Raw genomic sequence first — 57671 nt, 5'->3', positions numbered from 1 at the left:
TCGCCGTCAAGCGCGGCATCGAGAAGGCCGTCGACGCGGTGACGGAGCAGCTGCTCAACGCCGCGAAGGACATCGAGACCAAGGAGGAGATCGCCGCCACGGCCGCCATCTCCGCCGGCGACCCCGCGATCGGCGAGCTCATCGCCGAGGCCCTCGACAAGGTGGGCAAGGAGGGCGTCATCACGGTCGAGGAGTCGAACACGTTCGGCCTCGAGCTCGAGCTCACCGAGGGCATGCGCTTCGACAAGGGCTTCCTCGCGCGCTACTTCGAGACGGACCCCGAGCGCCAGGAGGCCGTGCTCGAGGACCCGTACGTCCTCATCGTCGAGTCCAAGATCTCGAACGTGAAGGACCTGCTCCCGGTCCTCGACCAGGTCATGAAGGCCGGCCGCTCGCTCCTCATCATCGCCGAGGACGTCGAGGGCGAGGCGCTCGCGACCCTGGTGCTCAACAAGATCCGTGGCACGTTCAAGTCCGTCGCCGTCAAGGCCCCGGGCTTCGGCGACCGCCGCAAGGCCATGCTCCAGGACATCGCGATCCTCACCGGCGGCCAGGTCATCACCGAGACGGTGGGCCTCAAGCTCGAGAACGCGACGCTGGACCTGCTCGGCCAGGCGCGCAAGGTCGTCGTCACCAAGGACGAGACCACGATCGTCGAGGGTGCGGGCGACGCCGACCTGATCCAGGGTCGCGTCAACCAGATCCGTGGCGAGATCGAGAAGTCGGACTCCGACTACGACCGCGAGAAGCTCCAGGAGCGCCTCGCGAAGCTCGCCGGCGGCGTGGCCGTCATCAAGGCGGGTGCCGCGACGGAGGTCGAGCTCAAGGAGCGCAAGCACCGCATCGAGGACGCCGTGCGCAACGCGAAGGCGGCCGTCGAGGAGGGCATCGTCGCCGGTGGTGGCGTCGCGCTCATCCAGGCCGGTGCCGTGGCGTTCGAGAAGCTCGAGCTCGAGGGCGACGAGGCGACCGGTGCGCAGATCGTGCGCGCCGCGATCGACGCCCCGCTCAAGCAGATCGCCGTCAACGCGGGCCTCGAGGGCGGCGTCGTCGCGGAGAAGGTGCGCAACCTCCCCGCCGGCCAGGGCCTCAACGCCGCGACCGGTGAGTACGAGGACCTCCTCGCCGCCGGCGTGAACGACCCGGTCAAGGTCACGCGCTCCGCGCTGCAGAACGCCGCCTCCATCGCGGCGCTCTTCCTCACGACCGAGGCCGTCGTCGCCGACAAGCCGGAGAAGGCTCCGGCCGCCCCCGGTGGCGACGGTGGCATGGGCGGCATGGACTTCTGATCCACGCCTGACCTTCTCCCGGCTCGTCCGGGAGGTCGCAGGACATCGAAGGCCGTCGGCCGGGTTCGCCCGGTCGGCGGCCTTCGTCGTGCCCGCCCGCGGGAGTCCTCCTCCCGTCGCCGGCGGGCCCGGGGGAGTCGCGGTACACGCACGTATAACGCCGTGTATACACGCCGGAAACGAACGCCCGGCAGGATCGCCGCCATGCACCTGACGCCCGCGGACACCGAGAAGCTGCTGCTCGCCGTCGCGGGCATGGTCGCGCGCGACCGCCGCGACCGCGGCGTGCTGCTCAACTACCCCGAGACCGTCGCCCTGCTCACCACGTGGGTGATCGAGCGCGCTCGCGAGGGGGCGGGCGTCGAGGAGCTCATGGTCGCCGGGCGCGAGGTGCTCGGGCGCGACGAGGTGATGGAGGGCGTCGCGGAGATGCTGCCCGACGTCCAGGTCGAGGCGACCTTCCCCGACGGGCGCAAGCTCGTCACCATCCACCAGCCGATCGCCTGAGCCGGACCGGTCCGGCGCACGCACGAGGCTCAGCGAGAGCGAGGCGACACATGGCAGGCATCCGTACGAGCGGCCCGGGCGCGGTCCGGCTCAAGCGCGGCACCGAGGGCGTGCCGGTGGTGCTCAACGCCGACCGCACCGACGACGAGCGGGTGACGCTGGTCGTGACGAACACCGGAGACCGCCCGGTCCAGATCGGCTCCCACCTGCACCTCCCCGACGCCAACGCCGCGCTCTCCTTCGACCGCGCCGCCGCGCACGGCTTCCGGCTGGACGTCCCGTCCGGCACGTCGCGCCGCTTCGAGCCCGGCGCGTCCGCGGAGGTCGAGGCCGTCGCCCTCCAGGGCAGACGACGCGTGCCCGGCCTCCAGCGCGGCAAGCCCGACGGCGGCGCCCTGGACCACCCGACCGAGCCCGTCGAACCCGGGGTCGCTCCCCAGGACCCCGCAGACGTGGGGAGAGATCCAGGGTTCGGCGGGCGGGGCACTTCCGAGGAGGACTGATTCATGGTCGCGATCTCGCGCGAGCGTTATGTCGCGCTGTACGGGCCGACGACGGGGGACCAGGTGCGCCTCGGCGACACCGACCTGTGGATCGAGGTCGAGGAGGACCGCACGTTCGGGGGCGAGGAGGCCGTCTTCGGCGGTGGCAAGTCGATCCGTGAGTCGATGGCGCAGGGAACCACGACCCGCGCCGAGGGCGCGCTCGACACGGTGGTGACGAACGCCGTCGTGCTGGACTGGTGGGGGATCGTCAAGGCCGACGTCGGGATCCGGGACGGGCGGATCGTCGCGCTCGGCCGCGCGGGCAACCCCGACGTCGCGGACGGCGTCCACCCGGACCTGCACATCGGCCCGTCGACGGACGTCGTGAGCGGCGAGGGCAAGATCCTCACCGCGGGCGGCATCGACTCGCACGTGCACCTCATCTCGCCGTCTCAGGTGGTCGAGGCGCTCGCGACGGGCATCACGACCGTCGCGGGCGGCGGGACCGGGCCGAGCGAGGGCACGAAGGCGACGACGGTCACGCCCGGTGCCTGGCACCTCGAGGCGATCCACCGCGCGCTGGACCGGCTCCCCGTGAACGTCCTGCTGCTCGGCAAGGGCAACACGGTGAGCGCCGAGGGCCTGCGCGAGCAGGCCATGGCCGGCGCGGGCGGGTACAAGGTGCACGAGGACTGGGGCTCGACCCCGGCCGCGATCGACGCCGCGCTGCGCGCCGCCGAGGACTGGGGGCTGCAGGTCGCGCTGCACTCCGACTCGCTCAACGAGGCCGGGTTCGTCGAGTCGACTCTCCGGGCGATCGGCGGCCGCTCGATCCACGCGTTCCACGCCGAGGGCGCGGGCGGTGGCCATGCGCCCGACATCCTCACCGTCGCGAGCCACCCGAACGTCATCCCCGGCTCGACGAACCCGACCCTCCCGCACACGGTCAACACGGTCGCCGAGCACCTCGACATGCTCATGGTGTGCCACCACCTCAACCCGCAGGTCGCGGAGGACCTCGCGTTCGCCGAGTCGCGCATCCGCGGCACCACCATCGCGGCCGAGGACGTGCTCCACGACCTCGGCGCCATGTCGATCACGTCGTCCGACGCGCAGGCCATGGGCCGCATCGGCGAGGTGGTCACGCGCACGTGGCAGGTCGCGCACGTCATGAAGGCCCGGCGCGGCGCGCACCCCGGCGGCGCGCGCGGGCCAGAGCTCCCGGCCGACAACCTGCGCGCCCGGCGCTACGTCGCGAAGTACACGATCAACCCCGCGGTCGCGCACGGGATCGACGCGTACGTGGGATCGGTCGAGCCGGGCAAGGTCGCGGACCTCGTGCTGTGGGAGCCCAAGCTCTTCGGCGTCCGGCCGAGCGTCGTCATGAAGGGCGGCGCGCTCGTGTGGGGCGCGCTCGGCGACCCCAACGCGTCCATCCCGTCGCCGCAGCCCGTGCTCATGCGTCCGGCGCTCGCCGACGCGATCGGCGCCGACGTGTCGATGTCGTTCGTCTCGCCCGCCGCGCTCGACGACGGCCTGGAGGAGCGGCTCGGGCTCGCCCGGCAGCTCCTCCCGGTCGCGGACACGCGCGACGTCGGCAAGGCGCAGATGAGGAACAACGACTACCTGCCGCGGATCGACATCGACCCCGAGTCGTTCGCGATCGAGGTCGACGGCGAGCTCGTCGTTCCCGCTCCCGCCGACCGGCTGCCCCTCGCGCAGCTCTACTCGCTGTTCTAGCCATGAGCGCGATGCCGGAGGTCGACGGGGAAGGACGCGCGGAGCTCATGCTCGCGCTGCTCGCGGACGCGCGCCTGCCCACCGGCGGGCACACGCAGTCCGCGGGCCTCGAGCCCGCGCTGCGGGCGGGCATGCCCGCGGCGCAGGTTCCCGACTACGTGCGCGCGCGCCTCGCCACGGTCACGCGCGTCGAGGCGGCCACGGCGGTCGTCGCGCGGCACGTCGCGCTCGCGGCCGGCCCTGTGCCCGACGGCGCGGGGTCGCCCCCCGCGGGCGGCGCGTCGTCCGCCGGGGTGCCCGACGGCGTGGCGTCCGTGGCGCGCGACCTCGCCGACACCTGGCTCGCCTGGGCGGCCCGGACGCCGTCGTCCGCGCTCCGTGAGACGTCGCGACGGCTCGGCCGCGGCTACCTCCGGCTCCTGCGCCGGCTGTGGGAGGGGCATCCGGCCGTCGTCGCGCTGGACGAGGCGGCGGTGCTGGTCGCCGACGCGCGACGTGCCGACGGGGTGTCGGACCCGGGCGCGGGCGCCACGTCGGCCACGCGAGCGGTGCCGGGTGCCGGAGCCGACCCGGGCGGCCGCGCGGCGACGGGCCGCAGGGCGCCGCAACCCCCACGACCCGTGGTGCTCGGCGTGACGGCCGCGTGCGCGGGGCTGTCCGCGCGGCAGGTCGCGCGTCTCGTCGGGTACGAGGACGTGCAGACCGTCGCCGCGGCGACGCTCAAGCTCGAGCCCGTCGACCCGGTCGTCGCGACCGGCTGGGTCGTCGCCGCCCAGCCAGCGATCGACGCGCTCGCCCGCGCCGTGGCCGACCTGACCGACCCCCGCGCGATCCCCGCGCACGGCGCACCGCTCGTCGAGCAGTGGGCCGAGCTCCACTCCCGCACCACCGAGAGGCTGTTCAGTGCCTGACATCCTGCCTGAGACCACTCCCGACACCCGCTCGCTGCGCCTCGGCGTCGCCGGACCCGTCGGCACGGGAAAGAGCTCGCTCATCGCGCTCCTGTGCCGCGAGCTGTCCGGCGTGCTGCAGCTCGGCGTCATCACCAACGACATCTACACCGACGAGGACGCGCGCTTCCTGCGCTCGGCGGGCGTGCTCGACCCGGAGCGCATCCGCGCCGTCGAGACCGGCGCGTGCCCGCACACCGCGATCCGCGACGACGTGACCGCCAACCTGCTCGCGGTCGAGGACCTCGAGGAGGACTTCGCGCCGCTCGACGTCGTGCTCGTCGAGTCGGGCGGCGACAACCTCACCGCCACGTTCTCGCCCGCGCTCGTCGACGCGCAGATCTTCGTGCTCGACGTGGCGGGCGGCGGGGACGTCGCCCGCAAGGGCGGCCCCGGCATCGCGCGGGCCGACCTGCTCGTCGTCAACAAGACGGACCTCGCGCCCTACGTGGGCGTCGACGTGCCACGGATGGTCCTCGACGCGACGGCCGCGCGCGACGGCGCCCCGGTGCTCGCCCTCTCGCGCCTCGACCGCGAGTCGATCGACGCGCTCACCACGTGGGTGCAGACGCTGCTCGCCGCGCACCGCGCGGGCGCGCACGTGCCGCAGGACCCGGGGCCGATGGCGCCCCACTTCCACGCGGACGAGGACGGGAACGGGTTCCTCCACACGCACGAGGAGGGCGACGTGGCGCACGCGCACGACCACTCCCACGCCGACGAGCACGACGGCGCCGCGGCCGAGCCGGTGGCCGCCGCCGGGCGCGACTGAGGCGCGGCGGCGAGGCGCCGATGGACGACGTGACGCGCGTCGGCGCGTACCGGGAGGCGGGTCGCGTGCGGTGTGACCTGCGTCCCGGCGCGCTGAGCCCGCGCGTCCTGTCCGCGGGGCGCGGCGTGGCCCGGGTCGCGCTCGTCGCGACGCGCGCGCTGCTCCTCGGGGACGACCACGTGCGGGTCGAGGTGCACGTGGGGGACGGCGTCGAGCTCGAGCTCGTCGAGGTGTCGGGCACCGTCGCGTACGCCGGGCGCGGCCGGTCGGCGTCGTGGGACGTCGACGTGCGGGTCGACGCCCGCGGCCTCCTCGTGTGGGACGCGCTGCCGTTCGTCGTCGCGGACGGGGCCGACGTCGCGCGCTCCACGCGCGTGACGCTCGCCGCGGGCGACGCGCACGGTGCAGGGGGCGTCGCGCTGCTGCGCGAGACGCTCGTCCTGGGCCGCTCCGGAGAGGCAGGAGGGCGGCTGCGCTCGCGCACGCGCGTCGACGTGTCGGCGCCGGGTGCCACCCGGACATCCGGTGGTGTCGGTGGGACCGGTGAGTCGGCGGCGCCGGAGGGGTCGAGACCCCCATGGCAGAACGACCCGGCAGGGCCGGAGCACGTGCGCGAGCTCTTCGTCGAGGACCTCGACCTCGGCGACGACCGCGCACTGCCCGGGATCCTCGGCGACGCCCGGGTCGTCGACTCGGTGCTGTGCCTCGGCACCCGGCCGCCCGCGCCCGCCTCGGTCCCCGAGGAGACCACCGCGCCTCGCCGCCCACCGCCGCGGACGTCCGCACCCTTCGGGCCTCTGCGGCTCGACCTCGACGGACCCGGCGCGGTCGCCCGCCACCTCGGCGCGAGCACCCACGACGCCGGCATCGACGTCGTCGTGGCGGCCTGGACGACGGCGGCCCGGGCGGCCCGGGCCGACCTCGCCGGCCCGCCACGCGACGCGACGCCGTCCCCGAGCGTCGCCGCACCCGTGGACACCGACCACACCGAACCCCGCACGACACTGCTGACGACAGGAGCCTGACATGCACGTCCCGGACCACTTCCTGAACGACCCCACGTCGGCGACGACCGCCGTGGTCTCCCTCGCCGCCGTCGGCTACGCCGCGTACCGGGCGCGCGAGGACCTCACCCCGCGCCGCATCGCCCTCACGGCGGCGACGACCGGGTTCGTCTTCGCCGTCCAGATGCTCAACTACCCCGTCGCGGCGGGCACGAGCGGGCACCTCATGGGCGGGGCGCTCGCCGCCGCGCTCGTCGGGCCGTGGCTCGGCGTGCTGTCCGTGACGCTCGTGCTGCTCGTCCAGTCCCTCGTCTTCGCGGACGGCGGTCTCACCGCGCTGGGGACGAACGTGCTGCTCATGGCGGTGGTCGGGACCCTCGTCGGCTGGGCGATGACCCGCGGGGTGCTGCGGCTGACGCGCGGCCGGGGCGCGGCCGGTGCCGCGGGCGTCGGGGCGCTCGTGAGCGTCCCCGTGTCCGCGGCGGTGTTCGCCGGGCTGTTCGCCGTCGGCGGGACGGTGCCGGTCCCGGTGGGCGAGCTCGTCGGCCAGATGCTCTCCGTGCACGCGGTGATCGGGCTCGGCGAGGCGCTCATCACGGCGGGCGTCGTCGGGCTCGTGCTCGCCGTCGCCCCGGGAGCCGCGGCGGTCGAGGGCGTGGCGCGCTCCGCGGCGAGCCGCGCCGTCGTGCCCGACGCCGCGGCCTCGCCGGGTGCAGCGGTCTCGCCTCGTCCTGTCGGGTCGCTCGCGGCGGCACCCGCCGGCGCGCTGCGCCGCGCCGTCCTCGCGCTCGGCTCGGGCGCGCTGCTCGCCGCGGTCGTCGTGTCGTCGTTCGCGGCGGCCACGCCGGACGGCCTCGAGGCGACGGCCGCGTCGGTCGGCTTCGCCGACGCGGCGCGCGACCACGCGTTCGCGGGGATGCCGCTCGCCGACTACGGCGAGGCCGGCGGGATCTTCGTCGGCGTCGCGGGCCTCGTGGGCGTGGCCCTCGTCGTCGCGCTCACGGCCGGGCTCCTCGCCACCGCCCTGCACGCGACCACCCGCCGCGCGGCGACCGCACCGGCCGCCTGACGAGCGTGCGCACCCGCGGAAGACCACCGAGGGAGAGCCCTGGTCGGCCGAGGTAGAGCCCTGGTCGGCCGAGGTAGAGCCCTGGTCGGCATCGGTTGATGAGCAGGCTGCGCCTGGCTCCCTCGCGCTGCCGCTCCTCGGCCTCGCCCTACCGGACCAACCGGATCTCGACGATCCCGCCGAAGCGGGTGTCGGCATGCCGAGGCCCGTCGGGCTCGAACCCGTTGCGCGCGTAGAAGCGCCGCGCGCGCGGGTTCTCCTCGGCCACCCAGACCTGAGCCGGCCCGGGCGGGACGACGACGTCGAGCAGGGCCTGTCCCGTCCCCGTCCCGTGGTGCTCGGGCAGCACGTACAGGGCGTACAGCTCGACGTCCCGCACAGGCGCGTAGCCACCGACTTCCCGCGACGGGCCGCCGATGCCGAACCCGACCACTGCGTCGTCCACCTCCGCGACGATGATCCGGCTTCGGCCAGGCGGAGCCTCCGGCCCGAGCCGGCGCTTCCACGACGAGGTGCGTTCCTCGAGGGTGGCGGTCTGCCAGAACGAGTCGGGCACGAGGTCGGCGTAGGTCGCGCGCCACACGGTGTGGTGCACGAGCGCGAGACGCGTGGCGTCGTCGGGCTCGGCGGATCGGAGCAGCACGGGGCGAGCGTAGTCGCGAGGTAGAGCTCCGGTCGCGCGAGGTAGAGACGAGGTTCAAGAACGCTCCACGACCACAGCTCTACCTCGGCCGACTACGGCTCTACCTCGGCAGACCAGGGCTCTACCTCGGCTGACCAGGGCTCTACCTCGGCCGACCGGGGAGTCTGCCTCGAGAGACGTTCTCGGGCGCGTGACCGGATCGTGACCGTGTGACACGTGCCGTTAACAGGACGGGCAGATCGGCCGAAACACGGCGTCACTAGCGTCGACATCAGTGGGCACCGCTACGGGCACAGCAACGTATACATGCCTGTACCCGGTGCTCGCGGCGAGCGACCGCCTGCCCGGCGGCCGCCGGCTCCCTGCTGAGAAACCTGCGCAGAACTCCGCTGTGCGACCCTCGCTGAAAGGACTCTCGTGACACCTTCACGCGCCACGACCCGTCTCGCCCCGGCTGCCGCTCTCGTCGCCCTCGCGCTCACGCTCACCGCGTGCGGCGCGAGGACGGAGACCGGCGACGGAGCGGGCGCCGCGACCAGCGCCGCCGAGAGCTGCGTCGACACCTCCGGCGACACCGTCAAGATCGGCTTCCTCAACTCGCTGTCCGGCACCATGGCGATCTCCGAGCAGACCGTCGCCGACTCTCTCGCCCTCGCGGCGGAGGAGATCAACGCCGACGGCGGCGTGCTCGGCAAGCAGCTCGAGATCGTCCGGGAGGACGGTCAGTCCGAGCCCACCGTCTTCGCCGAGAAGGCGGAGAAGCTCATCACGAGCGACTGCGTCGCCGCGGTGTTCGGCGGCTGGACGTCCGCGTCGCGCAAGGCGATGCTCCCCGTCTTCGAGGCGCAGGACTCGCTGCTCTTCTACCCGGTCCAGTACGAGGGCCTCGAGTCGTCGCCGAACATCTTCTACACCGGCGCCACGACCAACCAGCAGATCGTCCCCGCGCTCGACTACCTGAAGGAGCAGGGGGTCGAGTCGATCTTCCTCGTCGGCTCCGACTACGTCTTCCCCCGCACGGCGAACAAGATCATCAACGCCTACGCGGAGGCGAACGGCATCGAGGTCCTCGGCGAGGAGTACGCGCCGCTCGGCCACACCGACTTCTCCACGATCGTCAACAAGGTGAAGTCCGCGGGGGCGGACGCCGTGTTCAACACGCTCAACGGCGACTCCAACGTCGCGTTCTTCAAGGAGTACAAGAACGCGGGCCTGGGCCCGGACACCATGCCCGTCGTGTCGGTGTCGATCGCGGAGGAGGAGGTGGGCGGCGTCGGCGTCGAGAACGTCGAGGGCCAGCTCACGGCCTGGAACTACTACCAGACCATCGACAGCCCGGAGAACGCGACGTTCGTCGAGGCGTTCCAGGCCAAGTACGGCGCCGACCGCGTGACGTCCGACCCGATGGAGGCGGCGTACACGTCGCTCTACCTGTGGAAGGGCATGGTCGAGAAGGCGGAGTCGTTCGACGTCGCCGACGTCCAGGAGGCCGCGGACGGCGTCACGTTCGACGCGCCGGAGGGCTCCGTCACCGTGAACGGCGACAACCACCACATCGCCAAGACCGCCCTCATCGGCAAGATCGGCCCCGACGGCCTCATCTACACCGAGTGGAGCTCGGGCGAGCCGATCGAGCCCGACCCGTACCTCGAGGGCTACGACTGGGCCGAGGGCCTCTCCTGACGACTTCGTCGCTCCCGACCCGCTGAGTCCGGCGGGGACCGGGGGTGTGCGTGCCGGGTCTACCATCCGCCCGCTCGTTCCTCGCGGGCTCCCGCCAGTCCCGCCACGACCCGGCACGCACACCCCCGGCCCCCACCTCGGCGGTCACGTCACCCGTCCTGCTACGCACCCACCGGAAGGCACGACGCCCATGGATGTGCTGTTCTCGCAGCTCTTCGCGGGGCTGAGCCTCGGCTCGGTCCTGCTCCTCGCCGCCCTTGGGCTGGCGCTCACGTTCGGCCAGATGGGCGTCATCAACATGGCGCACGGCGAGTTCATGATGGCGGGCGCCTACACGGCGTTTGTCGTGCAGGGGGTCGTCGGCAACGCCGGCGTCTCGCTGCTCGTGTCGCTGCCGCTCGGGTTCCTCGTCGGCGGTCTGCTCGGCCTGCTCCTCGAGGCGACGCTCATCCACCGCATGTACAAGCGGCCGCTCGACACGCTCCTCGTCACGTGGGGCGTCGCGCTCGTGCTGCAGCAGGTCGCGCGCGACGTGTTCGGCGCCCCGAACGTCGACGTGCGCGCCCCGGCCTGGCTGAGCGGCGCCGTCGACCTGTTCGGCCTGGCCGTGCCCAAGACGCGCCTCTTCATCCTCGCGCTCGCGGTCGTCGCGGTCGTCGCTCTCGCCGTCGTGCTCAAGGTGACGCCGCTCGGGCGGCGGATCCGCGCCGTCGTGCAGAACCGAGACCTCGCCGAGGCGAGCGGCGTCTCCACACGGGCGACGGACCGCCTGACGTTCTTCATCGGGTCCGGTCTCGCCGGCATCGCGGGGGTCGCGCTCACGCTCCTCGGGTCCATCGGCCCCACGCTCGGCACGAGCTACATCGTCGACGCGTTCCTCGTCGTCGTCGCGGGCGGCATCGGGCAGATCAAGGGCACGGTCATCGCGGCGTTCGCGCTCGGGCTGCTCCAGGCGACCTTCGAGTACTCGACGACGGCGAGCATCGCGAAGGTGCTCGTGTTCGTCGTCATCGTCGTCTTCCTCCAGGTGCGACCCCAGGGCCTCGTGTCGGTCCGGACGAGGAGCCTCGCATGAGCGCCGTCACCACCGAGAGCCCGTCGCAGCTCTCCGCCCTGTACCGCTCGTCACGCGCCCGCGTGATCGTCGGGTTCGCCGTCGCCGCGGTCCTGCTGTTCGCCGTCGCGCCCGCGACGCTCTCCACGTTCCGGCTCGGCCTGCTCGGCAAGTTCCTGTGCCTCGCGATGGTCGCCGTCGGCATCGGCCTCGCGTGGGGCCGCGGGGGGATGCTCACGCTCGGGCAGGGCGTGTTCTTCGGCCTCGGCGCCTACCTCATGGCGATGCACCTCAAGCTTGCCGACGCCGGGCCGGTCGAGGGATCCGGTGGCGTGCCGGACTTCATGATGCTGTACGGCTCGGGCGAGGTGCCGGGCTGGTGGGAGCCGTTCCGGTCGCCGGTCGTGACGATCCTCGCCATCGCGATCGTGCCTGCCGGTCTCGCGGCGCTGCTCGGGTTCGCCGTCTTCACGCGGCGCGTGCGCGGCGCGTACTTCGCGATCCTCTCCCAGGCGCTCGCGGCGGCGTTCGCGATCCTGCTCATCGGCCAGCAGGCGACGACGGGTGGCACCAACGGCCTCAACGGCTTCCGGTCGTTCTTCGGGTACGACCTCGCGGACCCGGTGAACAAGCGCATGCTCTTCTTCCTCGCCGCGGGCGCCCTGCTCGTCATGGTCGCGATCGCGCGCCAGCTCATGGTGTCGCGGTACGGCGAGCTGCTCGTCGCCGTGCGCGACCAGGAGAACCGGGTGCGGTTCCTCGGCTACGACCCCGCGAAGGTCAAGGTCGTCGCGTACGCCGTCGCCGCGTTCATGGCCGCCGTGGGCGGCGCCCTGTTCGTCCCGATCGTCGGCATCATCTCGCCCGCCGACGTGGGCGTCGTCCCGTCGATCGGGTTCCTCGTCGGCGTCGCGATCGGCGGCCGGGCCACCCTGCTCGGCCCGGTGCTCGGGTCGATCGCCGTGAGCTGGGCGCAGACGAGCCTCTCCGAGGCGTTCCCGTCCGGCTGGATCTACGCGCAGGGCGCGCTCTTCATCGTCGTCGTCGCGTTCCTGCCCGGCGGGCTCGCCGAGCTGGTCACGCGATGGCGCCGCTCGCGCCGCGGCACCGTGCCCGACGGCGGCGCACCCGACCCGGCAGACGGCGGCACCGCGGCCGGGGGCCGCCCGGGCGAGCCGGACCCTCGTGACCCGACGGCCGAGGCGCCGACCGCCGTCGACCACGACCCCGCCACCTCCGGGAGGACCGCATGACCACGCAACCCACCGGACCGGCGTCGGGCACGGCGCCGGCGCCCGAGGCGGGCGCCGTCCTCGAGACCGGCGTCGCGGGCGACGGGCTCGACCTCGAGGCGGCGCAGTCCGTCCTCGGCGTCGACGACTCGCGCTTCCGGCACGACTACCTCGAGGTGCGCGACCTGCGCGTCGAGTTCGACGGGTTCGTCGCCGTCCAGGGCGTCGACCTCACCGTCACCGCGGGGGACCTCCGGTTCCTCATCGGGCCCAACGGCGCGGGCAAGACGACGATCGTCGACGCGATCACGGGCCTCGCCGCGGCGTCGGGGTCGGTGCAGTTCGGCGGGGTCGACCTGCTCGGCAAGAAGACGCACCGCATCGCGCGGGCCGGCGTCGGGCGGACGTTCCAGACGGCGAGCGTGTTCGAGGAGCTCAGCGTGCTCCAGAACCTCGACATCGCCGCGGGGGCGGGCCGCGGGCCGCTCGCGCTCCTGCGGCGTCGGACGTCGACGCCCGAGGCCGTCGAGCAGGCGCTCGAGACCGTGGGCCTCGCGCATCTGCGCGACGTCCAGGCCGGGATCCTCGCGCACGGGCAGAAGCAGTGGCTCGAGATCGGGATGCTGCTCGTCCAGGACGCTCGCCTGCTGCTGCTCGACGAGCCCGTCGCGGGCATGAGCCAGGCCGAGCGCGAGCAGACCGGGGAGCTGCTGCAACGGATCGGCGCCCAGCGGACGGTCGTCGTCGTCGAGCACGACATGGAGTTCCTCCGGGCGTTCGCGTCCTCGGTGACGGTGCTGCACCTCGGGCAGGTGCTCGCCGAGGGCACGTACGCCGAGGTGCAGGCCGACCCGCGCGTGCAGGAGGTCTACCTCGGCAGCGCGGGCGCGACCCGCGGTGCCCGACGGCGGGGCGAGGCGCCCACGTCGGCGGCCCCGACGACCGACGAGAAGGAGGCGTGATGCTCGAGCTCACGGGCCTGCACGCGGGCTACGGCCGGACGATGGTGCTGCACGGCGTCGACCTCGCGGTGCCGACGGGCGGTGTCGCCGCCGTGCTGGGGCACAACGGCGCCGGCAAGACGACGCTGCTGCGGACCGCGCTCGGGCTGCTCAAGGCCCGGTCGGGGCGCGTCGTGCTCGACGGCGAGGACGTCACCCGGCTGCCCACCTACCAGCGGGTGCGGCGCGGTCTCGCGTACGTGCCGCAGGGGCAGCAGTCGTTCGGCGACCTCACGGCGCGCGAGAACCTCCAGCTCGTCGCCGACACGTCGCGCGAGGGGCCGCGACGCCTCGACGAGGCGCTCGACCTGTTCCCGGCGCTGCGCGGGCTCCTCGGCCGACGGGCCGGGCTCCTGTCCGGCGGGCAGCGGCAGCAGCTCGCGATAGCGCGCGCCCTCGTCACCGGCCCGCGCGTGCTCGTGCTCGACGAGCCGACCGAGGGCATCCAGCCGTCCGTCGTCACCGAGATCGAGGACGCGATCCTCACGCTCACCGACGCGGGCGGCCTGTCGGTGCTGCTGGTCGAGCAGCACGTCGGGTTCGCGCTCGGCGCCGCGCGCGACTACGTCGTCCTGCAGTCCGGGCGCGTGACGAGCCGGGGGTCCGGCGGCGAGGCCGCCGAGGAGAGCGTCCGTGCCGCGATGGCGGTGTGACGGTCCGGGCGGCGTCGACCGGCGTGCCGCGCGACGGCCGGACGGGGCGGCGCGGTGCGAGAGGATGGAGGCAGGGCAGGAGCACGACGCACGGGCCGGACGACCAGGAGACGCCGCATGGACATCGTGACCGCGCCGGAACCGGCAGCGACCTCGCTGCGCGACGCCGTCTACACACGGCTCCGCGCGGAGATCCTCAACGGCCGGGTCGACCCGCGCGAGCGGCTCACCGAGCCCAAGCTGAGCCGGCGGTTCGAGGTGTCGCGCACCCCGGTGCGCGAGGCGTTGTCCCGGCTCCTGTCCGACGGGCTCATCCAGCGCACCGACTTCGGGTACGCCGTCGTCGTGCCCAGCCTCGCCGAGCTGCGCGACCTCTACGAGCTGCGCGTGACGCTCGAGCTGCGCGGGGTCGAGCGCATCATCGAGAACACCGAGCTGCGCTACGACGCCGACGCGCTGCGCGACGAGCTCGCCCGGTGGGTCGAGCTGCGCGCCGCGCCGCCCGAGCCCGACCCGAGCTTCGTGCTCCTCGACGAGCGCTTCCACACCGTGCTGTCCCGGGCCGCGGGGAACGAGCGGCTGACCGAGGCGCTCGTCGAGGTCAACGAGAAGGTGCGCGCGGTGCGCATGTACGACTTCGTCGAGTCCGAGCGCATCCGGATCACCATCGACGAGCACATCGAGATCCTCGAGCTCGCGCTCGCCGACCGCCTCCCCGAGGCCCGCACCGCGCTCCACCTGCACGTGGGCGAGTCGCTCGCCGTCGTCATGGAACGAGCGGCCCGAGCCCTCTCCCGCATGGCCCTCGCGGTCTGAGGGCCCTGCGCCGAACAGGTGGTCCGGGCTCCTCCTGCTCGGCCGACGCGCCGGGATCGCCTGTTCGGCCTGCCGGGTCGCCTGTTCGGACGTGGTGACCTGACGTCGTGCGGACGACGCCCGGGCGGCACGGACGGGTTCTAGGCTGGGGCCGTTCTGTCCGACGGCGAGGCGCGGCCTCGTCCGCGCACCGGCCCGGGGAGGGCGATGGCCGCCACGCTGCTCGTCGCGAACCGCGGCGAGATCGCCTGCCGCGTGCTGCGCAGCGCGCGGGGGCTCGGGCTGCGCACCGTCGCCGTGCACTCCGACGCGGACCGCGGCGCCCGCCACGTCCGGCTCGCGGACCAGGCGGTGCGGATCGGTCCCGCTCCGGTCGCCGAGTCCTACGACGACGGTCGCCGGCTGCTCGACGCGGCGCTCGCCGCGGGCGCGGACCTCCTGCACCCGGGCTACGGGTTCCGCGCGGAGGACGCCGACTTCGCCGCGGCGGTCGAGGCGGCGGGCGTGGCGTTCGCGGGGCCGACGCCCGAGCAGCTCCGCGTCCTCGGCGACAAGGCGCGCGCCCGGGTGCTCGCGCAGGAGTGCGGCCTCCGGGTGCTGCCCGGGTCGCCGGTGCTGGGCGGGCTGGAGGACGCGCTCGGCTGGGCGCAGGAGATCGGCTTCCCGCTCGTGCTCAAGGACGCGGGCGGCGGGGGCGGGACGGGCGTGCACGTGTGCCGCGACGCGGAGGCGCTCGCCGCGGCGTGGCGGCGGGAGTCGTCGCGCCCGGGGTCGTCCGGGCGGTTGTTCGTCGAGCGCCACGTCGACCGGGCGCGGCATCTCGAGGTGCAGCTCTTCGGCGACGGCGCGGGTCGTGTGGTCTCGCTCGGAGACCGGGACTGCTCGCTCCAGCGCCGCCACCAGAAGGTCGTCGAGGTCGCGCCCGCGCCCGGACTCGACCCCGGCGTCCGCAGGGCCCTGCACGACGGCGCACGTCGCCTCGCGGCGCGCGTCGGGCTGCGCTCCGCCGCGACGCTGGAGGCGCTGCTCGACGTCGGTTCCGGCGAGGTCACGTTCCTCGAGGTGAACCCGCGGATCCAGGTCGAGCACACCGTGACCGAGGAGGTCACCGGTGTCGACCTGATGGGCTGGATGCTGCGTCTCGCCCTCGGCGACACGACCGTGCTCGACGACGTGCCGCCGTCGGGACCCGCGGTCCGGGGGGCGGCGGCGCAGGCGCGCGTCTACGCCGAGGACGTGCGGCACGGCCGACCCGTCGCGGGCACGCTCGCGCGGCTCGACCTCCCGGCCGGGCGCGCGGCGACGGACGACGGCGGCACCACCGCGGACCGGCGGCGCGCGGTCCGGGTCGAGACCGGCGCGAGCGTGGGCGACGAGCTCGGTCCGCACGCCGACCCGTTGGTCGCGAAGGTGGTCGTGCGCGCCGTGTCGCACGAGGCCGCGGTCGCGGGGCTGAGCGACGCGCTGGGCGACGTGCGCGTCGACGGCGTCCCGACGAACGTGTCGCTGCTGCGCGCGGCGCTCGCGGACCCTGCCGTGGTCGCGGGCACGGCGACCACGGCGACCCTCGCCACGGTGCGGGACCCCGCACCCTGGATCGACGTGCTCGACCCGGGAGTCCTCACGACGGTCCAGGACTGGCCGGGACGCACGGGCTACTGGGGCGTGGGGATCCCGCCGTCGGGACCGATGGACGACCTGTCCTTCCGCGCCGGGAACCGCGCGCTCGGCAACCCCGAGGGCGCGGCCGGGCTCGAGTGCACCCTGGCCGGCCCGACCCTCCGGTTCTCCCACGAGGCCACGGTGTGCGTCACCGGCGCGCCGGCGCCCGTCACGGTCGACGGTGCGCGCGTCCGGCAGTGGGAGCCGGTCGTGATCCCGGCGAGCGGCGTGCTCGCCGTCGGCGCGCCGCACGGCGTCGGGCTGCGGACCTACGTGCTCGTCAGGGGCGGGCTGGACGTCCCGGCGTATCTCGGGTCGGCGGCGACGTTCGTCCTCGGCGCCGTCGGCGGCCAGGCCGGGCGCGCGCTCGGGGCGGGGGACGTGCTGACCCCGGCGGACGGCGCCGCGCTCGCGAGGCATACAGGACCCGCTGCGGGGCGCCACGCCGGGGCCACCGGTGCGCTGCCCGCGGCGACCGGTGGCCGTCGTCCGGGGACGACGCACGGGCCGGGCCCCGTGCCGACCGGCGACCGCCCTCGGATGGGCCACTCGTGGGAGCTCGCCGTGACGACGGGACCGCAGTCCGCGGCGCTCACGGCGGCGGCGCTGGGCCGGCTGCGGACGTCGTGGTGGCGCGTCCTGCCGCACGCGGACCGGACCGGCGTCCGGCTCGCGGGTCCGCCGCTGACGTGGGTGCGGCCCGACGGCGGGGACGCGGGGCTCCACCCGTCCACCGTGCTCGACAACCCGTACTCGGTGGGTGCGCTGAACATCAGCGGGGACACGCCGATCCTGCTCGGACCGGACGGGCCGAGCCTCGGCGGCTTCGTGTGCGCGCTCACCGTCGTCGCGGGCTCCCGGTGGAAGCTCGGGCAGATGCGCCCGGGAGACGTCGTGCGGTTCGTGACCGTCCACGACGACGGCGCTGACCGGCTGCGTCGAGACGACGCCGCCCGCGCGGCGGCGCGCGTCCCGACCGACGTGCGTGCCGTGCGGGGGCGTGACGCCGACGCGTTCCGCGGGGACGACGTCCCGGCGGCACCGGACCCGGCGCCACGCGTCGGCGGCCGGCCGGCCGTCCGCTACCTGCGTGGCGCCGACGACGCGGTGCTCGTCGAGTACGACGGCGGCTCCGGGCTCGACCTGCACGACCGGCTGCGCGTCCACGCGCTCGCGCAGGGGCTCGAGGCAGAGGCCCCCCGGGGGCTGCTCGACGTGACGCCGGGGGTCCGCACGCTCCACGTGCACGTCGACCCGGACACCCTGCCCGTACCGACCCTGGTGGGGCTGCTGCGCGAGCTGGAGCAGGGCCTGCCCCGCAGCGACGCGATCGAGGTCCCGAGCCGCGTGCTCCGGCTTCCGCTGAGCTGGGAGGACCCCGCGATCCGCGACGCCGTCGAGCGGTACGCGGCCGGGGTCCGGTCCGACGCGCCGTGGCTGCCGTCCAACGTCGACTTCGTCCGGCGGGCCAACGGGCTCGCGACCGTCGACGACGTGCGGCGCACCGTCCTCGACGCCGAGTACCTCGTGCTCGGCCTCGGCGACGTGTACCTCGGCGCCCCGCTCGCCGTGCCGGTCGACCCCCGGCACCGCCTGCTCACGTCCAAGTACACCCCCGCTCGCACGTGGACCCCGTCCGACGCCGTCGGGCTCGGGGGCGCGTTCCTGTGCGTGTACGGCATGGCGAGTCCCGGGGGCTACCAGCTCGTCGGCCGGACGATCCCCGTCTGGTCGGCGCACACCCAGCGGCCGCCGTTCCGCCCGGGCGTCCCGTGGCTCTTCCGGTACTTCGACCGGATCGTGTGGGAGCCGGTCGACCCGGCCGAGCTCGCCGAACGACGCGCGGCGGCCCGCGCGGGGGTCCTCGAGGTCCCGGTGGAGGACGGCGTCTTCTCCGGTCGCGAGCACGCCGCGCTCCTCGCCCGGGAGGCGGACGACATCGCGGCGGTCGTGGCGGCGCGGCGCGCCGCGTTCGGGCGCGAGGCCGCGGCCTGGGCCGAGGCGGGGGAGCTCGTCGGGTCGGCCGCCCGCGCGACCGCGCGCGGCGGACGCGCGTCCGCCGGCGCGCGCGACGCCGCTGGTGCCTCCGCCGACCTCGACGACCCGTCGCGCACCGTCCTGCGCGCACCGCTGGGCGGGGTGGTGTGGCGCGTGGAGACGCCGCCGGGGCGACGCGTCACCGAGGGCACGCCCGTGGTCGTCCTCGAGGCGATGAAGCTCGAGCTGCCCGTGCTGTCCCCGTCCGACGGCCACGTCCTCGACGTCGTGGTGCGCCCCGGCGACCACGTGCGCGCCGGCGACCCTCTCGCCGTCGTCGACCTCGACACCTGACACGCCGCCGGCGCGCCGGCGCCTAACGCGTCGTGAAGAGCCGCGCGGCCCGCGACTCGGCGTCCGCGTACGTCTGGGCGGCCGCGCCGAGCGCCGCCGTGATGTCGTCGAGCGCGAGCTCGACGTGGTTCTGCGTGGTCTGCCACTGCGTCATCACGCCCGTGAACGACGTCGCCGCCCCGCCGCGCCACGACGCCTGCAGGTCGGTGAGGTGGCGCATCATGGCGCCGACCTCGGCCCGGATCGCGGTCACCGACCCGTTCACCGCCGCGCTCGCCTGGGCCACCCGTGCGCTGTCGACCTCGTACCTGCTCATGTCGTCTCCGTCGTCTCGTCGGCCCGCGGACCGTCCTGTGCCCGACACGCGCCGGGCGACGACGACGCTAACCAGGAGACGCCGGGCGCTGCGGGCAGCGACGGCGTCCCTGTGGACGACGGGTCAGGAGGCGGGGCCTGTGGACGGCGTCGACGCCTCTGCCAGCTTGCGCTGCTCCTTGCGCAGCCGCTGCAGCTCCGCGTCGAGGTTCTGCCGCGCGGGCTCCTCCCACGCCGCGCCGAGCGGGCTCGAGAAGAGCGAGCGGCGGTCGAGCAGCTTCGTGAGGATCGCGATCCGGGCCCGCACGTAGTCGGGCTTCGGGATGTGCGCGTACTCGTCGCGCACGTCCTTGAGGTACTCCTTGTAGCGCTGCGGCTCGGCGGCGAGCATCGCGAGGTCGGCGTCGCACAGCACCGCGCAGTCGAAGTCCGACGCGTCCGGCGCGTGCCGCACAAGGGCGTTCACGAGGTACGCGACGCGGCGGACCGCCGGCTCGGGGACCCCCAGGCTCGTGAGCTCGGCGGTCGCGAGCGTGGCGCTCGCGGACTCGTCCTCGCCGCCCTTGTTCGCGTACGTCGCACGGCCCTTCGCGTCGAAGATCGCGCCGTGGTACCAGGCGGCGAGCCGCACCAGGTCGGGGTCGTGGGTCTCCTCGGAGAGCTCGTCGACCCGGCCGAGCACGTCGGCGAGGTGCCGCCGGTTGTGGAAGTGGCGGTCCGGCTGGTCCCAGCGGTCGAGCAGCCCCTGCCCGACGGCGCGGACCTCGTCGTCCGGGGCGGTCGCCCCTGCGCCGCGGGCGCTGCGGACGAACGAGGAGAGGAACCACTGCGGTGCGTCGGCGCTGTAGACGCCCATGAACTTTCGCCTTCTTCGACGGACACTTCGACGGACACGAGGAGATGACGGAGGTCGTCGTCACCAGGTGGGCACCTGGCGCGGAGGCCCCCGCGTCGCCGCGCGGCCTCACGACCAGCCTAGGTCTCGCGGGACGACCCGCCATCGTAGCCGCACTCGGCGCCGGCTCGGGACCGCGGCGACGACCTCCGCGCGTCACGTCGTGCGGACCGGGGCAGACCCGCAGGTGGGACGGGGTGTGCGTCCGTCAGGAGGCGAGCGGGAGGTCCACGCGGACGGTGAGGCCGCCGCCCGTCGTCTCACGCACCGACACGCGCCCCCGGTGCGCGCCCACGATCGCGGCGACGATGGCCAGGCCCAGGCCCGAGCCGCCCGAGGCGCGGTTGCGCGAGGAGTCCGCGCGGTAGAACCGCTCGAACACCCGGCCGCGCTGCTCGTCGGGGACGCCCGGGCCGTGGTCGCGCACCTCGAGCACGGCGACCGTGTCGCGGGCGCCGTCCGGCACGTCGTCGGGGGGCGTCGCGGGGCGGACGGTGCCCAGCGCGATCTCGACCGGCGTCCCCGCGGGCGTGTGGCGCGCGACGTTCCCGACGAGGTTCGCGAGCACCTGGCGCAGGCGGTCCTCGTCGCCGACCACGCGCAGCGCGTCCGGAGCCTGCGCACCGGCCGACAGGCCGACCAGGCGGACGTCCCGGGTCGGGTCGAGCGCGTGCAGGTCCTGCGCGGAGTCGCGTGCGAGCGACACGAGGTCCACCGGCTCGTGCCGCAGCGGTCGACCCTCGTCGAGCCGCGCGAGCGCGAGCAGGTCGTTGACGAGCGTGCCCATGCGGGTCGCCGAGTCCTCGATGCGCCCCATCGTGTCGTCGACCTTGTCGGGCGTGTCGAGCGCCCCCATCCGGTACAGCTCGCCGTAGCCGCGGATCGTCGCGAGCGGCGTGCGCAGCTCGTGGCTCGCGTCGGACACGAACCGCCGCATCCGCTCCTCGGACGCCTCCTGGACCGCGAACGCCTCCTCGATCTGCGAGAGCATCGCGTTGAGCGACGCGGCCAGCGAGCCCACCTCGGTCGTCGGCGGGGCGGGGCGCACGCGCCGCGACAGGTCGCCCGCCGCGATGTCCGCCGCCGTCTCCTCGATCTCGCGCAGCGGGCGCAGCGAGCGGTGCACCGCCAGGAAGGCGATCGCGCCGCCGACGAGCGCGATGCCCAGGGCGGACAGGGCGAGCGTGCGCCCCAGGATCTTCACCGTCTCGTGGATGCCTGTCAGCGGCAGCGCCACGAACGCGCTCTCCACCGCGCCGTCCTCGGCTGGCCGTGTGAGGGCGATGACCCGCCACTGCGTCGGCTGGACGGCCACCCCGAGAGTCGAGGTCGTGGCATCCACGGTGAACGGTTCGCCGTCGAGGGCTCGCAGCTCCGGTTCCGACAGCGCGGGGATGTCGGGGACCCCGTACCGGAGCAGGGTGACGTCGGTCTTGCGCTCGACCTCGGAGCCGTCCGCGAACCGATACAGCACGTAGTAGTCGGAGGGCATGGTCGAGGCTGTCCCGGGCAGGCTCTGGAACGGCTCGTTCGCGAGGTCCTGCGCCGTCCGGTTGAGCTGGTCGTCGACCTGCTCGACCAGATAGCTCGACACGACCGTCGTCGTCACCACCGACGCCAGCCCGAGCCCGGCGGCCAGCAGGAGCACCGTGATCGCGACGAGCCGGGCGCGCAGCGGCACGCGCGCGAACCAGCCCCACCCCTCGGTGGGGACGGGTCGGCCGAAGGGGCGCTCCGCCGTCGGGCCGCCGTCGCCCGGAGAGGAGGGAGCCTCCGCCGCGGAGGTGTCGCCCGTGCCCGACGGCGCGGGGCCGGCTGGGGCCGTGCGCGACCCGGGGGGCGGGGGAGGGGGCGGTGGGACCGGTCGGGACCCCGTCGTCGTGCGGTCGGGGCCGGACGTCATGACGTCGTCGGCGGCTGGCGCAGCAGGTAGCCCACGCCGCGCTTGGTGTGGATGAGCGGCGGGAGGGCGACGGGCTCGCCGTCCGGACCGGGGACGGTGAGGTTGTCGATCTTGCGGCGCAGGTACGAGATGTACGACTCGACGATGTTCGCGTCGCCGCCCCAGTCGTACTGCCACACGTGGTCGAGGATCTGCGCCTTCGAGAGCACGCGGCCCGCGTTGAGCATGAGGTAGCGCAGGAGCTTGAACTCCGTGGGGGACAGGTCGACGTCGATGCCCGCGCGGCGGACCTCGTGCGAGTCCTCGTCCATCTCCAGGTCGGCGAACCGCAGCACCGCGTCCTCGACGGGCTCGGCGTGCGTGCGGCGCAGCACCGCGCGGATGCGCGCCACGACCTCCTCCAGGCTGAAGGGCTTCGTCACGTAGTCGTCGCCGCCGACGGTGAGGCCGGTGATCTTGTCCCGCGTGTCGTCCTTCGCGGTGAGGAAGACGACGGGCGTGTGCTGCCCCTTCTCGCGCAGGCGCCGCGTGACGGTGAACCCGTCCATGTCCGGGAGCATGACGTCGAGCACGACGAGGTCGGGGTCGACGTCCCGCACGAGCCGCAGGGCGCTCTGCCCGTCCGCGGCGGCGTGCACCTCGAACCCGGCGAAGCGCAGGGACGTGGCCAGCAGCTCGCGGATGTTCGGCTCGTCGTCGACGACGACGAGGCGTGCCTCAGGCGTGGTGCTCATGTCCTCCAGTGTCCTCCCGCGGTCTGGGAGTCGCCTGGGAAAGGGCTCCACCCGTGGTGCGTTCCGGAGACGCCGTCCGCGCGGTGCGCGTGGGCGGCGTCGGGCAGGATGGCGGACGTGCGGATCACGGTGGACCAGAGGCGGCGGCGACTCGTCGCGCAACAGCTCGCGCTCGCGACGGACCTGCCCGGACGGCCGGCGGCGCGCACCCCCGAGGACGTCGTCGACCGGCTGCTCGCCCTGCACGCCACCGACGCCCCGAGCGTGTACCTCTCCGTCCTCGCGCGCGTCCCCGACCTCGTGCTCGACGACGTCCGCGACGCCGTGTTCCGACGGCGCACCCTGGTCAAGGTGCTCGCCATGCGGCGCACGATGTTCGTCGTGCGGCGCGAGACGGTGCCCGTCGTGCACGCGGCCGCGGCGCTCGCGGTGGCCCGACGGCTGCGCGCCCACCTGCTCAAGCAGCTCGCGACGCTGCCCACGGACCCGCCCGTCGACGACGCGGCGACCTTCCTCGCCGCCGTCGAGGCCCAGGTGCACGGCGCGCTCGCGGAGCACGGTCCGATGGACGGCGCGAGCCTGTCGAAGGCCGCGCCGCTCCTGCGCACCGCGTTCCTGCCCACCACCGCCAAGACCTGGGACGTGCGCCGCACCATGACGTCCCCGCTCACGGCGCTGCTCTCGGCCGAGGGCGCGGTCGTGCGGGGCGAGCCGCGCGGGTCGTGGTCGTCCAACCGGCACGTCTGGTCGCCGGTCGAGGACTGGTTCCCGGGCGGCATCCCCGCGATGGACGAGGCGGTCGCGCGCACGGCGCTGGCCCGGTCCTGGCTCGAGGTGTTCGGCCCCGCGACGGTCAAGGACCTGTCATGGTGGACCGGCTGGAACCTGCGGGACACGCGCGCCGCGCTCGCGGGGCTCGACGTCGTCGCCGTCGAGGTCGAGACGGGCACGCCCGACGACCCGGCCCCGCAGGCCGGCGTGATGCTGCGCGGGACCGACCTGCCCGGCCCCGAGGAGGCCCCGCTGGAGGGGAGCGTCGCGCTCCTGCCCGCCCTCGACCCGACGACGATGGGCTGGGCCGCGCGCGACTGGTACCTCGGCCCGCACAAGGCCGCGGTCTTCGACACCATCGGCAACGCCGGCGCGACGGTCTGGTGGGAGGGCCGGATCGTCGGGGCGTGGGTCGTGCGCCCCGGCGGGGAGCCCGCGTTCCGGCTGCTCGAGGACGTGGGGTCGGACGCCGAGCGCGCCGTCGCCGCGGAGGCCGAGCGCATCGCGGCGCTCCTTGGCGGCGACGGCGTGACGGCGTCGTTCCCGACGCCCCTGTACCGCGAGCTCCACGCTTGAGCGCCACGGCCACCGTGAGTGCGGGGTAGTCGTCGTCCCGGACGTGCTGCGACGACGACTACCCGGCACTCGGCAGGGCGGTCAGAGGTAGCGCAGCGGGTCGAACTCCTCGAGCGGGATGATGCGCACGCGCGGCAGGACGGTCGTGAACGCCCCGGCGTGGTCCTCGAGGTCGAACACCTGCAGCCCGCGCCCCGTGAGCTCGGTGAGCCGCACGTTGACGAACTCGCGGAAGGCGAGGACGCCCACGCGGCGGTCGGGGTCCTCGAGCAGCGTCTCGACCTGCGGCAGGAAGTCGCCGTCGTGGCTCGCGAGGAGCACGTCGCCCGGCTGGTCGACGATCGCGTCCAGCATGCGCTGGATACCGATGTCGACGACCTTCTCGCTGCTCGACCCGGCGAGCGGGATCGGCCGGTAGCCCATCGCGAGCAGCGCCTGCACGAACGACATCGGCATCTGGCCCGACGACGCGTTGAGGAAGAACAGCGGCGTGACGTCCTGGCCCCAGGCCTGACGGGCGAACTCCACGATGCGGTCCCACCGTGGCCGCTCCTCCGGCGCGGGCCGGTGCCCCAGGACGTTCATGCCGAGCGTCGCGTCGATGTTCTCGCCGTCGACGACGAGATAGGTGCGGCGCGGCGTCGTCAGCGTTCGGCCGTCGGGGGTCTGGAGGTCGGACATGCTGGTCAGCCTATCCGCGCGGCGGTCGCCTGCCATGTCCACGACGTGGGTGTTTGCGTCGGGGTACCCCGGAGTGGGTACCGTCGGACCTCGTGACCACGTACGACACCGACGCCACGGCCGCAACCGGAACCGTCCGGATCACGGTCGTCCAGAACTCCCCGGACGTCACGCTCGACGGCTTCGCCGAGCTGCTCGCCGCCGACCTGCGGGTCGTGCGCGCGGACGACGGCGACGCGATCCCGTCGGCGGACGAGGTCGGGGACGGCCTGGTCGTCCTCGGCGGGCACATGTCCGCGCACGACGACGAGCGCGCGCCCTGGCTCCCCGCGCTGCGCGAGACCCTGCTCGCGACCGCGACGACCGGCGTCCCGACGCTCGGCATCTGCCTCGGCGCCCAGCTCCTCGCCGTCGCCGGCGGCGGCCAGGTCCAGGTCGCCGCGCCCCCGGGGCGCGAGGCCGGCGCGACCCGCGTGTTCTGGCGGGCCGACGCCGAGGCCGACCCCGTGCTCTCCGCGCTCGCCGCGGGCGACGCACCGGTGCGGTACGTGACGAGCATGCACGCCGACGCGATCGTCGACCTCCCGCGCGGCGCCGTCTGGCTCGGGTCGTCCAACATGTACCCCTACCAGGCGTTCCGCCTCGGCTCCGCGCTCGGCGTGCAGTTCCACCCCGAGACGGCGCGCGCGGGCTTCGAGGCGTGGTGCGACGCGTACGACGACGTCGACACCGCCGCCGCACTGTCCGGGTTCGACGAGCACGCGCCGGAGATCCTCGACGGCGGCCGACGCCTCGCCGAGGCCTTCGTCGCCGAGGTCCGCACGACCGTCGGACGGAGCGTCCCGGCCTGACCTCACGCCGCGGCCCTTCCGCGGGGGAGCCCGCGCGACCTGGGTTTCTCCTTCGGCGGACCGGGGGTCTCGCGGGCCGTCACCAGTCGGAGGTCGGGGCGTCCTGGGTCGTGGTGCCGGATTCGATCGCGGGCGTGACCTGGGTGGGCGACACCTGCGGCGCGGGGGACGACCCCTGCTTGAGCGCGGCGAGGCGAGCCTCGATCTCGACGGCCTCGCCGGACGTCTCGAGCTCGGCGAACTGGGAGTCGATGCTCGACGCCGCGACCTCGGCCTGGCCGATCGCCTGCGCCTCCTCGCGGCGGACGATCTCCTCGTAGCGCGAGATCTCGCTCGTGGGGTCCAGCACGTTGATCGAGCTGATGGCGCCCTGGACGGTCTGCTGGGCCTGCGCGCTCTTCTGGCGCGCGACGAGGGAGTCGCGCTTGGACTTCAGCTCGCCCAGCTTGTCCTTCATCATCGCGAGGCCGGACTTGAGCTTCTCGACGGACTCGCGCTGAGAGGCGATGAGCGGCTCGGCCTGGCGGACCTCGCCCTCGGCGGAGATCTGCTTGCCGAGCGCGATCTTGGCGAGGTTGTCGAACTTGTCGGCGTTGGCGGTGTCGCCCTGCTGCCGGTAGCGGTCGGCCTGCGTGGACGCGGCGGCGGCCTTCTGGCCCCACTCCTGCACGGCGGCGACGTCCTCGTTGTAGTCCTGCTCGGCGAGGCGCAGGTTGCCGATGGTCTGCGCGACGGCCTGCTCGGCGTCGGCGATGTTGTTCGTGTAGTCGCGCACGAGCTGGTCCAGCATCTTCTGCGGGTCCTCCGCGTTGTCCAGGAGCGCGTTGATGTTCGCGCGGGCGAGCTGCGCGATCCGTCCGAAGATGCTCTGCTTCTCCGCCATGGTCGTCCCTCTCTGATGAGCCGTCTCGTGCTGGTCGGTGCTGTGTGCTGGTCCGTCTCGTCCGTGGTCCGGTCTGGTCCGGGGGGCTCGCAGTCTGGTCAGAAGCGCCCGCCGCGGCCTGAACGCCCGCCCGACGAGCGTCCGCCCGAGCGCCCGCCCGACCGGCCGCCGCCGAAGCCGCCGCCGCCGGAGCCGCCCCCGAAGCTCCCGCCCCCGAAGCTCCCGCCCCCGAACCCGCCGGACCGGCCGCCGCCCCCGCCGCGCAGGATCGAGTCGAGCAGGATCCCGCCGAGCACCATCCCCCCGACGTTGCTCCCGCCGCCACCGCCGAACATCCCGCCGCCCTGCGACGACTGCCAGCTCGACGCGTCCTGCTGGGCGCGCTGCGCGGCGGACTGCGCCTGCGCGTCGGCCTGCTGCGCGCGCTCGAGCGCGGCGACGGGGTCGGTCGGCTGGAGTGCGCGGGCCTCGCCGAGCAGCCGGATCGCCTCCGAGAGCCGGGTGCGTGCCTCGGGCCCGACGGCGCCGCGCCGGGTCTCGATGAAGTCGTTCGTCGCGCGGACCTGCGAGTCGACGCGTGCCAGCGTGTCGCGCAGGAGCGCGTTCGCGCGCGCTGCCTGCTCGGCACGCTCACGGAACGGGGCGAGCGCGGCGTCGAGCGCGGCCTCGGCCTCGGTGAGGCGCCGCAGCGCCGTGAGGGGGTCTCCGCCGTCGCGCGCGGTCCCCGCCGCGGCCGCGGCGGCCTGCGCCTCCGCGAGGGCCGGGGCGACGGCGGGGTCCGCGGGGGCGAGCCGGCCGGCGTCGGCGATGTCGGACGTGATCGAGGCGAGGCCACGGTCGAGGCGCGGGCCCGACTCGGCGAGGTCCGCGCCGGCCCGGTCGACGGCGTCGAGCAGCGTGACCGCCTGCCCCACGGCGTTCTGCGCCGCCCGGGCGAGGGCCACGGCCGCGGCCCGGTCCTTGCCGGCCAGCGCCTCGCGGCCCCGGGCGACGGACTCGCGGGCGTTCGCGACGAGCGCCTGTGCCTGGTCGGGGTTCTGCGCGACGGACGCGAGCGACGTCGGCGGGTACGTGCGAGCGAGCGCGTCGAGCGTCGCGCGCGCCGGCTCGACGCGGGCGAGGACCTCGCTCGCGCGCTGGTCGGTCTCGTCGAGCACCTGCGGGGCGCGCGCCTGGAGGTCGCGCAGCTCGTCGAAGGTGCGCGACTGGGCGTCGAGGGACGCCGCGACCTCGTCGCACAGCGCGACGATGCGGGCCATCGCGTCCCGGGCCTGCGGCTCGGTCTCGGGGCGGTCGTCGTCGAGCTGCTGGCGCAGCATGAACGCCTCGGAGACCTTCTGCTTGCCCTCGGCGAGCGCGGCGGAGAACTGTCGCGTCGCCTCGAGGCCGAACTGGGCCTGCGCGAAGCCGAGCTCCTGCTCCGAGGTCTTCACGGCGTCGTCGATCGCGACGAGCGCGGCGCTCGCGCGCCGGTTGAGCTCGTCGGTGGGCAGGGCCGCGAGACCACCCTCCGCAGGGACCCCGCCCGGGGTGGTGCGGCGGCGCTTCGCGACCGACCGGACGACCAGCACGACCACGAGGACGAGCACGCCGAGGCCGAGCAGGACCCAGAACCAGGACACGCCCCCGGAGCCCTGGCTCGCGCCGCGCGCGACCTCGGTCGCGGCGATCGCGGCGCCCGCCCAGTCGTCGTCCCGCAGCTCGTCCTCCACCGCGGCGGAGATCCGGTCCAGCTCGGCGTCGGTGAGGGACACGTTGTTGTCGTAGGAGAGCCCGTAGCGGCGGTCCTCGGTCGCGACGGCGAGCAGCAGGTCGTCCACGCCGAGCCCGGACGCGTTCGCCGTGGCGTTCGCCCAGTCGACGCCGTCCATGCCGTCGAAGCTCGCGACGTACACGACGAAGAGCTGGAGGTCGGTGTCCTGCGCGAGGCGGTCGAGCGCGTCCTGGACCGCGTCGGTCCGGTCGCCGAGCACGCCGTCGGGGTCGGTGATCTCGTCGGCGACGTCCATCGGGGCCACAGCGTGGGCGGTCGCGGCGGGGAGGAGCAGGGCGAGGCCGGTCACGAGGGCGACGAGCGCCGCCGCGACGAGGGCGAGCGACGCGCGCGCGCCACGGTCCGCGGCGGCGCGGGGGAGCGAGGGACGGTGGGCCGTGCTCACGCGCCGATCCTTTCCCAGCCCCTGGGGTCCCGCAATCGGGGCCGGGGCGCCGTGGGGCGCACCGCCGTCGGCCGGCACGACGGCGGAGGCCCGCCTCCCTCTCGGGGAGACGGGCCTCGTGACGCTCGACCGGTGCGGTCGGTCACCCGCAGGTCAGCGCCGCGTAGGGCGCGCTGACCTCGCTCGTGACGCCTCCGGCGACCGCGCTGACGACAGCGTCGCCCGCCGCCACCGAGGCGGCGCGCACCGCGAACGACTGGTACGCGTTCGCGCCCGGGGCGACGCTCGCGACGGTGCGCGACCCGAACGGCGTCGAGAGCGTCACCGCGAGCGGCGCGTCGCCGCCGTTGGTCGCCCGGACCGCGACGTACGCCGTGCCCGCGAGGCAGCGCGTCGTGGCCTCGACCGTGACGTCGGCCTCCGCGGGGAGGTCGGTCGGGTACGCCACGACCTGCGGGGACGCGAACGAGCCGACGGCGGGAGCGCCCGTGTCGTTGACGACGTGCTCGATGCCGCCCGACCCGTTGAGGAAGACGCTCGTCATCGACCGGAACGTCACGCCTGCGCGGACGGGCGCCTGGATGCCGCTCGCGACGCGCACGTCGACGCCCTGGTTGAAGAACGAGTACACGCCCAGCCCGACGGCGTCGTGCCGCCGGACGTGGTCGCCCACCCGGTACGACGCGTACCCCGTGCGGTCGCCGTCCATGAACGCGGCCTGGCTCGGCACGTCGTAGGGGATCTCGCTCTGGTAGAAGACCGTGCGGCCGCGCTCGCCGTTCCAGATCGTCTGGTTCTTCTGGTAGTGCTCGACGAACAGGCCCGTGGCGGTCACGTCGTCGCCGTTCACGACGACGCCGTGGTCGCCCGTGTTCTGGTCCCACCCGATGCCGCTGCCGTGGTCCCCGCGCCAGGCCCAGATGTGGTCGAGCAGCACGTGGTCGCTGTTGACCTCGATGCTCGTCGTCGCCTTGCCGACCCACGGCCCGCCGACGCGGACGAACACGTCGGTGAGCGTCGTCGGGTCGGCGGCGTCCGCCACGTGCGCGTCCGCCGGACCGACGCGCACGAGGACGTCCGACTCGACGGGTCCGGCGTCGACCGTGATGCCCGCCACCTTTACGCCCGCGACGTCGCCGATCTCCAGCGCCGCGGTGCCCGACGTCGGGGCGAGGGACGCGTAGCCGAGGCCGAGCACGACCGTGTCGGGGTTCTCGACGCGGATCGCCTCGTCGAGGTGGTAGACGCCGGGCGTGAGCAGGAGGTTCTTGCCGGTCGCGAGGGCCGCGTTGATCTCCGCCGCCGAGTCGCCCTCGTGGGCGACGAAGAAGGCGTCGAGGGAGAGCTTCTGGCCCGCGTCGGCGTCGGTCGACCAGTCGACGCCGCGCGTCTCGGTCCGCGCGTGCGGCACGAACACGGCGAGGTCCTCGCCGTCACGGAACAGGAACGGCGCCTCCCGGCTCAGCGGGGTCGTGTCGAGCGTCGTCTTGTTGCCGGTGGTGCCGTCGGGCCGGGGGCCGAAGTCCGTGGCCGGGGCGCCCTCGACGCCGGAGAACACCATGTTCCACACGCCGCCGTCCCAGGTGCCGACCTCGGAGTTGCGCGTGTACCACTGCTGCTGCGAGCCAGTCACGAGGCGGCCCGAGACGCGCGAGTTGGCGAGGTAGCCGCCGCTCGCGTACTCGCCGAAGCGGCCGAAGACCGTGAGGTCGCCCTGGATGTCGACCCGGCGCAGCGGCGCGGCCTGCGACACCGCGAACCGGAGCTGGTGCGGGTCGGTGATCCCCGCCGGGAACGGGCGGTTCACGTCCTCGTCGACCGGGCGCTGGATCGGGTTGATCGCCACGTTGCTCAGCGAGCGCCAGAAGCGCGTCAGCGAGCCCGGGTCCTGGCAGCTCCACGGGTTGTTCGGGCAGCTCACGACCGGCTGCACGCTCAGCGCGCCGTTGATGAGCACGTCGTCCGGCTGCGCGCCGAGGCCGGCGATCGCGGTGTAGTAGCCGACCTCCGCGTTGACGATCCCCGTCGCCGTCGCGGGGTCGTCTTGGCCGGACGCGTCGCCGTAGACGCCGGGCTCGAAGAACACGGCGTGCCGGTCCTGGCTGAACTCCGCCTCGTCGTTGATCGACGCGAGGTAGGTGTTGATCTGGTCCACCGACCACGAGTCGTCGATGAAGACGACGTTCGGTCCGAGGTCGGGGTCGGTGGCCGGGGCGGCCGTCGCGGGGGCGCCAAGCGCCACGCCCGTCGCGGCCACGGCGAGCGCCGCCACGCCCGCACCGGCGGCGCGGGCTCGACGGGCTGTCCTGCCCGCGCCGGGGATGGTCGTCGAGAGGGTCACGGTGGGTGTTCTCCTTCGAACAGGGGGCCGGCACAGCGCGCCGACGCCGGCGCGACGTCGCGCCGATGCGGGGAGCCTAGGGCACAACTGACTGTCTTGTCAGTAACTTCCTGGGAGCGCTCTCACATCGTGGGACGTGCGCCGAGTGCTGGGGATCTGTCGGCAGAACCGCCCCGGACGACACATCCCCAGCACTCAACGGAGCGGGGGCCTCGTCACTGCACGACGCCCAGGTCCTCCGCGTCGACGATGCGATAGGCGTACCCCTGCTCCGCCAGGAACCGCTGGCGGTGGGCCGCGAAGTCCTGGTCGACCGTGTCGCGCGCGACGACGGCGTAGAAGTGCGCGGTGCGGCCGTCGGACTTGGGCCGCATGACGCGGCCGAGGCGCTGGGCCTCCTCCTGGCGCGACCCGAACGACCCGGACACCTGGATCGCGACCGAGGCCTCCGGCAGGTCGATGGAGAAGTTCGCGACCTTCGACACGACGAGCCGCGAGATCTCGCCCGAGCGGAACGCGTCGAACAGGCGCTGGCGCTCGCGGACCGTCGTCGCGCCCGTGATGAGCGGCGCGTCGAGGTGCTGCGACAGCTCCTCGAGCTGGTCGAGGTACTGGCCGATCACGAGCACCTGGTCGTCCGGGTGCTGCGCGACGATCTGCTCCACGACCCGGTTCTTGCCCGCGGCGGTCGCGGCGAGCCGGTACTTGTCCTCGGGCTCGGCGACGGCGTACGTCATGCGGTCGGACTCGGGCAGCGTGAGGCGCACCTCGACGCAGTCGGCGGGCGCGATGTAGCCCTGCGCCTCGATGTCCTTCCACGGGGCGTCGTACCGCTTGGGCCCGATGAGCGAGAACACCTCGTCCTCCCGGCCGTCCTCGCGCACGAGCGTCGCGGTGAGCCCGAGGCGGCGGCGCGCCTGCAGGTCCGCCGTCATGCGGAAGATCGGCGCGGGCAGCAGGTGCACCTCGTCGTACACGACGAGCCCCCAGTCGCGCGCGTCGAGCAGCTCGAGGTGCGTGTACACGCCCTTCCGCTTGGTCGTCAGCACCTGGTAGGTCGCGATCGTGACGGGCTTGATCTCCTTGCGCGCGCCGGAGTACTCGCCGATCTCGTCCTCGGTGAGCGTCGTGCGCCGCACGAGCTCGTCGCGCCACTGGCGCGCGCTCACCGTGTTCGTCACCAGGATGAGCGTCGTCGTCCCGGACTTCGCCATCGCGCCCGCGCCGACGATCGTCTTGCCCGCGCCGCACGGCAGCACGACGACGCCGCTCCCGCCGTGCCAGAACCCGTCCACCGCCTGCGCCTGGTACGGGCGCATCTCCCAGGGCTTCGGCTCCTCGCCCTCGGCGCGGGGCGGCGTCGTCGGGCTGAGCGCGATGGCGTGCTTCTCGCCGTCGACGTACCCCGCGAGGTCCTCGGCGGGCCAGCCGAGCTTCACGAGGACCTGCTTGAGGTGGCCGCGCTCGGACGGGTGCACGACGACGGTCGTGTCGTCGATCCGCTCGCCCACCAGGCCGGCGGTGCGCTTGGACTTGAGCACCTCGGCGAGGACGGCGCGGTCCGTCGCCTCGAGCACGAGCCCGTGCGTCGGGTGCTGCGCGAGCGTGAGCCGCCCGTACCGCGACATCGTCTCCGCGACGTCGATGAGCAGCGCGTGGGGCACGGGGTAGCGCGAGTACTCGATGAGCGTGTTGACGACCTGCTCGGCGTCGTGCCCGGCCGCGCGCGCGTTCCACAGCCCGAGCGGCGTGAGCCGGTAGGTGTGGACGTGCTCGGGGGCGCGCTCCAGCTCGGCGAACGGCGCGATCGCCCGGCGCGCGTCGTCGGCGCGCGGGTGGTCGACCTCGAGCAGGAGCGACTTGTCGCTCTGGACGATGAGAGGTCCGTCGGTCATGTGTCTCCTTGCCGAGGTAGAGCCGTGGTCGCGCGAGGTGGAGCCGTGGTGCCGCGAGGTCGAGGCGTGGTCGTGACCACGGTTCTCCCTCGCGCTACCAGGGCTCTACCTCGGCGGGGTGTCGGGGGTGACGGACGCGATGCGGTGGACCGCGACCGTCAGCTCCGCGTCGCGCGCGGGATCCTGCGCGCGCAGCCGTCCCGCGTCGAGGGTGAGCGGTCGGACGCGGCGGCGGTCCTGCGAGCCCGTCGGTCCGACGACCTCGAGCCAGACCAGCGCCCCGTCGGCGATCGCCTCGCGCAGCAGACCCAACGCGGCCACCGGGTCGGATGTTCCCTCCGCAGGGCCGTACCCGTCGGCGCGTCCGTTCGTGCCCGACGGCGTCCGCTCGCCCGCGCGCGTCCCGTCGCCCTCCGCGAGGGCCGTCCGTCCGGGCCGCCCGCCCGCGCCGTCCCCCGCGCGCTCGGCGGAGCGCGCGTCCTCCGCGCGCAGGCGGGCGACGAGGTCCGCGAACCGCTGCGTGCGCTCGGCGGCGCCGCCCGGCTCGTCGACGCGCGCCCCGGAACCGGGGACGACGCCGGTCCGCACGCGCCCGCCCGCGCGCCGCCCCGCGGTGGCGACCCGGCCGCGTCGGGACGGTGCGACGCCGTCGGGAGCGCCCCGCCGGCCGGCCCGGTCCGCGACGAGCACACGCCCGTCCGGGCCCTCGACGACCGCCGGCACGCCGCGGGCGCGCAGCGCCTCCTGGAGCTCCCCGGCGGGCGCGGCCGACGCGAGCACGGTCGGCGCGAGGAGCACGAGGCCCAGCCCGCGCAGCGCCGGGTCCTCCGCGATCCCCGCGAGCAGCACCGGGTCCTCCGCGCGCACGTACGACGACGCCGTCCCCACGCGGACCCGGCCGTGGCGGCGCGCCGTGTCGCGCACCAGGTACTCGAGCGGCTGCGGCACGGGGGTGCGCGAGTGCGCGGCGAGCTCGGCGAGGAGCTCGTCGGCCGTCGCGCCGCGGTCGAGCGCGCGCAGGACGGAGTCGGGTGTGAACCGGACCGTCGTCGCGGCGCCGCGCGACTCGACGTCCGCCGCGACCTCGACGAGCCGCTCGAGCGTGCGCGACGGCCGCCCCGGTACGATGCCCGTGAGGTCGCCCTGGAGCAGCAGGTCGTCGACCTCGGCCGGGAGCACCGCCTCGAAGGCGGCGCCGAGGTCCGTCGGGCCGGTCCCGGACGACGCCTGCACGTCGTCGGCACCGAGGAGGACACGTCCCGGGGGAGCGAGCGCGCCCGCACCGGTGACCCCGAGCAACGCGGCCTCGCGCAGCAGCCCCGCGACGGCCTGCTCCGGTGGCACCGCCCGCGGCGTGCGCCACCGCAGCACCGCGACGACGTCGGCCGCGGCGAGCGGGCGCCCGGGGGCGAGGTCGAGGACGTCCAGGACGGACCGCCGCAGCCGGGGCACCCAGGGGCGCCACAGCTCCGGGTCGAGCGCGGCGCGCAGGGCGCCCTTCTCGTCGCGGCTGCCCACGAGCCAGGGGGTGCGGCGCGAGCGCCACCAGCCGCGGGCGAGCGTCGCCCAGCGGTCGCCCAGGTCGTCGTCGAGCCAGTCCTCCGCGGCGAGCGTCGGGGCGAACGTGGGCGGGTCGTCGCCGTCGTCGGCCACGAGCCCCGCCGCCGCGGCCAGCTCGACGACCGCGGCCGCCGTCGGGTCGTCGACCTCGAGCGCGACGGCGGCCCGCCGCAGGTCGCGCACCCCGAGCCCGCCGGCGCGCAGGACGCCCGGCGGGTGCTCGGTCCAGTGCGTCACGAGCCGCGCGACGAGCCGCACGGCCTCGAGCCCGGCGCTCGCGGACTCCGCGTCGACCGTCGCGGGCGGGAGGTCGCGGACGTCCGGGACCGGAGGAGCCGTCCGGACGTCGCGATGGGTGCGGCCACCGCGCAGGGCGAGCCCGACCTCGCGCGGCAGCACGACGTGCCGCTCGTCCGTCGCACGCAGGTAGCCGTGCTCGACGAGCCAGTCCGTCGCGCGCCGCGCGGACGCGTCCGCGCGGGGGGCGACGCCGACGGGCGGTCCCCACGTCAGCGCGTCGAGGATCGCCCGGGTGCCGGGCGGGGCGTCGTCGGGCAGGTCGCCCCTCCCCGCCGCGCCCGCGTCGCCCGCGGCGAGGGCCGCGACGGGGCCGAGGCCGGCGGGGTGAGAGCCGAGGACCTCCGCGACGCCCGGCGCCGGGCGGAACCCGGCCGACCGTGCGCCGGGGGTCCAGACGAGCGCGAGCTCGTCGAGGAGGGCGAGCGCGGAGGTGACACGCGCGCGGTCGACGCCCGTCGCCCGCGCGACCGCCGCCGCCGTCGCGGGCGACCCCACGGAGTCGAGCACCAGCACCGCCTCCAGGACGTGGAGCGTCAGCTCGTCCAGCCCGGCGAGCGCACGCTCCAGGCTCGTCCGGTTCATCGCGCGCGCGGCGAGCGAGAGCAGGGTCGAGGGCGACGGCGTCGCGAGGTCGGGCCGCCGCCGGAGCAGCGCGACCAGGGCGGCGTCGTCGCGCTGGCGCAGCGACTCGCTGTACGTCGGAGCCCGCTCGGGCCGGGAGGTGGCCATCCGTTCGATGTTACGCGCCGGGCCCGGTCCCACGAGATCGGTGATCGCGGTCGAGATCGGCAGTCAGGACCGCCGATCTCGACGGAACGTGCCGACCTCGTGCCGGACCGCCGAGCTCACAGAGGCGGGAGGAACGGGTCGGGGCGGAGGCCGCGGACGACGTCGGGCGGGACGTGCCGCAGCACCCGCGCGACGACGTGGGACGGCCGGTCCCGGGAGGTGACGCGCAGCAGGCGGTTCCCCGTGCGCTCGATCGCCTCCTGCCGCAGCTTCTCCTGGACGAGCACGCGGCCCGGGTCCTCGCGCGGCGCCAGCCCGGACGGGCCGGTGCGGTACTTCACCAGGCCGTCGAACTCCAGCAGCAGCCGCCACCGCGTCCAGCCCAGGTCGACCCGCACCGGACCGACCTCGGTGCGGAGCGGCACCTGGGTCTCCGGGCGCGGCAACCCGGTCCGCAGGAGGACGTACCGCAGCCAGGTCTCGCGGGCCGACTCCGCGCCCGGGTCCGCGAGCTCGAGCACGTGCCGGGCCCGACGGGATCCGCGACCTCGCGGTGACCGGTCGAGGACGGTCGCGACGTCGGACCGCCGGACGCCCCGCGCGAGCGCCGCGTCCGCCACGACGAGTCCGTCGAGCGCGGGCATCGTGCGCAGGCAGTCGGCGACGGTGCGCGCGAGCGAGGTCGCGGTGACGCCGCGGATCGTCGCCCGGTCCTCGGCGCCCACCTCGCCGACGTGCCGCGTCACGTCGCGCGCCGCGGATCCCGACCTGCGGTACGGCTGGACCACGTGGGTCGTCGTGGGGAGTTCCCACACGGGCAGGCCGTGCAGGAGCGCTGCGGACGCGTGGCTCACGACGGGGTCGGCGCGCAGGGCTCGGGCGACGGCACGGGCTCGGGCGACCGCGAGGGTCCGCGCCGCCGCGAGGGGCGGGACGTCGGGCGCGGGTGTGTCGCGGTACGCACCGCGCCGCACCCGTTCCCACTCGCCGGTGGCGAGCCGGCGCCGGACCTCTTCCGGGAGGTGCTCGTGCGCGAGGTGGAGGGGGGTCGGGGGCTCTCGACTCGGCATGGGGAGAGATCGTGCCGTTCCTGAGACCACCGCGGGCCGGGCGGTACCGGAGCTGTGGACGACGACCGCGCGGTGCGGAGGTTGTGGACGGCGCCCCGGAGCGTCCCTGTGCCGTTCAGGGCCGCAGCACGCGTTCGGCAGGTTCTGCCGACGTCGGCACGTACGACCGCCGACCTCGACTCGGACCGCCGAGCTCGACTGTGTTCGCCGATGTCGACGGGTCCGGTGATCAGCCGCGGGCGGTGCGGCGGCAGACCTCGTCCCAGGGCGTCGGCTCGATCCCGAAGCGGGCGCGTGCCGCGGTGTCGTCGAGGACGTAGGGCCGCTCCCACTGGTAGGCGAGGTCGCGCAGCTCGCGCAGCAGCGGCGAGAACAGGCCGGCGGCGGCGAGGCCGGCGCCGCGCAGGGAGCGGACCCGGACGGGCGGGTGCCCGACGCTCGCGAGGACGTCGGTCAGCGCCTCGCGCTGGGTGCGGGGCGGGTTGCTCGGGGTGTGCCACGTGCGGCCGTGCGCGTCGGGGTCGGCCGCCGCGGCGACCAGGGTGCGGGCGGCGTCCTGGACGTCGGTGAACGAGTGCGGCAGGTCGGTGCGCCCGATCATCGTCACGGCGCGCCCGCGCAGGGCTGCCGGCACGACGCGCGAGACGTGCCCGTTGCCCCCGACGCCGGGCCCGACGAAGTCGGAGCTGCGCACCTCGACGACGCGCGCGCGACCGGCACGGTGCGCGGCCAGCGCGTCGGCCCACAGCCGGGCGCGCAGGACCCCCTTGTGGTCGGTCGCGACGTCGGGCAGGTCCTCGGTCATCGGCCCGTCGACGGGGCCGTAGGGGTAGAGGTTGCCGGTGATCGCGTAGACGGCGCCGGTGCGCTCGGCGGCGGTGAGCAGCGCGGTCGCGAGGGGCGGCCAGACGCGCTCCCACTGCGTGTAGTCGCCGGGGTTGGCGCAGTTGTAGAGCACGTCGGCGCCGTCGGCGACGCGGGTCAGGGCGTCGGCGTCGGAGGCGTCGAGGGCGCGGTGGGTGGCGCCCGCGACGCCGGTGTCCCGGCCGCTGCGGGTGACGACGGTGACGTGCGACCCGCGGGCCGCGAGCTCGGCGGCGACGTGCCGGCCGACGGGCCCGGCGCCGACGACGACGTGCCGGTCGGACGAGGACGGTGCGTTGGTCATGAGGTCTCCTTTCCGAGAGCAGTGCTCTCGCTTCGTCGAGGAGCATGGCACGGGTCGGCATCCATTGCAAGAGCACCGCTCTCGTTTGTGGGCGCCGCTCTCGTCTGTCACCCTGTCGGAATGACGGCTCCTCGCACGGCACGCGCCCTGGCGCGCGAGACCCTGACGCGCGACATCCTCGACGCCGCCCGCGCGCGCCTCGTCGCCGACGGCCCCGCCGGGCTCTCGCTCCGGGCCGTCGCGCGCGACGTCGGCATGGTGTCGTCGGCCGTCTACCGCTACTTCCCGAGCCGCGACGCGCTCCTCACGGCGCTCCTCGTCGAGTGCTACGACGAGCTCGGCGCCGCGGTCGAGGCGGCGGAGGCCGCGGTCGCGCGCGACGACCTGACCGGCCGGTGGCTCGCCGCGTGCCGCGCGCTGCGGGCCTGGTGCGTCGAGCGTCCCGGCGACTTCGCCCTGCTCTACGGCACGCCCGTCCCCGGGTACGCGGCGCCGCAGGACACCGTCGAGCCCGCGACGCGCGTCGTGCGGACCCTCGTCCGCGTCGTCGCCGACTCCTGGGCGGGCGGCGAGGGCCCCGCGCCCGCCCCGCCGTCGGCCGGGGACGCGGACGCGCTCGTCGCCCCCGCCGTCGCGTACGTCGCGTCCCGCGGGCTCGTCGCGGCCGACGCCCCGGCGGAGGCCGTCGTGCGCACGCTCATGGCCTGGACCACCCTGTTCGGCACCGTGTCCTTCGAGCTGTTCGGCCACCTCCACCGCACGGTGGCCGACTACGCCGACTGGTTCGACGCCGTCGCCCTGCGGGCGGGAGCGGACGCGGGCGTGGTCGCCCGGTCGGCGGCGCGCTGACCGGACCGACGGCGCGGCACGGCGGGCTCCGGGAGCGCGCCCGCGGTATGGATGCGGCTTTGCCGCCGCGTGGCCGGTAGCCTGGGGGTTCTGGTTCCTACGAGCACGAACGAGGTTCACGTGCCCACCGGCAAGGTCAAGTGGTTCGACACCGAACGCGGGTTCGGCTTCATCGCCAACGACGACGGCGGCGAGGTCTTCCTGCACGCCTCCGCGCTGCCCGCCGACGCCCCCGCGCCCAAGCCGGGCGCCCGGGTGGACTTCGGCGTCGCCGACGGACGGCGGGGCCCGCAGGCGCTCGCGGTCACGTTCCTCGACCCGGCGCCGTCCGTGGTCAAGGCGAAGCGCCGCTCGGCGGACGAGATGGCGGTCATCGTGGAGGACCTCATCAAGGAGCTCGACCGGATCCGCGACGGGCTCGGCAAGGGCCGCTACCCGGAGAAGGGCAAGGCCACGATGGTCGCCAAGGTCCTGCGCGTGGTCGCCGACGAGATCGAGGGCTGACATGGTCGCCGTGGCTGCTGCCGAGGAGCGTTCCCGGGGAGTGTCCGCGCGTGCCGCGCGCGACGCCGTGCTCACGGGCGCGGTCGAGCTCGCGCGCGCCGCGGCCCAGGAGGTCGCCGAGCGACCCGAGGACGTCGGGGAGCACCTCGGCACCTTCGCCGAGGCGGACCGCCTCATCTCCCACCGGTTCGCGTGCACGATGCGCGGCTACCGCGGCTGGCACTGGACCGTCACCCTCGCGCGCGTGCCGCGCGGGCGGACGGCCACGGTGTGCGAGGTCGAGCTGCTGCCGGGCGACGGCGCGCTGCTCGCGCCGTCGTGGCTCCCGTGGTCCGAGCGCCTGCAGCCCGGCGACGTGGGGCCGGGCGACGTGCTCCCGTTCCGCGCCGACGACCCGCGCCTCGAGCCCGGCTACGTCCCGACGGGCGACGAGGAGCAGGACGCCGTCGCGATCGACGAGCTCGCCCTCGCGCGCGCCCGCGTGCTGTCCCCGCAGGGTCGGGACGAGGCCGCCGAGCGCTGGTACCGCGGCTCGCGCGGCCCGACGGCCCGCGGTGCGGTCGCCTCGGCCGCGGAGTGCGGGTCGTGCGGCTTCCTCGTCACCCTCCAGGGCAGCCTCGGCCAGGTGTTCGGCGTGTGCGCGAACGAGTGGTCGCCCGACGACGGCAAGGTCGTGAGCCTCGACCACGGGTGCGGTGCGCACTCGGAGACCGACGTCGAGCCGCAGCGGAGCGACTGGCCCGACGCCGACCCCCTGGTCGACGAGCTGCACGTCGAGATCGTCTCCCTGCTCGAGTCCGTCGCCCCGCCGGCGGTGCCCGCCGAGGACGGGGCGACGGCCGACGAGGCGGCGACGGCCGAGCCGGAGGCCGCGGTCGCAGCCTCCGGGGCGCCGGCGGAGGTTGCCGACCCGGAGACCGCTCCGGAGGCCCCACCGGCCGACGCCCCCGACCCGGGGACCACCCCGGAGGCCCCGGCGGCCGACGCGCAGCCGGCCCCCGAGCGGGCGGCAGACGAGCCGCAGGAGTGACGGACGACGTCTTCGGGACGGCCGCGCTGCGCCGTGCGGTCCTGGAGGCGTGGCGGTCGTCGCCGACGCGGCTGCGCGAGGACGCGAACACCGAGGAGGACCACGCCCACGGGTCGTACCGGGGGCGCGTCGTCGTCGAGCTCGCGCAGAACGCCGCGGACGCCGCGGCCCGCGCCGGGGTCCCGGGGCGGCTGCGCCTGAGCCTGCACGCGCCGTCGGGACCGGACGAGCCCTGGGTGCTGCGCGCGGCGAACACGGGCGAGCCGCTGGACGCCTCGGGCGTCGCGTCGCTCGTCGCGCTCCGTGCCTCCGCGACCGGACGCAGCCCGCGCGACGCCGACGGTCGGACGCCCACGGTGGGACGGTTCGGGGTCGGCTTCGCCGCGGTCCGCGCGGTCTCCGACCGGGTCCGGGTCGGGACGGGCGAGCGCGCCGTCGAGCTCTCGGTCGCGCGCACGCGCGCCGCGCTCGACGACGTGGTCGCCGACCGTCCGGACCTCGCCGCCGAGGTGGCGCGCCGCGGCGACCGGCTCCCGGCGCTGCGACTCCCGTTCCCGGCCCGTGTCGAGGTGCCGCCGGGGTACGACACGGTCGTCGAGATCGAGCTGCGCGACGCGGACGCCCTCGCCGCCGTCCGCGCGGAGCTCGCCGACGTGGGGGACCCGCTCCTGCTCGCGCTCCCGGCGCTCGCCGAGGTCGTCGTGGCCGGGGACGGCGTCGAGGAGCGACGGGTCGCGGACGTCGCCGACCGGTGGACCGTCCTGCGGCGCGAGGGGACGATCGACGCGGCGCTGCTCGCGGACCGCCCGGTCGAGGAGCGTGCGTCGACGCGGTGGTCGGTCACGTGGGCGCTCCCGGACGACGGGGCGCGCACCGACGTGCTGCACGCCCCGACCCCCACCGACGAGCGCCTCACCTTCCCCGCGCTGCTCCTGGCGACCTTCCCGCTGGACCCGGCGCGCCGGCACGTCCCGCCCGGGCCGGTCACCGCGCACGTGGCGCGTGCGGCGGGGCGTGCGTACGCGGAGCTGCTCGGCGAGCTCGCGCCAGAGCGCGGTGCCGACGTGCTCGCCCTCGTCCCGACCGGGCTGCCGGCGAGCGCCGTCGACGCGGAGGTCCGCGCGTCGGCCGAGGCGGCGCTCGCCCGGACCCCGCTCCTGCCGCTCGACGCGCCGGTCGCGCGCCCCGCCGCGGGGGTTCTCCGTGCCGACGACGACGTGCTCGAGGACGGGGGCGCGGCGGCGACCGTGCGGCAGGCCCTGGTCACGCCCGCCGAGGCGTGCGTCCTCGCGGGGGACGTGGGCGACGCGCGCGTGCGGTCCGAGCTGGGGGTCGCCCACCTGGTGGACGTCCCGGGGCCGCTCCGTGCGGTCGCGCGGTCGCTCGGCACACGGGTCGTGGACCTCGCGGACGTCGTGGACGACCTCCCGCTCGTCGCCGACCCGGCGCGCTGGCGGTCGCTGTACGACGCGCTGGCACCGCACGCCGGCGACAGGTCGGTGCTCGAGGCCCTGGGGGCGCTCCCCGTGCCGCTGCTCGGCGGGCAGGTCGTGCGCGGCGCGCGCGGGCTCCTGCTCCTGGACGCCGGGCCGGGCGAGCCGTCGGACGGCGGTGCGCTCGACGCGCGCGACGCGGCCGAGCTCGGGCTGCGCGTGGTCGACCCGCGGGCCGCGCACCCGCTGCTCGAACGGCTCGGGGCACGGGCGACCCACCTCCGGGCGGTGCTCTCCGAGGGGGCGGTGCGCGAGCGCGTCCTGGCGGCCTCGGACGCGGCGGACGCGGGCGACGACCCGACGGCGGACGTGGGCCGGCTGCTCGCGCTGGTCGCTGCCGCGGTGCGCGCGGCACCGGACCCGGCGCGGGCGGGCCTGCCCTTCTGGTGGGGCGAGCTGCCCGTGCCGACGGCGGACGGTGGCTGGTCGCCCGTGCGCGGCTGCGCGCTGCCCGGGACGTGGGCCGCGGACGCGCTCGACACGCTCGACCTGGTCGATCCCGCGGTCGTCGACCGCTGGGGCGAGCCGGTGCTGCGCGCGGTGGGCGCGGCCGACGGGCTCGGGGTGCTGCGCGTGCGCGACGTGCTCACGCCGGCGTCGGACGACGAGCCGGACCTGGACCCGCACGCCCCGGAGGGCTGGCTGTCCGACTGGGGCGGGTACCTCGCGTACCTCGCGGCGACGCTCGGTCCCGAGGCGTACGCGGGCGACGTCCTCGCGGTCGCGGACCTCGACGCGGTCGCCGACGCGGCGTGGCCGGACGCGCTCGCGCGCCTCGCCACGGAGCCCGGGACCCGGGAGGCGCTGCTCGCCCCGGTGCGGGCCGAGGGAGGTCGGACCACCACGGCGCGCTCCTACACCGCGTGGTGGCTGCGCGAGGAGCTCGGCGGCGCGTTCGCGCTCGGGTCGGGCCTCCGGCACGTCCCGTTCCTGCGCCCGGCCCCGCCGGACGTGGCGGGGCTCGACGACGAGGTGCTGGCCGCGCTGGGCGGCGTGCGGGACCTCGCGGAGCTCGCGCCGGACGAGTGGGTCGAGCTGCTGGACGACCTGCCCGACGTCGGAGAGGCGGTCGACGCACGGGCCGCGCTGACGCTCTGGCGCGCGCTCGGCGCCCTCGCGGCCCGTGGCGAGCGGCTGGATCCGCCGCCCGAGCGCCTGCCCGCGCTGCGTGCCGGGGCGGTGCTGGTGGTCGGCGCGGACGACGTCGCCGTCGCCCCCGACCCGATGTGGTCACCCGTCCGCGCGGTCCTCCCGGCGCCGCCGGGTCTGCTGGCCGAGGTCGCCGACCTCCTGGACGTCCGGACCGTCCCGCGCACCGCTCCCGCCCCCGACGACCCGGGCCGTCGTGGCGACGTCCCCGAGGCGGTGCGCGCGGTCCTCGACGGCGCGGCGCCCCGCACCTGGGAACGTCACGACGACCTGCGCGTGGGCGGGGTCGCGGTGCCGTGGTGGGTGGAGCACGGCGGGGGAGCGGACGCCGTGGTCCACGCGACCGGCCCGGCCGGGCTCGCGGCGGGGCTCGCGGTCGCGACGGGACGCCACGGCGCGCGGTTCGTGCTCGAGCAGGCGCTCCGCGACCCCGACGCGGCGCAGGACGCGCTCGCGCGGACCGCCTGGGACGACCCTCAGTCGTCCGAGGACGCGCGGTAGCGGGTGCGGTTCCGGCGCTCCCACACGAGGCCGAGCAGGCCGAGGACGAGGCCGACGCCGCACGTCGCGACGGCGCGCGGCGTGATCGCGCCGGTCGCGAGGAGGGCCGTGCACACGACGAGCGCGACGGTCCAGAGGCCCATGCCGACGAGGATCACGACGCGCAGGTCGACCCGCCAGGGCCCGGGGTCGGGGCGGCGGCGGTCGGGGTGGAGCAGCAGCGTGACGAACGAGGGCACAGGGGCATCGTAGCCACCGCGCGGTTTTTCACCCGCTCCTGGCTGTCACACCCGTGACCTGCACCACATCTCCTTCTGGTGTGAACACACGTCGGGACCGCTCGCAACGGCACGCTAGGATGCAGGCGCCGCGCTACGGCCTCCACACATGGTCACTCGTCCAGGTGGATCTGGTCGGCGCCGGGCCGCACATCGCTTCGGGACCTTCGTCCGATGTATCCGGACCTTCGGCAGAACGTGGAACCTGGACACCCGTCCAATCTATTTCTCCGAGCGGCTAGCGCGGCACGAGATCCGCAGGATCCTGCCCCTCAGGACGACTCCGACCGTGACGGTGCGGAACGTCTTCTCACCCGGGTGAAACCCCCTGGCAACCCTCGTTCCCGCAGTTTCTGAACCCTAGGATGAGTCGCCATGCAGGGTGTGGAACCGACCGGAGGTGGACGCATGTCCCACAGCGTCACCGAGGACGCCAGGCGGAGCCTGCGCACCCTTCTCGCCACGACTCCCGCGGCGCGGATCCGCGCCGCGCGCGCCGCGTTCGCGGCCCAGGGCTGGGAGGTCGCCTACCGGCGCCGGCTCCTGCTCACCGACACCGCCGTGATCGTCGTCGCCGTCCTCGTCGCCTACTTCCTGCGCTGGGACCAGTTCATCGACGAGCCCGTCCGTGAGGCACGCGTTCCGTACGTCGTGCTCAGCCTGCTGGTCGGGGTCGCCTGGTCCGTCTCGCTCGTCGCGAGCCGGACGCGCGACCCGCGGGTGATGGGGAGCGGCCCCACCGAGTACCACCGGATCTTCGACGCGTCGTGGCGCCTCTTCGCCGTCCTCGCGGTCCTCGCGTTCCTGCTCCGCTTCCCGGAGGCGCGGGGGTACCTCGCGTTCGCGTTCCCGATCGGCCTCGGCGGCCTGCTCCTCGGCCGGTACGCGTGGCGGCAGTGGCTGCACGGTCAGCGGGCCCACGGTCGCATGCGGTCGGCTGTGCTCGCGATCGGTCACCGCGACCAGGCCGAGCGGCTCATCCGCGACCTCAACGGCCGCGACGAGTCGGGGTACCGCGTCGTGGGCGTGTGCGTCCCGTCGGGCGGGTTCGGGGCGGGCGAGGAGATCCGCGGCGTCCCCGTCCTCGGGGAGCTGCGGCACGCGGGCGAGGTCGCCACGCGGGTCGGCGCGGACGTCGTCGCCGTCTCGGGCTCGGACGCCATCACGGCCGAGGTCGTCCGCCGGCTCGGCTGGGAGCTCGAGCCGTACGGCGTCGACCTCATGCTCACGGCCGAGCTCGCGGACGTCGCCGGCCCCCGCATCACCATCACGCCGGCGGAGAGCGTCTCGCTCCTGCACGTGGACGCGCCGCGCTTCACCGGCCCCAAGTTCGCCGTGAAGTCCGTCATCGACTGGACGGGAGCGGCGCTCATCACGCTCGCCGCGCTCCCGGTGCTCGTGATCGTCGCGCTCGCCGTCCGCCTCACCAGCCGCGGCCCGGTGCTCTTCCGTCAGGAGCGCGTCGGCCGCAACGGACGGACGTTCCCCATGTTCAAGTTCCGGTCGATGCGCGCCGGGGCCGACCGCGAGGTCCAGCACCTCGAGGAGCAGAACGACGGGGCCGGCCCGCTGTTCAAGATGCGCGACGACCCGCGCGTCACGCCCGTCGGCCGCGTGCTGCGCCGCTACTCGCTCGACGAGCTCCCGCAGCTCTTCAACGTGCTGCGCGGCGACATGAGCCTCGTCGGGCCGCGGCCGCCGCTGCCGCGCGAGGTGCAGCAGTACGAGAAGAAGGTGCGTCGTCGCCTCCTGGTCAAGCCGGGTCTCACGGGGCTGTGGCAGGTCGGGGGCCGGTCGGACCTGTCGTGGGAGGAGAGCGTCCGGCTCGACGTCTACTACGTCGAGAACTGGACGATGTTCGGCGACTTCCTCATCCTCGCGCGCACGGCGCGCGCGGTGTTCTCCGGCTCCGGGGCCTACTGAGGCCCGCCGGGATGCAGGGTCGGGCGCGGGGAGGTGCGTCGTGCGGGTCTCGGTCTCGGGATGCGGTCGCCGCGGCGTCCTGCACGCGGCCTCCCTCGCGGCCGCCGGCCACGAGGTCGTGCTCCACGACACGGACCCCGCTGCCCTCGACGCGCTCCGCACGGGCCTGGGCCACGCGGCTGAGCCGCGGCTGCACCGGCTCCTCGCGCTCGGCCTCGTGAGCGGGCGGCTGCGCCCGACGACGGACCGCACGGCGGTCGCCGGTGCGCGGGTGCACGTCCTGTGCGTCGGCGCGGGACCCGACCCCGACCCGGACGGCGTCTCGCGCGTGGTGACGCTCCGCGACGCGCTCGACGACCTCGCCCCGCACCTCGGCCCCGGGGACCTGGTCGTCGGGCGCGCCCGCGTCCCCGCCGGGACGGCGGAGTGGCTCGCGGCGGGCCTCGTCGCCGACGGCGTCCGCGCGACCGTCGCGTGGGTCCCCGACGAGCACCGGACCGGGCACGCGGTCGTCGACGTCCTCCACCCGGCCCGGCTCGTCCACGGGGTCCCTGCCGGCCCGGCCGGCGAGCGGGCGGCCGCGATCCTCGACGCGCTCCACGCCGTGCAGCTCGCGACCGGCGCTCCCCGGACCGTCACCGACCTCGCGACCGCGGAGCGGCTCGGGCACGGGGCCGGCACGCCGCGCCCCACGGCGCTCGGCGGTCGCGGCAGGACCGGCCACGACGGCGCGGACGTGGCGTCGAGCACACCCGGGGCGACGCTGGCCGCCGTCGGGGCCGCCTGACGTGGGCGGACGCCCACCGGGGACGATGCCGGACCGTGTCCCGCGTGTTACCGCGCGGTCACAGGGTTCTGGCAGCATTCTCACCATGTCCACACCCACCCCCGTCCACGAGGACGAGCACGCGCCTGCCCCCGCGTCCGGCGCGATCGACCGCTTCTTCAAGATCACCGAGCGCGGCTCGACGGTCGGCACCGAGATCCGTGGTGGTCTCGTCACGTTCTTCGCGATGGCCTACATCATCGTGCTGAACCCGCTGATCATCGGGACGGTCCAGGACGGCACGGGCCAGTTCCTCGGCGGCGGCGACGCGCCCGACTTCGGCAAGATCGCCGCGGCGACCGCGCTCGTCGCGGGCGTCATGACGATCGCCATGGGCGTCTTCGCGAACTTCCCCCTCGGCCTCGCGGCCGGGCTGGGCCTCAACGCGGTCGTGGCGTACTCCATCGCCTCGCTGCCGGGGGTGACCTGGGCGGACGCGATGGGCCTCGTCGTCATCGAGGGCCTCATCATCCTGCTCCTCGTGCTCACCGGGTTCCGCGAGGCGGTCTTCCGCGCGGTCCCGGTCGAGCTGAAGACGGCCATCAGCGTGGGCATCGGCCTCTTCATCGCGCTCATCGGCCTCGTCAACGCGGGCTTCGTCACCGCGGGCAGCGGCACGCTCCTCGCGCTCGGCAACCTCGGCACGTGGCCGATCCTCGTGTTCGTCGTGGGCCTCGTGCTGACGATCGTGCTGTGGGTCCGCAAGGTCAAGGGCGCGCTGCTCGTCGCGATCCTCACCGCGACCGCGCTCGCCGTCGTGCTGGAGAACACGCTGCACATCGGCGCCAAGGCGCCCGACGGCTCCAACCCGAACGGCTTCAACCTCAACGCGCCCACGTTCGACGGCGTCGTGCAGGTCCCGGACTTCGGCCTCCTCGGCCAGTTCTCGCTCCTGGGCTCGTTCCAGAACATCGCGACCGTCACCGTGATCCTGCTGGTGTTCTCGCTCCTGCTCGCGGACTTCTTCGACACGATGGGCACCATGGTCGCCGTCGGCGCCGAGGCGCGCCTCAACGACGCCGACGGCGTCCCGCCGCGCTCGCGCGCGATCCTCGTCGTCGACTCGCTCGCCGCGGCCGCGGGCGGCGCGGGCTCGGTGTCGTCGAACACGAGCTTCGTCGAGTCCACGACCGGCGCGGGCGAGGGTGCGCGCACCGGTCTCGCCTCGGTCGTCACGGGCGTCGCGTTCCTGCTCGCGACGTTCCTGTCGCCGCTCGTCGCGCTCGTGCCCTACGAGGCCGCCGCACCGGCGCTGGTCTTCGTCGGGTTCCTCATGATGACCCAGATCGCCGGCATCTCGTGGAAGAACGTCGAGATCGCGATCCCGGCGTTCCTCACGATCATCGTCATGCCGTTCACCTACTCGATCGCGGACGGCATCGGCGCGGGCTTCCTCGCGTTCGTCGTCATCAAGCTCGCGCTCGGCAAGGTCCGCGCGATCCACCCGCTCATGTGGGTCGCGTCGGCGATGTTCCTCGTGTACTTCCTCCTCGGCCCGATCCGGGAGGCGCTGGGCCTCTAGGCTCGGCCCATGACGAGCGCGGCGGACGAGCGGTCGGGGAAGGCGTCGGTCGACGCCCTCCCCGCCGCTCGTCCGCCCGCGTTCTACCGGCTGGAGAACACCGTCCAGCCGTATGACTGGGGCTCGACGTCGGCGATCCAGGACCTCCTGGGGGTGGCACCGGACGGTCGTCCGGCGGCCGAGCTGTGGATGGGCGCGCACCCGCTCGCGCCGTCGCGCGTCGTGCCCGACGGCGAACGGCGCCCGGCCGAGGCGCGACCGGGCGTGCCGGCGGCATCGGGCACGACGCTCGCGGACCTGGTGCGCGCGGACCCGGTGGGGGCCCTGGGCCAGCGCGTGCTCGACCAGCACGGGCCCCGCCTGCCGTTCCTGCTCAAGGTGCTCGCCGCCGAGCGCGCGCTCTCGCTGCAGGTCCACCCGCGGCCGCACCTCGCGCGCGCCGGGTTCAACCGCGAGAACCGGGAGGGCGTGGCGCGCGACTCGCCGCTGCGCAGCTTCCACGACGACCAGCACAAGCCCGAGATGGTCGTGGCGGTGACGCGCTTCGAGGGGCTGTCGGGCTTCCGCCGTCCGACGCGCATCCTCGAGCTCCTCGACGGCCTCGACGGAGACCTCGTCGGGCGCATGCGGGCGGCGCTCCTCGCCAGCCCCACGGAGGCGGGCGTCCGCGCGGCGTTCACGCTCGCCCTGCACGCGCGTTCCGAGCCCGACGTCGCGGCGGACCTCGCGCGGACCGTCGCGTCGGTGCGGGCCCGGGCCGAGGCAGCGTCCGGTACCGGTGCCGCTCCGGCGTCCGGGGTTCCTCGTCGGACGTCGCAGCGTGCCGACGCCACGGTGCTCTCGCTGGCGGACCAGCACCCGGGCGACCCGGGCGCCGTCGTCTCCCTCATGCTCAACCGGGTCACGCTCGCCCCCGGGGAGTCGATGTTCGTGCCCTCGGGGCACGTGCACGCCTACCTGTCCGGGTGCGCGGTCGAGATCATGGCGAGCTCGGACAACGTCCTGCGTGCCGGGCTCACGACCAAGCTCGTCGACGTCGACGCGCTGCTCGAGTGCGCCACGTGCACGCCCGGACCCGCCGCACGGCCGCGGCTGGTCGAGGACGGTTCCGGCCTCGTCACCTACCGCCCGCCCGTGGCGGAGTTCGCGCTCCGGGCGGGCCGGGTCACGGGCCCGGTGGCCCTGCCCGACGCCGGTCCGCGCGTCGTGCTGTGCCTGGACGGTGCGGTGACGCTCGCCGGAGGCTCGGGTGCGCGCTCCGTCGAGGTGCGCCTGGCGCGCGGCGAGTCGGTCTTCGTCCCGCACGGGACGGGGCCGGTGGTCGCGCGCGGTGACGGCCGCACCGTCGTCGCCTACGTGCCCTGACCCGGGGCCGCACCGCTCACCGTTCTGCCCCGCGGGGGTGACGTGCGCCCCTTTCTTTACTCAAGGTAATGAGTTAAGGTAACTATCATGCCTGCTGCGGACCCCACTGCCCCCTCCCGGAGCCAGTGCCGGCCCGCGACGCTCGGCGGCGAGCTCCGCGTCGCGCTCACCCGCATCTCGCGCCGCCTGCGTGCCCAGCGCGGCGAGGCCGACCTCCCCGAGGGGCGGTTCGGCGTGCTCACGGTCCTGCACAAGCACGGCGCCATGTCGCCGAGCGAGCTCGCCGAGCACGAGCGCGTCAGGCCGCCGTCGATGACCCGGGCCGTCAACGCCCTCGTCGAGATGGGGCTCGTGGAGAAGACCGAGCACCCGAGTGACCGGCGTCAGGTCGTCGTGCGGCTCACGGACGCCGGCGTGCGCGAGGTCAAGGAGACCCGCCGCCGCCGGGACGCGTGGCTCACGCAGCAGCTGTCCTCCCTCACCCCCGACGAAAGAGAGACCTTGGCCCGCGCCAGTGAGCTGTTGACCCGGATCGCCGCCCGATGAGCGCGACGTTCTCCTCCCTGAAGTACTACAACTACCGCGTCTGGTTCGGCGCCGCGCTCGTCGCGAACGTCGGCACCTGGATGCAGCGCGTCGCGCAGGACTGGCTCGTCCTCACCGACCTCACCGACAACTCCGGCATCGCCGTCGGCGTCGTGACAGCGCTGCAGTTCGCGCCCGTGCTCGCCCTGTCCGCGTGGGCGGGCCTGCTCGCCGACCGGCTCCCGCGCCGTCGGCTCCTCATGGCCACGCAGGGTGCGATGGGCCTGCTCGCGCTCGGTCTCGGTGCCCTCGTCCTGTCCGGGCGCGTCGAGCTCTGGCACGTCTACGTGTTCGCGGGGCTGCTCGGCGTCGTCACCGCGTTCGACAACCCGGTGCGCCAGACCTTCGTCGCCGAGATGGTCCCGGCGGACAAGCTGTCCAACGCCGTCGGGCTCAACAGCGCGTCGTTCAACGCCGCGCGCCTCGTAGGACCGGGCGTCGCGGGTCTGCTCATCGCGGCCGTCGGCTCGGGCTGGCTCTTCATCCTCAACGGCGTGACGTTCGGGGCGACGATCCTCGCGCTCGTGTACATGCGCACGCGCGAGCTCCACGTCCTGCCCAGCGCCCCGCGCGAGAAGGGGCAGATCCGCGAGGGCATCAGGTACGTCCGCAAGCGCACCGACATCATCGTCATCATGGTCGTCGTCGGCGTCGTGTCGACGTTCGGGCTCAACTTCCAGCTCACGTCCGCGATGATGGCCAAGGTCGAGTTCGGCAAGGGCCCGGGGGAGTACGGGATCCTCGGGTCGATCCTCGCCATCGGGTCGCTGACCGGTGCTCTGCTCGCCGCGCGGCGCGAGCGCCCGCGCGTCCGGCTCGTCATCGGGTCCGCGTTCGGGTTCGCCGTCGCGACGGGCGTCATGGCGCTCATGCCGACCTACCCGAGCTACGCGATCGCCTGCATCCCCGTCGGCCTCGCGTCGCTGACGATGATGACCGCGGCCAACTCCACGATCCAGATGTCCGTCGACCCCGTCATGCGCGGGCGCGTCATGTCGCTCTACATGATCGTGTTCCTCGGCGCGACGCCGGTCGGGTCGCCGCTCGTCGGCTGGATCGCCGAGGCCTGGGGCCCGCGCTGGGCCATCGGCGTCGGCTCGATCACCGCCGGCCTCGTCGCCGTGGGCGCCGCCGTCTGGGCCGTGCGCAACTGGCACCTCGAGGTCCGCTACCGCGTCCTCCAGCGCCCGCACCTCGTGGTCCGCTACCTCGACGCGGGCACCCCGGCGGACCGCTCGGCCCGCGCCGAGACGAGCCGTCGCCTCGGGATCGAGGACGCGGAGGAAGCGGCCCGCGCCGCCTGACCCCCCGGTCCCTCCGCCGAACACGACCTTGGTGTCGCAATGGCCTCCATAGCGACACCAAGGTCGTGTTCGACGCGGGGGAGGGTCGTGGTCGTCAGGCGAGGTGCGCGACGACGTGGTCGACGCACGCCGTGAGGGCGCGGACGTCGTCGGGCTCGATCGCCGGGAACATCGCCACGCGGAGCTGGTTGCGGCCGAGCTTGCGGTAGGGGAAGACGTCGAGGACCCCGTTCGCGCGGAGCGCGGCCACGACGGCGGTCGCGTCGATCGCGTCGTCGAGGTCGATCGTGCCGACGACGGTGGAGCGCTGCGCCGGGTCGGCGACGAACGGCGTCGCCCACTCGCGCGCCTCGGCCCAGCCGTAGAGGTGGGCTGCCGACTCGGCCGACCGGGCCGCGGCCCAGGGGAGACCGCCGTTGCCGAGGATCCACTCGACCTGCTCCGCGAGCATGACGAGCGTGGCGATCGCGGGCGTGTTGAGCGTCTGGTCCAGCCGCGAGTTGGCCGCCGCCGTGCGCAGCGAGAGGGACTCCGGCACCCAGCGCGTGCCGCTCGACTCGACCTCCTCCGCGCGCGCGAGCGCGTCGGGCGAGCACAGCGCGAGCCACAGACCGCCGTCGGACCCGAAGACCTTCTGCGGCGCGAAGTAGTAGACGTCGGTCTCGGCGACGTCCACGGGGAGCGCCCCCGCGCCCGAGGTGGCGTCGACGAGCGTGAGCGCGCCGCGCTCGCGCGACCCCTCCACGCGTCGGACCGGAGCCATGGCGCCCGTCGAGGTCTCGTTGTGCGGCCACGCGTGCACGTCGACGTCGTCGGCCGGCTCGGGCAGCGCGACGGACCCGGCGGGGGCCGAGATCACCTGCGACGGCTCGAGGAACGGCGCCGACGTCGTCGCGGCGGCGAACTTGGCGCCGAACTCGCCGAACGCGGCGTGCTGCGCCTTGGTGCGCACGAGGCTCGCCGTGGCGACGTCCCAGAACGTCGTGGAGCCACCGTTCCCGAGCACGACCTCGTACCCCTCGGGCAGCGCGAAGAGCTCGGCGAGCCCGTCGCGCGTCCGGCGCACGACCGCGCGGACCGGCGCCTGACGGTGGGACGTCCCGAGCAGGGACGCACCGGCGTCGGACAGGGCGCGGACCTGCGCGGCGCGGACCTTGCTCGGCCCGGAGCCGAACCGGCCGTCGGTCGGCAGCAGGTCCGAGGGGATCGTGATGGTGGCGTTCGCGGGATCGGGCACGCCGTCACCCTACGCGCGTGGCGCCCGGGTCGGGAGCGGTGTCCGCGGACGGGCGACGACGGCGGTCGCCGGGTCGCGGAGGGGGTGCCGGAGCCGTGGGGCGGGACCGGCGCCACGGGTTCTCCCGCGCCGTCCCCAGGCCGGGTCACGGGCTCGCCATAGACTGTCCCCCAGCGGCCCGCCGGTGCGGGCAGGCGCCCCGCGGCGACGACGACCGGGCGCCCCGAGCCGACGAGCGACTGGGAGCGTGACGTGACCGATCTGATCGATACCACCGAGATGTATCTGAAGACGATCTACGAGCTCGTGGAAGAGGGCATCGTCCCGCTGCGCGCGCGCATCGCGGAGCGCCTCGGCCACTCGGGACCCACGGTGTCGCAGACGGTCGCGCGCATGGAGCGCGACGGCCTCGTCGTCGTCACGGGCGACCGCCACCTGGAGCTCACGTCCGTCGGCCACGACAAGGCGACGCGCGTCATGCGCAAGCACCGGCTCGCCGAGCGCCTGCTGACCGACGTGATCAAGCTCGACTGGGAGTACGTGCACACCGAGGCGTGCCGGTGGGAGCACGTGATGAGCGAGCTCGTCGAGGAGCGCCTCATCGGGCTGCTCGACCACCCCCACTTCGACCCGTACGGGAACCCGATCCCGGGCCTGCCGGAGCTGGGGGAGCAGTTCGAGGAGGTCGACTTCCTCGACGGCGTCGTGTCGCTCCCGGTGTTCCTCGCGGAGCACGGCCGTGACGGCGCGGAGACGCGCGTCGTGCTGCAGCGGATCGCCGAGCCGATCCAGGTCGACGTCGAGCTGCTCGCGCGCCTCGCGGAGGCCGAGGTGCTGCCCCGTCGCACCCTCGTCGTGCGGTCGACGGGCGACGGCGGCGCGACCGTCCAGGGGGAGGGTGCGGCGGTCGTGCTGGACCTGCCCGACGACGTCGCGCGTCACCTCTTCGTCGCCCGGGGCTAGCCGCCCGTTCACCGGCAAATGGGCGCTGACCTGGGGCGATATGATCGTCCGCATCGATTCGTAATGGGAACGTGACTTTTGCCGGGGCGTCCTGTACGGTCGGTGCTGCTCCATCGGAATACCCATTCGACGGAGTCCTCGCGCGGAACGCCTAACCCTGTCACCGCAAGAGGCCAACGACGACCCGATGACAGGGACGGGGGACCCACTTCCGGGTGCTGGAGACAGCGCCCTTGGGGTGAAGCCTGACGGACCTCGGTCCTGACGGCCGGGTGACTCTTCCACCCGAACCCGACAGCTGACCTCGCAGGCGTCTTGGAGAGGCACAAAGTGACCGTGAGCACGACTCGCGCCCGCCACCGCGCGGCGCGGCGTCCCGTGACGCCACTCAGCTCCATCGCCCAGGCCGCGTCGGACCAGATGTCGACCGTCGGTCGCCGCACCGCCGTCGTCGCCGCGTCCTCGGGCCTCATCGTCTCGATGATCGGTGCCGCCGCCCCCGCGACCGCGGCCCCCGTCGACAACGAGTCCGGCAAGCTCAACGCCGTCGACCTCAGCGCCCTCACCGCGCAGGCGCGCCAGGCGCTCGAGGCCGCTCCCGCGGTGACCGTCGCGGCCGACGCGGCGTTCACGATCGAGCAGGCGGCGGCCCCCGTCACCGTGACCCCGGCCCCCGAGCCGGAGCCGGAGCCGGAGCCCGTCCGCACCACGCAGACGAGCCGCACGCAGGAGCGTCAGTCCACCCAGTCCGAGGCTCCTGCCCAGCAGGAGGCGGCCGTCGAGGTTCCCGCCTCGGCCTACGGCTCGACCATCGTCTCGATCGCCGCGCGCTACGTGGGCGTCCCCTACGTCTACGGCGGCACCACCCCCGACGGCTTCGACTGCTCGGGATTCACCAGCTACGTCTACGCGCAGGTCGGCATCAGCCTGCCGCGCACGTCGAGCGCCCAGGGCTCCGTCGGCACCAAGGTGTCGCGCGACCAGGCGCAGCCGGGCGACCTCATCTGGACGCCGGGCCACATCGCGATCTACGCGGGCGACAACATGATGATCGACGCCCCGCGCCCCGGGAAGACCGTCCAGTTCCGTCAGATCTGGCAGTCGAACCCCACGTTCATCCGCGTGGCCTGATCGCCCACGCCCCAGGGCCCTGGCGGTCACTGGCCTGACGAACCCCGTCACCTCGCGCATCGTCGCGAGGAGGCGGGGTTCGTGGCATTCTTGACGTGTTCGTGACTCGTGGCAGACGGACGGGCGCACTGGTCTCGGCTAGGTTGGTCGTCCGATGGCACCGGGCCGTCGAGAGGAGAGTCGCTCATGACCCGCACGGAATCCGTCCTCGTCGGCGTCGACGGCTCGGCACCGAGCCTGCACGCCCTGGACTGGGCCGCCGCGTACGCGCTGCGGGTGGGCTGGCCGCTCCACATCGTCTGTACCTACTCCTTGCCGTCGTTCACCGCTGCGTCGCTGGACGGCGGCTACGCGGCGCTCGACGACTCGGCCATCCAGGAGGGCGCCCGGGCGGTCCTCGAGGAGGCGCGTGCGCGGTCCGAGGCGGCCGGGGTCCGCACGACCGCGACGGTGACGACGGGCGACGCCGCGGGCGTGCTCGTCGAGATGTCGCGCGAGCACTCGCTCGTCGTCGTCGGCACGAGGGGCCGGGGCGGCTTCACCGAGCGGCTCCTCGGCACCGTCTCCTCGGCGCTGCCCGCGCACGCCCACTGCCCGACCGTCGTGGTGCCCTACCGCTCCGAGGCGAAGAGCGAGGAGGGAGCGCCGCAGGAGCCCCTCACCGTGAAGCCCCTGCGACGCATCGTCGTCGGCGTCGACGGGTCGCCGTCGGCGGAGATCGCCCTGCGCCACGCGATCCGTCAGGCCCAGGCCTGGGACGCGGAGCTCGTCGCGGTCGCCGGTGTCCCGGTCGGTGCCGGTGCCGGCCTCCTGGCGTGGCTGCCCGCGTCGATCGACCACGAGCAGGTGCTCGCGGACATCACCGAGGGCCTCAACGTCATCATCGACCGCCACGAGGCGGAGCATCCCGGGCTCACGATCAAGCGGATCGTCCTCGACGGCACGGGCGCCGAGCTCCTCACGGAGTTCTCGACGGCCTCCGACCTGGTCGTGGTCGGTTCCCGCGGGCGCGGCGGCTTCCGCGGGCTGCTGCTCGGCTCCACGAGCCAGGCCGTCCTGCACCACTCGGCGTGCCCGGTCATGGTCGTGACCAAGAAGTGCGAGGACGACGCGCCGACGGCCGAGGACGGCTGAGCGCCCGAGAACCACCAGGAGGGCCGGACGCGTGCGGCGGTGCGCCTCGCGCGTCCGGCCCCGCGGCGGGTGCCTGGCGGCCGGTCAGCTGCGGTTGCGGTAGAGGCGCATCGTGATCGGGGCGAGGACCGCGGTCAGGACGACCGACGCGACGAGGACCCACACGATCCCCTCCGTCGCGGGCTCTCCCGCCATGAGGCCGCGGACCGCGGTCACGAGGTGGGTCACCGGGTTGACGTCGACGAAGCGCTGCAGCACGACCGGCATCGTCGACGGGTCGACGAAGATGTTGGACGCGAACGTCAACGGCATGAGCACGAGCATCGACGTCCCCATGACGGCGTTGGGGGAGCGCAGCACGAGCCCGAGGGCCGTGAACACCCAGCTCAGCGCGAACGCGAAGACGAGCAGCAGCACGACCCCGAGGACCACACCGACCACCCCGCCCGGCGGGCGGAAACCCAGGACGAGGCCGAGCGCGAGGGTCACGGCCGACGCGATCGTGTAGCGCACCGTGTCGCCGAGCAGCGCACCGACGATCGGCGCGGGCCGCCACACGGGCAACGACCGGAACCGGTCGAACACGCCCTTGCTGATGTCGGTGTTCATCGTGTAGCCGGTGTAGATCGTCGTGAAGAGCACCGCCTGCACGAGGATGCCCGGCAGCAGGAACTGGAGGTAGCTCTGCACGTCCCCGGCGAGCGCGCCGCCGAAGAGGTACGTGAACATGAGCGTGAAGATGATCGGCGAGACCGTGACGTCGAAGAGCTGTTCTGGCACGTGCTTGATCTTGAGCAGCGCACGCCACGTGTAGGTGAAGGTCGCCGACACCGCGGACGGCCGCGAGGGCCGCCGATCGAGCGCGACCGCGGCCCGCAGCGCGTTCGCCTCGGGCGCGCGCAGCTCCGCGGCGGTGATGGTGGGGTCCGCGGCCATCAGGCGACCTCCTCGGTCGTCTCGTCGTCGTCCATGGGCTGGCCCGTCAGGGCGAGGAACACCTCGTCGAGGCTCGGCTGGCCGAGCGTGAACTCGGGGACCACGATGCCCTCGTCCCCGAGCGCGGGCAGGATGCGCGCGACGTCCGCGGCGCCGTCGTCGGGAACGCGCGCCGTGAACGCGTACGGGTCGTTCGCGAGCGTGATCTCCGTGCCGAGCAGCGCGCCCACGACCTCCGCCGCGCGACCCCGCCGGGTCGCGTCGGCGAGCCGGACGTGGACCGCGCCCTCGCCCACGGAGCGCTTGAGCTCCGTCGCGGTGCCCTCCGCGATGACCTTGCCGTGGTCGATCACGGCGATCCGGTCGGCGAGCTGGTCCGCCTCCTCCAGGTACTGCGTCGTCAGCAGGACCGTCGCGCCGTCCGCCACCAGCACGCGGACGATGTCCCACACCTGGTTGCGGCTGCGCGGGTCGAGGCCCGTCGTCGGCTCGTCGAGGAAGATGACGCGCGGGCTCATGACGAGGCTCGCCGCGAGGTCGATGCGTCGCCGCATGCCGCCCGAGTACGTCTTCACCTGGCGGTCGCCCGCGTCGCCCAGGCCGAACGCCTCCAGGAGCTCGGCCGAGCGCCCGCGTGCCGTGCCCCCGAGGAACCCGTAGAGCCGTGCGAGCATCACGAGGTTCTCCGTCCCCGTGAGGTCCTCGTCCACCGACGCGTACTGCCCCGTGAGCCCGACGACGGAGCGCACCTTGTCGGCGTCGTGCACCACGTCGTGGCCCAGCACGCGTGCGGTCCCCGCGTCGGGGCGCAGGAGCGTCGCGAGCATGCGGACCGCGGTCGTCTTGCCCGCGCCGTTCGGCCCGAGCACGCCGAACACGGTGCCCTCGGGGATGAGCAGGTCGATGCCGTCGACCGCCTTGGTCACGGACTTCCCGGTCGTGAAGTGCTTGACGAGGCCGCGTGCCTCGACGGCGAGGTCGCCACGTGCAGTGTCGGTCATGTCCCCTCCGCGGGTGGTCGTTCGCCGGAACCGACGAGCCGCCCGGCTCCCCGGGCCACCCACCCACCGACCGTCGGGGCCGGCGGAACTCATCGGTCGCGCGTCTTCCATCCTGCGCCGCGCGGCCGCCCGACGACCAGTGCGATTCGTCAGAAGCAGAGCGGAGTGTGGCCGCGCGAAGGAGAGCCTCCGGTCGCGGGGGGGAAAACATGGGGGGT

47 protein-coding genes and 1 riboswitch (1 of these 48 running past the window's edge) are annotated in these 57671 nt (G+C 74.7%); of the genes, 30 read left to right on the top strand and 17 right to left on the bottom strand.

Annotated elements, in window-relative coordinates; all coding sequences use genetic code 11:
- The 8 genes from groL to ABWU78_RS09340 form a co-directional block, all read left to right on the top strand.
- Positions 1–1289: the 3' portion of a chaperonin GroEL gene (gene groL / locus ABWU78_RS09375; protein ID WP_253052642.1), read on the top strand. Its footprint begins 337 nt before the window's first position; only the last 1289 of its 1626 coding nucleotides appear in the window; the start codon falls outside the window, past its left edge; the stop codon is at positions 1287–1289.
- A gap of 204 nt (positions 1290–1493) precedes the next feature.
- Positions 1494–1796, top strand: a complete 303-nt coding sequence (locus ABWU78_RS09370) for an urease subunit gamma (RefSeq protein WP_253052644.1) — start codon at positions 1494–1496, stop codon at positions 1794–1796.
- A 50-nt stretch (positions 1797–1846) separates the two neighbouring features.
- Complete coding sequence (ureB, locus tag ABWU78_RS09365; protein ID WP_439158170.1) at positions 1847–2299, top strand: urease subunit beta; 453 nt, start codon at positions 1847–1849, stop codon at positions 2297–2299.
- A 3-nt stretch (positions 2300–2302) separates the two neighbouring features.
- A complete protein-coding gene (locus tag ABWU78_RS09360; protein ID WP_439158169.1) occupies positions 2303–4021 on the top strand; it encodes an urease subunit alpha in 1719 nt (572 codons plus the stop codon).
- Positions 4022–4023: 2 nt separating this feature from the next.
- The gene (locus ABWU78_RS09355; protein WP_439158168.1) at positions 4024–4932 is read left to right on the top strand and encodes an urease accessory UreF family protein; all 909 of its coding nucleotides are present in this window, start codon (positions 4024–4026) and stop codon (positions 4930–4932) included.
- A 4-nt stretch (positions 4933–4936) separates the two neighbouring features.
- The gene (ureG, locus tag ABWU78_RS09350; RefSeq protein WP_439158184.1) at positions 4937–5743 is read left to right on the top strand and encodes an urease accessory protein UreG; all 807 of its coding nucleotides are present in this window, start codon (positions 4937–4939) and stop codon (positions 5741–5743) included.
- A 20-nt stretch (positions 5744–5763) separates the two neighbouring features.
- Positions 5764–6768 (top strand): urease accessory protein UreD, encoded by a 1005-nt coding sequence (locus ABWU78_RS09345; RefSeq protein WP_439158167.1) that lies wholly within the window; start codon positions 5764–5766, stop codon positions 6766–6768.
- Between the two features lies 1 nt (position 6769).
- Positions 6770–7816, top strand: a complete 1047-nt coding sequence (locus ABWU78_RS09340; protein ID WP_439158166.1) for an energy-coupling factor ABC transporter permease — start codon at positions 6770–6772, stop codon at positions 7814–7816.
- 148 nt (positions 7817–7964) lie between these two features.
- Here the strand turns inward: ABWU78_RS09340 and ABWU78_RS09335 are convergent, their stop codons facing one another.
- The gene (locus ABWU78_RS09335) at positions 7965–8459 is read right to left on the bottom strand and encodes a GNAT family N-acetyltransferase (RefSeq protein ID WP_439158165.1); all 495 of its coding nucleotides are present in this window, start codon (positions 8457–8459) and stop codon (positions 7965–7967) included.
- Positions 8460–8876: 417 nt separating this feature from the next.
- On the opposite strand from ABWU78_RS09335, the gene urtA reads away from it, so the two are divergent.
- The 7 genes from urtA (at position 8877) to uca (ending at position 18891) form a co-directional block, all read left to right on the top strand.
- Positions 8877–10142: an urea ABC transporter substrate-binding protein gene (gene urtA / locus ABWU78_RS09330; protein WP_439158164.1), complete on the top strand. Its 1266-nt coding sequence runs from the start codon at positions 8877–8879 to the stop codon at positions 10140–10142.
- A 190-nt stretch (positions 10143–10332) separates the two neighbouring features.
- Positions 10333–11217: an urea ABC transporter permease subunit UrtB gene (gene urtB, locus ABWU78_RS09325; RefSeq protein ID WP_155097878.1), complete on the top strand. Its 885-nt coding sequence runs from the start codon at positions 10333–10335 to the stop codon at positions 11215–11217.
- Positions 11214–12449: an urea ABC transporter permease subunit UrtC gene (gene urtC / locus ABWU78_RS09320; RefSeq protein WP_439158163.1), complete on the top strand. Its 1236-nt coding sequence runs from the start codon at positions 11214–11216 to the stop codon at positions 12447–12449. Before urtB ends, urtC begins: the two co-directional genes overlap by 4 nt.
- Entirely contained in the window at positions 12446–13390 is a 945-nt protein-coding gene (gene urtD, locus ABWU78_RS09315) for an urea ABC transporter ATP-binding protein UrtD (RefSeq protein ID WP_439158162.1), read from the top strand. Before urtC ends, urtD begins: the two co-directional genes overlap by 4 nt.
- Positions 13390–14082 (top strand): urea ABC transporter ATP-binding subunit UrtE, encoded by a 693-nt coding sequence (urtE, locus tag ABWU78_RS09310; RefSeq protein WP_253052664.1) that lies wholly within the window; start codon positions 13390–13392, stop codon positions 14080–14082. Before urtD ends, urtE begins: the two co-directional genes overlap by 1 nt.
- Positions 14083–14199: 117 nt before the next feature.
- Positions 14200–14898: a GntR family transcriptional regulator gene (locus ABWU78_RS09305; RefSeq protein WP_155097874.1), complete on the top strand. Its 699-nt coding sequence runs from the start codon at positions 14200–14202 to the stop codon at positions 14896–14898.
- Positions 14899–15105: 207 nt separating this feature from the next.
- The gene (uca, locus tag ABWU78_RS09300) at positions 15106–18891 is read left to right on the top strand and encodes an urea carboxylase (protein ID WP_353708481.1); all 3786 of its coding nucleotides are present in this window, start codon (positions 15106–15108) and stop codon (positions 18889–18891) included.
- A 22-nt stretch (positions 18892–18913) separates the two neighbouring features.
- On the opposite strand, the gene ABWU78_RS09295 is transcribed toward uca, so the two are convergent.
- The 4 genes from ABWU78_RS09295 to ABWU78_RS09280 form a co-directional block, all read right to left on the bottom strand.
- A complete protein-coding gene (locus ABWU78_RS09295) occupies positions 18914–19207 on the bottom strand; it encodes a WXG100 family type VII secretion target (protein ID WP_353708482.1) in 294 nt (97 codons plus the stop codon).
- A 123-nt stretch (positions 19208–19330) separates the two neighbouring features.
- On the bottom strand, positions 19331–20062 hold the full coding sequence (locus tag ABWU78_RS09290; protein WP_353708483.1) for an HD domain-containing protein: 732 nt from the start codon (positions 20060–20062) through the stop codon (positions 19331–19333).
- Between the two features lie 247 nt (positions 20063–20309).
- On the bottom strand, positions 20310–22004 hold the full coding sequence (locus ABWU78_RS09285) for an ATP-binding protein (protein WP_439158161.1): 1695 nt from the start codon (positions 22002–22004) through the stop codon (positions 20310–20312).
- Positions 22001–22738 (bottom strand): response regulator transcription factor, encoded by a 738-nt coding sequence (locus ABWU78_RS09280; RefSeq protein ID WP_253052672.1) that lies wholly within the window; start codon positions 22736–22738, stop codon positions 22001–22003. The genes ABWU78_RS09285 and ABWU78_RS09280 overlap by 4 nt, the downstream gene beginning before the upstream one ends.
- 117 nt (positions 22739–22855) lie before the next feature.
- On the opposite strand from ABWU78_RS09280, the gene ABWU78_RS09275 reads away from it, so the two are divergent.
- Entirely contained in the window at positions 22856–24085 is a 1230-nt protein-coding gene (locus ABWU78_RS09275; protein WP_439158160.1) for a winged helix DNA-binding domain-containing protein, read from the top strand.
- An 81-nt stretch (positions 24086–24166) separates the two neighbouring features.
- Here ABWU78_RS09275 and ABWU78_RS09270 read toward each other — a convergent pair whose 3' ends face one another.
- Positions 24167–24766, bottom strand: coding sequence for an NYN domain-containing protein (locus ABWU78_RS09270; RefSeq protein WP_353708486.1), 600 nt, complete (start codon positions 24764–24766; stop codon positions 24167–24169).
- A 92-nt stretch (positions 24767–24858) separates the two neighbouring features.
- On the opposite strand from ABWU78_RS09270, the gene ABWU78_RS09265 reads away from it, so the two are divergent.
- Positions 24859–25617, top strand: a complete 759-nt coding sequence (locus ABWU78_RS09265) for a type 1 glutamine amidotransferase (protein WP_353708487.1) — start codon at positions 24859–24861, stop codon at positions 25615–25617.
- 79 nt (positions 25618–25696) lie between these two features.
- Here ABWU78_RS09265 and ABWU78_RS09260 read toward each other — a convergent pair whose 3' ends face one another.
- The 7 genes from ABWU78_RS09260 to ABWU78_RS09230 form a co-directional block, all read right to left on the bottom strand.
- On the bottom strand, positions 25697–26500 hold the full coding sequence (locus ABWU78_RS09260; protein ID WP_353708488.1) for a PspA/IM30 family protein: 804 nt from the start codon (positions 26498–26500) through the stop codon (positions 25697–25699).
- A gap of 98 nt (positions 26501–26598) precedes the next feature.
- The gene (locus ABWU78_RS09255; RefSeq protein WP_353708489.1) at positions 26599–28659 is read right to left on the bottom strand and encodes a TPM domain-containing protein; all 2061 of its coding nucleotides are present in this window, start codon (positions 28657–28659) and stop codon (positions 26599–26601) included.
- Between the two features lie 142 nt (positions 28660–28801).
- Positions 28802–31000, bottom strand: a complete 2199-nt coding sequence (locus ABWU78_RS09250; protein ID WP_353708490.1) for an adenylyl cyclase — start codon at positions 30998–31000, stop codon at positions 28802–28804.
- A gap of 215 nt (positions 31001–31215) precedes the next feature.
- On the bottom strand, positions 31216–32895 hold the full coding sequence (locus ABWU78_RS09245) for a DNA repair helicase XPB (protein ID WP_253052684.1): 1680 nt from the start codon (positions 32893–32895) through the stop codon (positions 31216–31218).
- Positions 32896–33000: 105 nt separating this feature from the next.
- On the bottom strand, positions 33001–35484 hold the full coding sequence (locus ABWU78_RS09240; protein WP_353708492.1) for a helicase-associated domain-containing protein: 2484 nt from the start codon (positions 35482–35484) through the stop codon (positions 33001–33003).
- Positions 35485–35600: 116 nt separating this feature from the next.
- Positions 35601–36554 carry a hypothetical protein gene (locus ABWU78_RS09235; RefSeq protein WP_253052688.1) on the bottom strand — a complete coding sequence of 318 codons (954 nt, stop codon included), beginning with the start codon at positions 36552–36554 and terminating at the stop codon, positions 35601–35603.
- 229 nt (positions 36555–36783) lie between these two features.
- Positions 36784–37722: an NAD-dependent epimerase/dehydratase family protein gene (locus tag ABWU78_RS09230; RefSeq protein WP_353708493.1), complete on the bottom strand. Its 939-nt coding sequence runs from the start codon at positions 37720–37722 to the stop codon at positions 36784–36786.
- Between the two features lie 120 nt (positions 37723–37842).
- Here ABWU78_RS09230 and ABWU78_RS09225 point away from each other — a divergent pair, with 120 nt between their 5' ends.
- The 4 genes from ABWU78_RS09225 to ABWU78_RS09210 all read left to right on the top strand — a co-directional run bounded on the left by ABWU78_RS09225 (position 37843) and on the right by ABWU78_RS09210 (position 43248).
- Positions 37843–38571: a TetR/AcrR family transcriptional regulator gene (locus ABWU78_RS09225; RefSeq protein WP_253052692.1), complete on the top strand. Its 729-nt coding sequence runs from the start codon at positions 37843–37845 to the stop codon at positions 38569–38571.
- Positions 38572–38691: 120 nt separating this feature from the next.
- Positions 38692–39075 (top strand): cold-shock protein, encoded by a 384-nt coding sequence (locus ABWU78_RS09220; protein ID WP_253052694.1) that lies wholly within the window; start codon positions 38692–38694, stop codon positions 39073–39075.
- Between the two features lies 1 nt (position 39076).
- Complete coding sequence (locus ABWU78_RS09215; protein WP_253052696.1) at positions 39077–40105, top strand: DUF3027 domain-containing protein; 1029 nt, start codon at positions 39077–39079, stop codon at positions 40103–40105.
- Positions 40102–43248, top strand: a complete 3147-nt coding sequence (locus tag ABWU78_RS09210; protein WP_353708494.1) for a sacsin N-terminal ATP-binding-like domain-containing protein — start codon at positions 40102–40104, stop codon at positions 43246–43248. The genes ABWU78_RS09215 and ABWU78_RS09210 overlap by 4 nt, the downstream gene beginning before the upstream one ends.
- On the opposite strand, the gene ABWU78_RS09205 is transcribed toward ABWU78_RS09210, so the two are convergent.
- Positions 43224–43487: a DUF2530 domain-containing protein gene (locus ABWU78_RS09205; protein WP_253052702.1), complete on the bottom strand. Its 264-nt coding sequence runs from the start codon at positions 43485–43487 to the stop codon at positions 43224–43226. The genes ABWU78_RS09210 and ABWU78_RS09205 overlap by 25 nt on opposite strands.
- Before the next feature lie 447 nt (positions 43488–43934).
- Between ABWU78_RS09205 and ABWU78_RS09200 the strand changes: the two genes are divergently transcribed.
- The 6 genes from ABWU78_RS09200 to ABWU78_RS09175 all read left to right on the top strand — a co-directional run bounded on the left by ABWU78_RS09200 (position 43935) and on the right by ABWU78_RS09175 (position 51051).
- Positions 43935–45449 (top strand): sugar transferase, encoded by a 1515-nt coding sequence (locus ABWU78_RS09200; protein WP_253052704.1) that lies wholly within the window; start codon positions 43935–43937, stop codon positions 45447–45449.
- Positions 45450–45489: 40 nt separating this feature from the next.
- Positions 45490–46236: a hypothetical protein gene (locus ABWU78_RS09195; RefSeq protein WP_353708495.1), complete on the top strand. Its 747-nt coding sequence runs from the start codon at positions 45490–45492 to the stop codon at positions 46234–46236.
- Between the two features lie 85 nt (positions 46237–46321).
- Complete coding sequence (locus ABWU78_RS09190; protein WP_253052708.1) at positions 46322–47797, top strand: NCS2 family permease; 1476 nt, start codon at positions 46322–46324, stop codon at positions 47795–47797.
- Positions 47798–47806: 9 nt separating this feature from the next.
- On the top strand, positions 47807–49162 hold the full coding sequence (manA, locus tag ABWU78_RS09185; RefSeq protein WP_353708496.1) for a mannose-6-phosphate isomerase, class I: 1356 nt from the start codon (positions 47807–47809) through the stop codon (positions 49160–49162).
- Between the two features lie 87 nt (positions 49163–49249).
- Positions 49250–49708, top strand: a complete 459-nt coding sequence (locus ABWU78_RS09180) for a MarR family winged helix-turn-helix transcriptional regulator (RefSeq protein WP_253052715.1) — start codon at positions 49250–49252, stop codon at positions 49706–49708.
- Complete coding sequence (locus ABWU78_RS09175; protein ID WP_253052717.1) at positions 49705–51051, top strand: MFS transporter; 1347 nt, start codon at positions 49705–49707, stop codon at positions 51049–51051. The genes ABWU78_RS09180 and ABWU78_RS09175 overlap by 4 nt, the downstream gene beginning before the upstream one ends.
- A gap of 94 nt (positions 51052–51145) precedes the next feature.
- Here ABWU78_RS09175 and serC read toward each other — a convergent pair whose 3' ends face one another.
- Complete coding sequence (serC, locus tag ABWU78_RS09170; protein WP_439158159.1) at positions 51146–52288, bottom strand: phosphoserine transaminase; 1143 nt, start codon at positions 52286–52288, stop codon at positions 51146–51148.
- A gap of 252 nt (positions 52289–52540) precedes the next feature.
- On the opposite strand from serC, the gene ABWU78_RS09165 reads away from it, so the two are divergent.
- From ABWU78_RS09165 to ABWU78_RS09155, 3 genes are all read left to right on the top strand, one after another.
- Positions 52541–53251, top strand: a complete 711-nt coding sequence (locus ABWU78_RS09165) for a metal-dependent transcriptional regulator (RefSeq protein ID WP_253052721.1) — start codon at positions 52541–52543, stop codon at positions 53249–53251.
- Between the two features lie 167 nt (positions 53252–53418).
- Positions 53419–53579, top strand: a riboswitch (cyclic di-AMP (ydaO/yuaA leader).
- A 2-nt stretch (positions 53580–53581) separates the two neighbouring features.
- Positions 53582–54382, top strand: coding sequence for a C40 family peptidase (locus ABWU78_RS09160; RefSeq protein WP_253052723.1), 801 nt, complete (start codon positions 53582–53584; stop codon positions 54380–54382).
- Between the two features lie 186 nt (positions 54383–54568).
- Entirely contained in the window at positions 54569–55516 is a 948-nt protein-coding gene (locus ABWU78_RS09155; protein ID WP_253052725.1) for a universal stress protein, read from the top strand.
- A gap of 84 nt (positions 55517–55600) precedes the next feature.
- Here ABWU78_RS09155 and ABWU78_RS09150 read toward each other — a convergent pair whose 3' ends face one another.
- On the bottom strand, positions 55601–56452 hold the full coding sequence (locus ABWU78_RS09150) for an ABC transporter permease (protein WP_253052727.1): 852 nt from the start codon (positions 56450–56452) through the stop codon (positions 55601–55603).
- Positions 56452–57453: an ATP-binding cassette domain-containing protein gene (locus ABWU78_RS09145; RefSeq protein WP_253052729.1), complete on the bottom strand. Its 1002-nt coding sequence runs from the start codon at positions 57451–57453 to the stop codon at positions 56452–56454. Before ABWU78_RS09145 ends, ABWU78_RS09150 begins: the two co-directional genes overlap by 1 nt.
- Between the last annotated feature and the right edge of the window lie 218 nt (positions 57454–57671).

This window comes from Cellulosimicrobium sp. CpK407, from assembly GCF_051844275.1.
In the GTDB taxonomy this organism is placed as follows: domain Bacteria; phylum Actinomycetota; class Actinomycetes; order Actinomycetales; family Cellulomonadaceae; genus Cellulosimicrobium; species Cellulosimicrobium cellulans_G.
Note: the sequence above shows the minus strand (reverse complement) of the source record. Positions and strands in the feature narration are given on the sequence as shown.

Coding starts and splice junctions, on each gene's coding strand:
- ABWU78_RS09175 (WP_253052717.1), top strand. CDS start 49,705: ATGAGCGCGACGTTCTCCTCCCTGAAGTACTACAACTACCGCGTCTGG.
- ABWU78_RS09155 (WP_253052725.1), top strand. CDS start 54,569: ATGACCCGCACGGAATCCGTCCTCGTCGGCGTCGACGGCTCGGCACCG.
- ABWU78_RS09240 (WP_353708492.1), bottom strand. CDS start 35,484: ATGGCCACCTCCCGGCCCGAGCGGGCTCCGACGTACAGCGAGTCGCTG.
- ABWU78_RS09230 (WP_353708493.1), bottom strand. CDS start 37,722: ATGACCAACGCACCGTCCTCGTCCGACCGGCACGTCGTCGTCGGCGCC.
- ABWU78_RS09305 (WP_155097874.1), top strand. CDS start 14,200: ATGGACATCGTGACCGCGCCGGAACCGGCAGCGACCTCGCTGCGCGAC.
- uca (WP_353708481.1), top strand. CDS start 15,106: ATGGCCGCCACGCTGCTCGTCGCGAACCGCGGCGAGATCGCCTGCCGC.
- urtD (WP_439158162.1), top strand. CDS start 12,446: ATGACCACGCAACCCACCGGACCGGCGTCGGGCACGGCGCCGGCGCCC.
- ABWU78_RS09215 (WP_253052696.1), top strand. CDS start 39,077: ATGGTCGCCGTGGCTGCTGCCGAGGAGCGTTCCCGGGGAGTGTCCGCG.
- ABWU78_RS09345 (WP_439158167.1), top strand. CDS start 5,764: ATGGACGACGTGACGCGCGTCGGCGCGTACCGGGAGGCGGGTCGCGTG.
- urtB (WP_155097878.1), top strand. CDS start 10,333: ATGGATGTGCTGTTCTCGCAGCTCTTCGCGGGGCTGAGCCTCGGCTCG.
- ABWU78_RS09270 (WP_353708486.1), bottom strand. CDS start 24,766: ATGTCCGACCTCCAGACCCCCGACGGCCGAACGCTGACGACGCCGCGC.
- ABWU78_RS09200 (WP_253052704.1), top strand. CDS start 43,935: ATGTCCCACAGCGTCACCGAGGACGCCAGGCGGAGCCTGCGCACCCTT.
- ABWU78_RS09290 (WP_353708483.1), bottom strand. CDS start 20,062: ATGGGCGTCTACAGCGCCGACGCACCGCAGTGGTTCCTCTCCTCGTTC.
- ABWU78_RS09145 (WP_253052729.1), bottom strand. CDS start 57,453: ATGACCGACACTGCACGTGGCGACCTCGCCGTCGAGGCACGCGGCCTC.
- ABWU78_RS09260 (WP_353708488.1), bottom strand. CDS start 26,500: ATGGCGGAGAAGCAGAGCATCTTCGGACGGATCGCGCAGCTCGCCCGC.
- ureB (WP_439158170.1), top strand. CDS start 1,847: ATGGCAGGCATCCGTACGAGCGGCCCGGGCGCGGTCCGGCTCAAGCGC.
- ABWU78_RS09370 (WP_253052644.1), top strand. CDS start 1,494: ATGCACCTGACGCCCGCGGACACCGAGAAGCTGCTGCTCGCCGTCGCG.
- urtE (WP_253052664.1), top strand. CDS start 13,390: ATGCTCGAGCTCACGGGCCTGCACGCGGGCTACGGCCGGACGATGGTG.
- ABWU78_RS09225 (WP_253052692.1), top strand. CDS start 37,843: ATGACGGCTCCTCGCACGGCACGCGCCCTGGCGCGCGAGACCCTGACG.
- ABWU78_RS09295 (WP_353708482.1), bottom strand. CDS start 19,207: ATGAGCAGGTACGAGGTCGACAGCGCACGGGTGGCCCAGGCGAGCGCG.
- ABWU78_RS09150 (WP_253052727.1), bottom strand. CDS start 56,452: ATGGCCGCGGACCCCACCATCACCGCCGCGGAGCTGCGCGCGCCCGAG.
- urtC (WP_439158163.1), top strand. CDS start 11,214: ATGAGCGCCGTCACCACCGAGAGCCCGTCGCAGCTCTCCGCCCTGTAC.
- manA (WP_353708496.1), top strand. CDS start 47,807: ATGACGAGCGCGGCGGACGAGCGGTCGGGGAAGGCGTCGGTCGACGCC.
- ABWU78_RS09245 (WP_253052684.1), bottom strand. CDS start 32,895: ATGACCGACGGACCTCTCATCGTCCAGAGCGACAAGTCGCTCCTGCTC.
- ABWU78_RS09285 (WP_439158161.1), bottom strand. CDS start 22,004: ATGACGTCCGGCCCCGACCGCACGACGACGGGGTCCCGACCGGTCCCA.
- ABWU78_RS09355 (WP_439158168.1), top strand. CDS start 4,024: ATGAGCGCGATGCCGGAGGTCGACGGGGAAGGACGCGCGGAGCTCATG.
- ABWU78_RS09190 (WP_253052708.1), top strand. CDS start 46,322: ATGTCCACACCCACCCCCGTCCACGAGGACGAGCACGCGCCTGCCCCC.
- ABWU78_RS09340 (WP_439158166.1), top strand. CDS start 6,770: ATGCACGTCCCGGACCACTTCCTGAACGACCCCACGTCGGCGACGACC.
- ABWU78_RS09280 (WP_253052672.1), bottom strand. CDS start 22,738: ATGAGCACCACGCCTGAGGCACGCCTCGTCGTCGTCGACGACGAGCCG.
- ABWU78_RS09180 (WP_253052715.1), top strand. CDS start 49,250: ATGCCTGCTGCGGACCCCACTGCCCCCTCCCGGAGCCAGTGCCGGCCC.
- ABWU78_RS09360 (WP_439158169.1), top strand. CDS start 2,303: ATGGTCGCGATCTCGCGCGAGCGTTATGTCGCGCTGTACGGGCCGACG.
- ABWU78_RS09235 (WP_253052688.1), bottom strand. CDS start 36,554: ATGCCGAGTCGAGAGCCCCCGACCCCCCTCCACCTCGCGCACGAGCAC.